Source organism: Pseudorhodoferax sp. Leaf274 (genome assembly GCF_001422445.1).
Classification (GTDB): domain Bacteria; phylum Pseudomonadota; class Gammaproteobacteria; order Burkholderiales; family Burkholderiaceae_C; genus Pseudorhodoferax.
In genome coordinates this window covers 224,799-281,174 of the sequence record NZ_LMNA01000026.1, presented here as the reverse complement: position 1 = coordinate 281,174, position 56,376 = coordinate 224,799, and the positions used below count along the sequence as shown (strand labels likewise).

At 68.0% G+C, this 56,376-nt stretch carries 51 protein-coding genes and 1 CRISPR repeat array (2 of these 52 running past the window's edge); of the genes, 36 read left to right on the top strand and 15 right to left on the bottom strand.

Going from position 1 to position 56,376, the window contains the following annotated elements:
* Positions 1–431 carry the 5' end (the start) of a YbfB/YjiJ family MFS transporter gene (locus tag ASF44_RS21990; RefSeq protein ID WP_056901382.1) on the bottom strand. It extends 823 nt beyond the left edge of the window, so only the first 431 of its 1,254 coding nucleotides appear in the window; it begins with the start codon at positions 429–431; its stop codon lies off the left edge, out of view.
* A 101-nt stretch (positions 432–532) separates the two neighbouring features.
* On the opposite strand from ASF44_RS21990, the gene ASF44_RS21985 reads away from it, so the two are divergent.
* The 11 genes from ASF44_RS21985 (at position 533) to kdsA (ending at position 19,531) form a co-directional block, all read left to right on the top strand.
* Complete coding sequence (locus tag ASF44_RS21985) at positions 533–1,357, top strand: creatininase family protein (RefSeq protein WP_156374629.1); 825 nt, start codon at positions 533–535, stop codon at positions 1,355–1,357.
* 62 nt (positions 1,358–1,419) lie between these two features.
* Positions 1,420–2,028 (top strand): glutathione S-transferase N-terminal domain-containing protein, encoded by a 609-nt coding sequence (locus ASF44_RS21980; protein ID WP_056901380.1) that lies wholly within the window; start codon positions 1,420–1,422, stop codon positions 2,026–2,028.
* Positions 2,029–2,283: 255 nt separating this feature from the next.
* Positions 2,284–3,264, top strand: coding sequence for a YafY family protein (locus ASF44_RS21975; protein ID WP_056901379.1), 981 nt, complete (start codon positions 2,284–2,286; stop codon positions 3,262–3,264).
* Positions 3,265–3,329: 65 nt separating this feature from the next.
* Positions 3,330–5,693 carry a CRISPR-associated endonuclease Cas3'' gene (locus ASF44_RS21970; RefSeq protein ID WP_082524964.1) on the top strand — a complete coding sequence of 788 codons (2,364 nt, stop codon included), beginning with the start codon at positions 3,330–3,332 and terminating at the stop codon, positions 5,691–5,693.
* 27 nt (positions 5,694–5,720) lie between these two features.
* Positions 5,721–6,383 carry a type I-C CRISPR-associated protein Cas5c gene (gene cas5c, locus ASF44_RS21965; RefSeq protein ID WP_082524963.1) on the top strand — a complete coding sequence of 221 codons (663 nt, stop codon included), beginning with the start codon at positions 5,721–5,723 and terminating at the stop codon, positions 6,381–6,383.
* Complete coding sequence (gene cas8c, locus ASF44_RS31250) at positions 6,380–8,182, top strand: type I-C CRISPR-associated protein Cas8c/Csd1 (protein ID WP_082524962.1); 1,803 nt, start codon at positions 6,380–6,382, stop codon at positions 8,180–8,182. The genes cas5c and cas8c overlap by 4 nt, the downstream gene beginning before the upstream one ends.
* A gap of 2 nt (positions 8,183–8,184) precedes the next feature.
* Positions 8,185–9,084 (top strand): type I-C CRISPR-associated protein Cas7/Csd2, encoded by a 900-nt coding sequence (gene cas7c / locus ASF44_RS21955; RefSeq protein WP_056901375.1) that lies wholly within the window; start codon positions 8,185–8,187, stop codon positions 9,082–9,084.
* 30 nt (positions 9,085–9,114) lie between these two features.
* Positions 9,115–9,771, top strand: coding sequence for a CRISPR-associated protein Cas4 (cas4, locus tag ASF44_RS21950; RefSeq protein ID WP_056901374.1), 657 nt, complete (start codon positions 9,115–9,117; stop codon positions 9,769–9,771).
* Between the two features lie 12 nt (positions 9,772–9,783).
* Positions 9,784–10,830: a type I-C CRISPR-associated endonuclease Cas1c gene (gene cas1c, locus ASF44_RS21945; protein ID WP_056901373.1), complete on the top strand. Its 1,047-nt coding sequence runs from the start codon at positions 9,784–9,786 to the stop codon at positions 10,828–10,830.
* Positions 10,831–10,863: 33 nt separating this feature from the next.
* Positions 10,864–11,154, top strand: a complete 291-nt coding sequence (cas2, locus tag ASF44_RS21940; protein WP_056901372.1) for a CRISPR-associated endonuclease Cas2 — start codon at positions 10,864–10,866, stop codon at positions 11,152–11,154.
* 206 nt (positions 11,155–11,360) lie between these two features.
* Positions 11,361–18,197: direct repeats of the CRISPR family, unit length 37 nt; unit sequence GCATCGCCCGTCAGTAATGGCGGGCGTGGATTGAAAC.
* A 491-nt stretch (positions 18,198–18,688) separates the two neighbouring features.
* A complete protein-coding gene (gene kdsA / locus ASF44_RS21935; RefSeq protein WP_056901371.1) occupies positions 18,689–19,531 on the top strand; it encodes a 3-deoxy-8-phosphooctulonate synthase in 843 nt (280 codons plus the stop codon).
* A gap of 16 nt (positions 19,532–19,547) precedes the next feature.
* Here kdsA and ASF44_RS21930 read toward each other — a convergent pair whose 3' ends face one another.
* Positions 19,548–20,096 carry a TetR/AcrR family transcriptional regulator gene (locus ASF44_RS21930; protein ID WP_056901370.1) on the bottom strand — a complete coding sequence of 183 codons (549 nt, stop codon included), beginning with the start codon at positions 20,094–20,096 and terminating at the stop codon, positions 19,548–19,550.
* A gap of 78 nt (positions 20,097–20,174) precedes the next feature.
* Here ASF44_RS21930 and ASF44_RS21925 point away from each other — a divergent pair, with 78 nt between their 5' ends.
* The 10 genes from ASF44_RS21925 to ASF44_RS21880 all read left to right on the top strand — a co-directional run bounded on the left by ASF44_RS21925 (position 20,175) and on the right by ASF44_RS21880 (position 27,614).
* Positions 20,175–20,651: a nuclear transport factor 2 family protein gene (locus ASF44_RS21925; protein WP_056901369.1), complete on the top strand. Its 477-nt coding sequence runs from the start codon at positions 20,175–20,177 to the stop codon at positions 20,649–20,651.
* A gap of 97 nt (positions 20,652–20,748) precedes the next feature.
* Complete coding sequence (locus tag ASF44_RS21920; protein ID WP_056901368.1) at positions 20,749–20,982, top strand: DUF2789 domain-containing protein; 234 nt, start codon at positions 20,749–20,751, stop codon at positions 20,980–20,982.
* 52 nt (positions 20,983–21,034) lie between these two features.
* Positions 21,035–22,240, top strand: a complete 1,206-nt coding sequence (locus tag ASF44_RS21915; RefSeq protein ID WP_056901367.1) for a PAS domain S-box protein — start codon at positions 21,035–21,037, stop codon at positions 22,238–22,240.
* A complete protein-coding gene (locus tag ASF44_RS21910; RefSeq protein ID WP_056901366.1) occupies positions 22,237–22,875 on the top strand; it encodes a response regulator transcription factor in 639 nt (212 codons plus the stop codon). The genes ASF44_RS21915 and ASF44_RS21910 overlap by 4 nt, the downstream gene beginning before the upstream one ends.
* 175 nt (positions 22,876–23,050) lie before the next feature.
* Positions 23,051–24,463: a CmpA/NrtA family ABC transporter substrate-binding protein gene (locus tag ASF44_RS21905; protein ID WP_056901365.1), complete on the top strand. Its 1,413-nt coding sequence runs from the start codon at positions 23,051–23,053 to the stop codon at positions 24,461–24,463.
* Entirely contained in the window at positions 24,460–25,317 is an 858-nt protein-coding gene (gene ntrB / locus ASF44_RS21900) for a nitrate ABC transporter permease (protein WP_056901364.1), read from the top strand. Before ASF44_RS21905 ends, ntrB begins: the two co-directional genes overlap by 4 nt.
* Positions 25,307–26,113, top strand: coding sequence for an ABC transporter ATP-binding protein (locus ASF44_RS21895; RefSeq protein ID WP_056901363.1), 807 nt, complete (start codon positions 25,307–25,309; stop codon positions 26,111–26,113). The genes ntrB and ASF44_RS21895 overlap by 11 nt, the downstream gene beginning before the upstream one ends.
* A 23-nt stretch (positions 26,114–26,136) precedes the next feature.
* Complete coding sequence (cynS, locus tag ASF44_RS21890; RefSeq protein ID WP_056901362.1) at positions 26,137–26,580, top strand: cyanase; 444 nt, start codon at positions 26,137–26,139, stop codon at positions 26,578–26,580.
* Between the two features lie 84 nt (positions 26,581–26,664).
* Positions 26,665–27,066, top strand: a complete 402-nt coding sequence (locus ASF44_RS21885; protein WP_235579305.1) for a hypothetical protein — start codon at positions 26,665–26,667, stop codon at positions 27,064–27,066.
* Between the two features lie 215 nt (positions 27,067–27,281).
* Positions 27,282–27,614 carry a hypothetical protein gene (locus ASF44_RS21880; RefSeq protein ID WP_056901360.1) on the top strand — a complete coding sequence of 111 codons (333 nt, stop codon included), beginning with the start codon at positions 27,282–27,284 and terminating at the stop codon, positions 27,612–27,614.
* Between the two features lie 30 nt (positions 27,615–27,644).
* On the opposite strand, the gene ASF44_RS21875 is transcribed toward ASF44_RS21880, so the two are convergent.
* On the bottom strand, positions 27,645–28,406 hold the full coding sequence (locus tag ASF44_RS21875) for a class II aldolase/adducin family protein (protein WP_056901359.1): 762 nt from the start codon (positions 28,404–28,406) through the stop codon (positions 27,645–27,647).
* On the bottom strand, positions 28,403–29,293 hold the full coding sequence (locus ASF44_RS21870; protein WP_156374628.1) for a helix-turn-helix domain-containing protein: 891 nt from the start codon (positions 29,291–29,293) through the stop codon (positions 28,403–28,405). The genes ASF44_RS21875 and ASF44_RS21870 overlap by 4 nt, the downstream gene beginning before the upstream one ends.
* A 171-nt stretch (positions 29,294–29,464) precedes the next feature.
* Between ASF44_RS21870 and ASF44_RS21865 the strand changes: the two genes are divergently transcribed.
* Positions 29,465–31,063, top strand: coding sequence for a tannase/feruloyl esterase family alpha/beta hydrolase (locus tag ASF44_RS21865; protein ID WP_056901357.1), 1,599 nt, complete (start codon positions 29,465–29,467; stop codon positions 31,061–31,063).
* A gap of 5 nt (positions 31,064–31,068) precedes the next feature.
* Here ASF44_RS21865 and ASF44_RS21860 read toward each other — a convergent pair whose 3' ends face one another.
* On the bottom strand, positions 31,069–31,710 hold the full coding sequence (locus ASF44_RS21860) for an FMN-dependent NADH-azoreductase (protein ID WP_056901356.1): 642 nt from the start codon (positions 31,708–31,710) through the stop codon (positions 31,069–31,071).
* Positions 31,711–31,820: 110 nt separating this feature from the next.
* Between ASF44_RS21860 and ASF44_RS21855 the strand changes: the two genes are divergently transcribed.
* From ASF44_RS21855 to ASF44_RS21835, 5 genes are all read left to right on the top strand, one after another.
* Positions 31,821–32,714: a LysR family transcriptional regulator gene (locus tag ASF44_RS21855; protein WP_056901355.1), complete on the top strand. Its 894-nt coding sequence runs from the start codon at positions 31,821–31,823 to the stop codon at positions 32,712–32,714.
* A gap of 115 nt (positions 32,715–32,829) precedes the next feature.
* Positions 32,830–33,846 (top strand): sulfate ABC transporter substrate-binding protein, encoded by a 1,017-nt coding sequence (locus tag ASF44_RS21850; RefSeq protein ID WP_056901354.1) that lies wholly within the window; start codon positions 32,830–32,832, stop codon positions 33,844–33,846.
* 3 nt (positions 33,847–33,849) lie between these two features.
* Entirely contained in the window at positions 33,850–34,743 is an 894-nt protein-coding gene (gene cysT, locus ASF44_RS21845) for a sulfate ABC transporter permease subunit CysT (protein WP_056901353.1), read from the top strand.
* Between the two features lie 105 nt (positions 34,744–34,848).
* Entirely contained in the window at positions 34,849–35,748 is a 900-nt protein-coding gene (gene cysW, locus ASF44_RS21840; RefSeq protein ID WP_056901462.1) for a sulfate ABC transporter permease subunit CysW, read from the top strand.
* 12 nt (positions 35,749–35,760) lie between these two features.
* Positions 35,761–36,840, top strand: coding sequence for a sulfate/molybdate ABC transporter ATP-binding protein (locus tag ASF44_RS21835; protein WP_056901352.1), 1,080 nt, complete (start codon positions 35,761–35,763; stop codon positions 36,838–36,840).
* A gap of 48 nt (positions 36,841–36,888) precedes the next feature.
* Here the strand turns inward: ASF44_RS21835 and ASF44_RS21830 are convergent, their stop codons facing one another.
* The 3 genes from ASF44_RS21830 to ASF44_RS21820 form a co-directional block, all read right to left on the bottom strand.
* Positions 36,889–37,632 (bottom strand): OmpW family protein, encoded by a 744-nt coding sequence (locus ASF44_RS21830; protein ID WP_235579304.1) that lies wholly within the window; start codon positions 37,630–37,632, stop codon positions 36,889–36,891.
* 86 nt (positions 37,633–37,718) lie between these two features.
* Complete coding sequence (locus tag ASF44_RS21825) at positions 37,719–38,756, bottom strand: sulfate ABC transporter substrate-binding protein (protein WP_056901350.1); 1,038 nt, start codon at positions 38,754–38,756, stop codon at positions 37,719–37,721.
* 115 nt (positions 38,757–38,871) lie between these two features.
* Positions 38,872–39,966, bottom strand: a complete 1,095-nt coding sequence (locus ASF44_RS21820; RefSeq protein ID WP_056901349.1) for an HDOD domain-containing protein — start codon at positions 39,964–39,966, stop codon at positions 38,872–38,874.
* Positions 39,967–40,101: 135 nt separating this feature from the next.
* Between ASF44_RS21820 and ASF44_RS21815 the strand changes: the two genes are divergently transcribed.
* Together ASF44_RS21815 and ASF44_RS21810 are read left to right on the top strand one after the other, a co-directional pair.
* Positions 40,102–40,947 (top strand): PPK2 family polyphosphate kinase, encoded by an 846-nt coding sequence (locus tag ASF44_RS21815; protein WP_056901348.1) that lies wholly within the window; start codon positions 40,102–40,104, stop codon positions 40,945–40,947.
* The gene (locus tag ASF44_RS21810; RefSeq protein ID WP_235579303.1) at positions 40,944–42,383 is read left to right on the top strand and encodes an MFS transporter; all 1,440 of its coding nucleotides are present in this window, start codon (positions 40,944–40,946) and stop codon (positions 42,381–42,383) included. The genes ASF44_RS21815 and ASF44_RS21810 overlap by 4 nt, the downstream gene beginning before the upstream one ends.
* 69 nt (positions 42,384–42,452) lie before the next feature.
* On the opposite strand, the gene ASF44_RS21805 is transcribed toward ASF44_RS21810, so the two are convergent.
* Positions 42,453–44,018, bottom strand: coding sequence for a tannase/feruloyl esterase family alpha/beta hydrolase (locus ASF44_RS21805; RefSeq protein ID WP_056901347.1), 1,566 nt, complete (start codon positions 44,016–44,018; stop codon positions 42,453–42,455).
* Between the two features lie 139 nt (positions 44,019–44,157).
* Complete coding sequence (locus ASF44_RS21800; RefSeq protein ID WP_056901346.1) at positions 44,158–44,871, bottom strand: GAF domain-containing protein; 714 nt, start codon at positions 44,869–44,871, stop codon at positions 44,158–44,160.
* A gap of 141 nt (positions 44,872–45,012) precedes the next feature.
* On the opposite strand from ASF44_RS21800, the gene ASF44_RS21795 reads away from it, so the two are divergent.
* The 4 genes from ASF44_RS21795 to ASF44_RS21780 are packed head-to-tail and all read left to right on the top strand — an operon-like array spanning position 45,013 to position 48,966.
* The gene (locus tag ASF44_RS21795) at positions 45,013–45,747 is read left to right on the top strand and encodes an SDR family NAD(P)-dependent oxidoreductase (protein ID WP_056901345.1); all 735 of its coding nucleotides are present in this window, start codon (positions 45,013–45,015) and stop codon (positions 45,745–45,747) included.
* A gap of 30 nt (positions 45,748–45,777) precedes the next feature.
* A complete protein-coding gene (locus ASF44_RS21790) occupies positions 45,778–47,052 on the top strand; it encodes an acyl-CoA dehydrogenase family protein (RefSeq protein WP_056901344.1) in 1,275 nt (424 codons plus the stop codon).
* A gap of 2 nt (positions 47,053–47,054) precedes the next feature.
* Entirely contained in the window at positions 47,055–48,122 is a 1,068-nt protein-coding gene (locus tag ASF44_RS21785; protein WP_056901343.1) for a phosphotransferase family protein, read from the top strand.
* Between the two features lie 40 nt (positions 48,123–48,162).
* Entirely contained in the window at positions 48,163–48,966 is an 804-nt protein-coding gene (locus tag ASF44_RS21780; protein WP_082524960.1) for a FadR/GntR family transcriptional regulator, read from the top strand.
* A 280-nt stretch (positions 48,967–49,246) separates the two neighbouring features.
* Here the strand turns inward: ASF44_RS21780 and ASF44_RS21775 are convergent, their stop codons facing one another.
* Together ASF44_RS21775 and ASF44_RS21770 are read right to left on the bottom strand one after the other, a co-directional pair.
* The gene (locus ASF44_RS21775) at positions 49,247–50,800 is read right to left on the bottom strand and encodes an AMP-binding protein (RefSeq protein ID WP_056901341.1); all 1,554 of its coding nucleotides are present in this window, start codon (positions 50,798–50,800) and stop codon (positions 49,247–49,249) included.
* 11 nt (positions 50,801–50,811) lie between these two features.
* Complete coding sequence (locus tag ASF44_RS21770) at positions 50,812–52,020, bottom strand: ABC transporter substrate-binding protein (protein WP_056901340.1); 1,209 nt, start codon at positions 52,018–52,020, stop codon at positions 50,812–50,814.
* 113 nt (positions 52,021–52,133) lie between these two features.
* On the opposite strand from ASF44_RS21770, the gene ASF44_RS21765 reads away from it, so the two are divergent.
* On the top strand, positions 52,134–53,174 hold the full coding sequence (locus tag ASF44_RS21765) for an alcohol dehydrogenase family protein (protein ID WP_056901339.1): 1,041 nt from the start codon (positions 52,134–52,136) through the stop codon (positions 53,172–53,174).
* A 15-nt stretch (positions 53,175–53,189) separates the two neighbouring features.
* Here ASF44_RS21765 and ASF44_RS21760 read toward each other — a convergent pair whose 3' ends face one another.
* Together ASF44_RS21760 and ASF44_RS21755 are read right to left on the bottom strand one after the other, a co-directional pair.
* Entirely contained in the window at positions 53,190–54,386 is a 1,197-nt protein-coding gene (locus ASF44_RS21760) for an ABC transporter substrate-binding protein (RefSeq protein ID WP_056901338.1), read from the bottom strand.
* A gap of 92 nt (positions 54,387–54,478) precedes the next feature.
* Positions 54,479–55,162 (bottom strand): histidine phosphatase family protein, encoded by a 684-nt coding sequence (locus ASF44_RS21755; protein ID WP_056901337.1) that lies wholly within the window; start codon positions 55,160–55,162, stop codon positions 54,479–54,481.
* Positions 55,163–55,260: 98 nt separating this feature from the next.
* Here ASF44_RS21755 and ASF44_RS32965 point away from each other — a divergent pair, with 98 nt between their 5' ends.
* Both ASF44_RS32965 and ASF44_RS32960 read left to right on the top strand, forming a co-directional pair.
* Positions 55,261–55,545 carry a hypothetical protein gene (locus ASF44_RS32965; RefSeq protein ID WP_056901336.1) on the top strand — a complete coding sequence of 95 codons (285 nt, stop codon included), beginning with the start codon at positions 55,261–55,263 and terminating at the stop codon, positions 55,543–55,545.
* Positions 55,533–55,826: a type II toxin-antitoxin system RelE/ParE family toxin gene (locus tag ASF44_RS32960; RefSeq protein WP_056901335.1), complete on the top strand. Its 294-nt coding sequence runs from the start codon at positions 55,533–55,535 to the stop codon at positions 55,824–55,826. The genes ASF44_RS32965 and ASF44_RS32960 overlap by 13 nt, the downstream gene beginning before the upstream one ends.
* Before the next feature lies 1 nt (position 55,827).
* Here ASF44_RS32960 and ASF44_RS21740 read toward each other — a convergent pair whose 3' ends face one another.
* Positions 55,828–56,376, bottom strand: the 3' portion of a protein-coding gene (locus ASF44_RS21740) for a LysE family translocator (protein WP_056901334.1). The gene runs 84 nt beyond the window's last position; 549 of the gene's 633 nt are visible here — the last part of the coding sequence; its start codon lies off the right edge, out of view — the gene reads right to left on this strand; it ends in the stop codon at positions 55,828–55,830.

Below are 56,376 nucleotides of genomic sequence, written 5' to 3'. Positions count from 1 at the left end.
AGTTGCGCCAGGCACCAGCCCGAGATGTAGACGAAGACGAAGGCGCTCGCCACCCCCGCGGCAAAGCGCAGCGGCGCCCACAGCGCCGGCCAGGGCAGGGCCATGGCCAGCGTCAGCAGCGCGGTGGCGATGAGGCCGCCCTGCACCATGCGCGCGGCATCGGGCGGCGGCGGGTTGCCGAGCCGGCGCCAGAGCCAGGGCTGCAGCGTGCAGAGCACGGCACCCAGCAGGTAACCCAGGTAGTTGGCGCTGGCCAGCCAGCTCGCGCCGGGCAGGTCGATGACGCCGTCGTGCAGCATCATGGGCATCAGCGGCGTGAATGCGAAGCGGCCGATGCCCATGGCCGTGGCCAGGCCGACGGCGCCGGCGGCGGCGATGGCCCAGGGGCCGTACGCCGCCGGGCCCGGGACGGCGGATGGAATCGATGACATAGGGGGATGGGGCAAAGGGGGCCGCGGCATGTTAGCGCCGCGGCCCGCGGCGCCGCTGGCCTGGGGCCATGGCGCGCGCAACACGCTCTAAGATCCCCGCCATGAGCCTTCCCTCGCGATTCTGGTCCGACCTCGGCACGCGCGACTTCGCGCGGCTCGACCCCGCCGCCACTGTGGCCGTGCTGCCCGTCGCCGCCACCGAGCAGCACGGCCCGCACCTGCCCGTGCGCGTGGACGCAGCGCTGGTCGAAGGCGTCATCGCCGCTGCGTTGCCGCACCTGCCCGAGGCGCTGCCCGTGCTGTTCCTGCCGACCCAGGCCATCGGCAGGAGCAGCGAGCACGAGCGCTTTCCGGGCACGCTGTCGCTGTCGGCCGAGACCACCATCCGGCTGTGGACCGAGATCGGCGAATCCGTCGCGCGCGCCGGCCTGCGCAAGCTGCTCATCTTCAACAGCCATGGCGGCCAGGTGTCGATCATGGACATCGTGGCGCGCGATCTGCGCACCCGCTGCGACCTGCTGTGCTACCACGCCAGCTGGTACACGCTGCCGCTGGGCCAGGACGTGGAAGGCCTGTTCAGCCCAGAGGAGCACCGCTTCGGCATCCACGGCGGCGACATCGAGACCTCGATGATGCTGGCGCTGCACCCCGCGCGCGTGGACATGGCGCAGGCCCGCCACTTCCACTCCACCTCGCAGGACCGCGCGGCTGCCTACCCCATCCTGGGCAACGGCAAGACCGCCAAGCTCGGCTGGCAAATGCAGGACTACAACGCCGAGGGCGCCGCCGGCAACGCCGCCAACGCCACGGCCGAGAAGGGCCATGCGCTGGTGAACGCCGCCGGCCGCCAGCTCGCGGCGCTGCTCGCCGAGCTGTGCCACCTGCCGCTGTCCACGCTGGTCGACGCACCACGCCTGGCCGACTGAAGGGCGAAGCCACCGCGCCCGGCTGCACGCGCTGGCCAGGCCCGCTGTCTAAGATCGAGGCCATGCCCATCCTGCGCACCTCCCCCGCCTCGCCCTTCGGCCGTAAGGTCCGTATCGCCGCCGAAGTCGCCGGCCTGGCCGACCGCATCCGCATCGAATCGGCCGACACCAACGACGCCGCCGACGCGCTGCGCCAGCAGAACCCGCTGGGCAAGATCCCCACGCTGCTGCTGGACGACGGCGAGCCGCTGTACGACTCGCGCGTGATCGTCGAATACCTCAACGAGACCGCCGCCGCACCCGTGCTGGTGCCACCCGGACCAGCCCGCATCGGCGTGCTGCGCCACCAGGCCCTGGCCGACGGCCTGCTCGACGCCTGCATCCTGCAGGTCTACGAAGGCCGCTACCGCCCGCCCGAACTGCGCGGCGAGCATTGGCTCGCGCACCAGCGCGGCAAGATGGACCGGGCCCTGGCCCATCTGGCCGCGCACCACGCCACGCCCGGCAGCGGCGTGCCGCACATCGGCGAGATCGGCCAGGCCTGCGCGCTGGGCTACCTGGACCTGCGTTTCGCTGGCGCCTGGCGCAGCGCCCACCCGGCGCTGGTGGCCTGGCTGGACGACTTCGCGGCGCGCGTGCCGGCTTACGCGCGCACCGCGCCGACGGCCTGAGCACCGGCCCTGGGGCCTGTGCGGCGCCCCCCACGCCATCGCTTGTCGCGGTGCCCATGTTCTTTTGGTGATGGAGGGTTGCCGGCGCGCGTCCGCACGGCCGGCACACCCGTGAATGCGCAGGGGACGGGGCCTCGACCCGTGGCGCGGCATCCGCAATTGGGATGATCCACGGCGCAGGCCCTGCAATTCATCTGCTTACCATCGGCAACCAGTTGTCGCACGTCGCGGCACACATCGGGAGCTGCGCGGCGCATGCCACAGGCAGATCGGCTTCTCAAGATCAAGAACAGGCTGGACGCAGGGCAGTTGCTGGGCAAGCAGGCGCTGCTCGATGAGTTGGAGGTGTCGTTCGCCACCCTCAAGCGCGACATGGCCTGCCTGCGTAACGAGTGGCAGGTTCCCGTGCGCTTCGACCGCGAGCGCAACGGTTGGCGCCTGGACGGCGCGGCCGTCGCTGCCGGCAATTACGCACTCGATCTGAAGCTGCGCGAAGACGAGATTCGCGCCTTGCTCGTGATGCAGCACCTGCTGTCGCGGCTGGAGCCCGGCGGCTTGCTCGGCACGCAGATCGGCCCCTTGCAGCGGCGGCTGGCCCGCCTGCTCGACAAAGGGCTGGGCACGCCGGCCGACGTGGCGCGGCGCATCCGCGTGCTGGCGCTGGGCGCGCGCCGCCTGGAGCTGCCGCACTTCCAGGCCGCTGCCCAGGCCGTGCTGCGGCGCCGCCGCCTGCGCATCGTCTACCGCGCGCGCAGCCACGGCCGGGTGGAAGAGCGCGAGGTCTCGCCCCAGCGGCTCGTGCACTACCGCGAGAACTGGCATCTGGACGCATGGTGCCATCGGCACGAGGGCCTGCGCATCTTCAGCCTCGACGCGGTCGAACACGCGCAGGTTCTCGACAGCGCGGCAGTCGAAATGCACGACGCCGACCTGGACGACCAGCTGGCCAGGGGCTACGGCATCTTCGCCGGCAGCCAGGTGCAGATGGCGCGGCTGCGCTTCACGCCCGAACGCGCACGCTGGGTATCGGCCGAGCGCTGGCATCCCGACCAGCGCGGGCGCTTCGACCCGCAAGGCCACTGGCTGCTCGACCTTCCTTTTGCCGACATGCGCGAACTGGTGATGGACATCCTGCGCCACGTGCCCGAGGTGGAGGTGCAGTGGCCGCAGGAGCTGGCGGACGAGGTGCGCAGGCGGCTGCAAGAGGGGCTGCAGCGGATGCAGGGGGCTGGATGAAGGATCAGGGACGTGCGGGCGCGCAGGCGCATGGGGTGAGCCTGGGGGTTGCGACGATAGCGGGCATGAAACCCAAGACTGCTCTTGCCCACATCCGCCTGGAGGCCGATGGTCAACGCGTCGTCGAGCATTGGCTGGTGGATCACTCACTGGATGTCGCCAGCTTGGCCCGGGACTTCGCGGCCACCTTCGGCCCGCAGTGGGCTGCGATCGCAGGCCGCTGGCACGACCTCGGAAAGTTCCGTCCGGGCTTTTACCGCTACATCCGTGGCGTGTCGGGGGCCGACGCGCACCTGGAAGGCAAATGGCCCACAGGCAACGAGAAGACCCACTCCGCCGCCGGTGCCTTGCACGCGCTGGACCTGTTCGAACAACGTTACGGGCCCGCAGGGCGTGTTGTTGCGCGCGTGCTGGCCTACGTCATTGCTGGGCACCACGCGGGGCTGGATGACTGGACGGCCGGCCTGGACACCCGGCTGCTCGGCACCCGTGCGCCGGACAGCCGGCTTGAGTACGACCAGGCCAGGGCCAAATGCCTCGAGGAAGCGCCGGAGCTGCTCGACCTGCCGGCCGGCTTCGACCTGCGAACGGCCGCAGCCGACATTCCCGGCGCGCGCAGCAGCAACCCGCTCGCATTGGCGCTGTGGGTACGCATGCTGTTCTCTGCCCTGGTCGACGCTGACTTCCTCGACACCGAACGCTTCATGGACGAGGGCCGCAACGACCGCCGTTCGGGCTTTGCGACGATCACAAGCTACCGCGAGCAGCTCGACCAGCACTTGGCGCGCAAGGCCGACCAGGTGGCCGCAGAGGGGCGCGAAGCTGATCCCGTGATGCAGGCGCGCCAGACCGTGTTGGCCCAATGCCGCACCAAGGCCGCGTTGCCGCCGGGCGTGTTCTCTCTCACGGTGCCCACCGGCGGCGGCAAGACACTGTCGTCACTGGCTTTCGCGCTTGCGCATGCCGAGCAACATGGCAAGCGCCGCGTGGTCTATGCCATTCCGTACACCAGCATCATCGAGCAGACAGCCGACGTGTTGAAAGGCATCTTCGGCCCTGACGCGGTCATCGAGCACCACAGCCAGGCCGACACCGACCACGCTGCAGAGACCCCGCGCAGCCGCCTGGCCTGCGAGAACTGGGACGCGCCGCTGATCGTCACCACCAACGTGCAGTTGTTCGAGTCACTGTTCGCCGCGCGCACCTCGCGTTGCCGCAAGCTGCACCGGCTGGCCGGCAGCGTGATCGTGCTCGACGAAGCGCAGCTGTTGCCGCCCCGATTCCTGCAACCGATCCTGGATGCGCTGCACGTGTTGGTGGCGCATTACGGCGTCACCCTGCTGTTGTGCACCGCCACGCAGCCGGTGCTGACCGATGGTGCCCGGTTCGATCCGCGTGAGAACCTGCGTGGCCTGCCATCCCCCACACCCATCATCGACGACGAGTCCGCGCTGTTCGCCGCGCTGGAGCGCGTGACCATCGAATGGCCGGCGGACCTGCAGACGCCGCTGTCCACGGATGCATTGGTCGAGCGCCTGGCGGCCGAGCCCTGCGTGCTGACCATCGTCAACACACGCAAGGACGCCGCCGAGATCGTCGCCGCGCTGGATGCGGCCACCGGTGACCGCGCACTGCACTTGTCAGCCGCGATGTGCGGCCAGCACCGCGCGGACGTGATCCGTGACATCCGCCAGCGCCTGGCTGCGCGGCGCGCCGGGACCGACCTGCGTCCGCTGCGGGTGGTGAGCACGCAGTTGGTGGAGGCGGGGGTCGACATTGATTTTCCCGTCGTGTTCCGCGCCCTGGCCGGCCTGGACTCCATTGCACAGGCGGCGGGGCGGTGCAACCGCGAAGGTTTGTTGCCCGGTGGTGCCAAGGGCCGTGTGGTGGTCTTTGTGCGCGCGGTGCCGAAGCTGTTGACCGAGTTGCGCAATGGCGTGCAGGCCTCCATCAGCATCCGTGCCACCGGCATGGGGGAAGCACTGGGGCCGGCGGCGTTCCAGCGCTACTTCCCGCAGTTCTACGACGCATTCCGCAGCCGGGACGAGCGCGGCATCGTCGAGCTGTTGAAGAAGACCAATGACTTCAATTTCAGCTTCGGTACGGCTGCCACGAAGTTCAAGCTCATCGACGATGAAGACCAAGCCCAGGTCATCGTGCCTTACACGAGCCTGGCCGAAGGTGCGGTCGACCCGGCTCCGCTGATCGCCAAGCTGCGCGCGGGCGACACCGACCGTTGGCTGATGCGCGCACTGCAGCGCTACACCGTGACAGCGCGCAAGGCGCAGGTCACGGCATGGCAAACGGCTGGCGATGTACAGGAAGTGCAGCCAGGCTGCTTCCTGTTGATCGATGCGTTGCGCTACGACGAGCGGTTTGGGCTACGACCCGACAACGGCCCGCTGGATCCGGGCAGTTTCTTTATCTGAGTGCCACCAACGGAGGAGAGCCATCCTGTGAAACGCTTCTGCCTTGAAGTCACCGGCGAATTCGCCTGCTTCACCCGACCGGAAATGAAAGTGGAGCGCGTCTCCTATGACGTGATCACGCCCTCCGCCGCCCGCGCCGTGTTCGAGTCCATCTTCTGGAAGCCTTCGGTGAAATGGCATGTGCGCCGCATCGAAGTGCTGACACCCATCCGTTGGGTCAACCTGCGCCGCAACGAGGTCAAGAGCAAGGTGTCCGTGTCGTCCGTGGTCAGCGCGATGCAGGGCGGAGATGCGGACATCGGCATCTACGCCGACGAACCCGACGAGCGTGTGCAGCGCGCCGCGTTGCTGCTGCGCGATGTGGCCTACCGGCTGCATGCCGACATGGAGGTGCGGGCCGACCGCAGCGACCCTGCGCCGCAGGCCAAGTTCCATGCGATGTTCGAGCGGCGCGCATTGGCGGGGCAATGTGTGAACCAGCCTTACCTGGGTTGTCGGGAGTTTGCGGCGCGGGTCCGGCTCGTGACCGACATGGCCAGCGAGCCGGCACCCATCGCCGACAGCCGCGACCTCGGTTGGATGCTGCACGACATGGACTTTGCGAACCCGGCCGATCCTCAGCCGGTGTTCTTCCGGGCGCAGATGCAGCGGGGGGCGATCGACGTCGATGGCCGAGGAAACACGCGATGATCTTGCAAGAACTGGTGAGGTACTACGACAGGCAACGCGCACTGCCCGACAGCGACATTGCGCCGCCGGGATGGGTGCGCCGGTCGCTGGACTATGTCGTTGTCCTGCGTGAGGACGGTATGCCGCTGCAACTTGAACAACTCTTCGAGATGCAGAAGGGAAAGCGTATTGCGCGACAGGTGTTGCTGCCTTCCATTGGCAAGCAAGCGCTGAAGCACACGAACAGTGGAAAAGATGCAAATCTGCTTTGGGACAACGCAAGCTTCGCCTGTGGCTTTGGGAGTCGCGGAGCGGGAAAGCTGGCGAGCTTTGTCGAAACCATCGAGAACTGGTTTCCTGACAGTACCGATGCGGGCGTTGTAGCGGTGCGGCGCTTCTGTGCCCAAGTTCTGCGCGGAAAGCTGGACGGACTTCGACAGCTGATCGAACAAGCCGGGGCCACGGCGGATTTTGATGAGCGCGATGCTCCGATCGCATTCAGGTTGCGGTCTGATGGTTTGACGAAGGTTCACGAACGTCCGGGGGTGCGTTCTGCTTACGCAGCACGCTTGGGCTTGAGTGATCCGAATGCCGTTCTTGGCCATTGCCTTGTTACCGGTCAAAAGAACATCCCTATCGCCGCAAACGAGACAGTGATCAAAGGCGTTTGGAAAGCCCAGACAGCCGGAGCCAACATCGTGTCGTTCAATGCTGCGTCCTTCGTCTCATACGGCAAGGCGGGTAAGCAGGCGGAGAGTGCCCCAATTTCTGCAGAGGCATCGTCCGCTTACACAACGAGCTTGAACCATCTATTGGCGTCGGACCGGAATCGCCTACAGGTCGGCGATGCTTCCACCGTGTTCTGGGCTGACCGTGCCACCGCGTTCCCCTCCCTGCTATCCGATATGTTCGGCGAGGACAAGGACGAGCCAGACCGTGCGGTGCGCACCGTGCAGGCCTTGCTCGATGCGACCAAAAGCGGGCAACTGCCAGTGGGGGAGCGCGACGTGCAGTTCTTCGTGCTCGGCCTGGCGCCCAACGCCGCGCGCATCAGCGTGCGCTTCTGGATCAGGGCGCCCTTCGGCGAACTGGCGCCGCGCATCCTGCAGCACTTCGAGGACCTGCGCGTCGTGCGTCGTTTCGAGAACGACCCGCCCACGCCATCCATGTTCCGGCTGCTGTCCAGCCTGGCGCTGCAGGGCAAGCTGGACAACGTGCCCCCGCGGCTGGCGGGTGAGTGGATGCGCGCCATCCTCGAAGGCCTGCCTTATCCCGCGGGACTGCTGAATGCCGCGGTCGTCCGTTGCAAGGCAGAGCAGGACGTGACCTACCTGCGCGCCGCAGTGCTCAAGGCCTGGCTCAACCGTGAGCAGCGCCGCGCCGACCGAACCCTAGCGATTCAACACGCTCACTTCAAGGAGAACCTGGACATGGAGCAAGACAACGTCCCGTACCGGCTCGGACGCCTGTTCGCGGTGCTGGAACGCATCCAGCAACTGGCCCAGCCCGGCATCAACGCGACCATCCGCGACCGCTACTACGGCGCGGCCAGCACGACCCCGGTGTCCGTGTTCACGACGCTGCTGCGGCTGAAGAACGCCCACCTGAAGAAGCTCTCGGACGGCCAGGAGGCGTACTTCGAACGCTTGATCGGCGAGATCGTGCAGGCCATGACGGACTTCCCGCGCCAGTTGACGCTGGCCGACCAGGGGCGCTTCGCGCTCGGCTACTACCACCAGCGGCAAGCCTTCTACACCCGCAAGGAAGAAGCACCCGCCACCGCATCCACCAACACCACGACAACTCCCCAGGAAGCCTGACCATGCCCATCTCCAACCGCTACGACTTCGTGCTGCTGTTCGACGTGAAAGACGGCAACCCCAATGGTGACCCCGACGCCGGCAACCTGCCGCGGCTGGACGCTGAGACCGGCCACGGCCTGGTGACCGACGTGTCGCTCAAGCGCAAGGTGCGCAATTTCGTTGGCATGGTCAAGGACTGCCAGCGGCCCTACGACATCTACGTCAAGGAGAAGGGCGTTCTGGAGCGCCTGCACCGCGAGGCTTACAAGGAAATCGGCGCTTCTGACGAGCTGGCCGACGACAAGGATGGGAAGGACGCCAAGAAGAAGCGCAAGGGCAGTGAAGACAGCGTGCGCAAGGCGCGCGACTGGATGTGCCAGAACTTCTTCGACGTGCGCACCTTCGGCGCGGTGATGTCCACCGGCGTGAACTGCGGGCAGGTGCGGGGCCCGGTGCAACTGACCTTTGCACGGTCGGCCGATCCGGTGATCGCCACGGAGCATTCCATCACCCGCATGGCCGTGGCCACCGAGGCCGAGTCCGAAAGGCAGGAAGGCGACAACCGCACCATGGGCCGCAAGCACACCGTGCCCTACGGCTTGTACCGCGCGCACGGCTTCGTCTCTTCGTTCCTCGCAAAACAGACTGGCTTTGGCGAAGAAGACCTGGCACTGCTGTGGCAGTCGCTGGGCAGCATGTTCGAGCACGATCGCTCGGCGGCACGCGGCGAGATGTCCACGCGGGGGCTGTATGTGTTCAAGCACCAGAGCGAGCTGGGCAACGCCCACGCGCATGCCTTGTTCGACATGGTGAAGACGCACAGGCTGGCCGACGTGCCTCGCAGCTTTGCGGACTACCGGGTCGACGTGGGCGGCGCCGGCCTGCCTGCGGGTGTCGAGTTGCAGCGCCTCGTCGGTTAGGCGCATCGGCCAACCACGAAGGCTGCAAGCATGGGCACGGCACCGGGCGATCCGCCCGACCCCATTCCCCTGTCCGCCCTGCAGCACTGGGCCTACTGCCCCCGCCAGTGCGCGCTGATCCACCTGGAGCAGGCCTTCGACGACAACATCCACACCTTGCGTGGCAACGCCGTGCATGCGCGGGTGGACCAGCCGGGGGTGGAGACGGCCAAGGGCGTGCGTGTGTCGCGTGCCTTGCCGGTCTGGCACGACGCGTTGGGACTGATCGGCAAGGCCGACGTGGTCGAGTTCTCGCCCACGGGCGCGCCTTACCCGGTCGAATACAAGCACGGCAGCCGCCACAAGGCGGCCGCCATCGCGGCCTGCGACGATCTGCAGCTGGCCGCGCAAGCCCTGTGCCTGGAGTCGATGACCGGGCAGGCGGTGCCGGAAGGGGCGCTGTACTACGCCAGCTCCAAACGCCGCCGCGCAGTGCCCATCGACCCGGTCTTGCGTCGGTCGGTGGCCGATACGACGCTCGCGGTGCGGACCATGCTGGCGTCCGAGGCCCTGCCGCCCCCGTTGGCGGGAGACATGGCGGCGCAGCGCTGCAAAGGGTGCTCTCTCAAAGACCGCTGCCAGCCTGAAGCCAATGCGTCGGTTGCGCTGGACGCGGTGCGCGCGCATCTGTTCGACCCCGATCTGTGAGCCTGCCCCGCCATGCAATTGCTCAACACCTTGTATGTGACCCAGCCCGACAGCTATCTGCGGCTGGACAACGACACCTTGCGCGTGCAGGTGGAAGACGAGACACGGTTGCGCGTGCCGCTGCACCATCTGCAGGCGGTGGTGTGCTTCGGCCGCATTGGCTTGTCCGTGCCGTTGATGCACCGGCTGGCCGACGAAGCCATTGCGCTGGTGCTGTTGGAGGACAGCGGCCGCTTCAAGGCGCGGCTGGAAGGGCGTGTCTCGGGCAATGTGCTGTTGCGGCGCGCCCAGCATGCGCGCTCGGTGGATGCCGGCTTCAGCCTCGACGTTGCACGGGCCTGCGTGGCGGGCAAGGTGAAGAACGCGCGCCAGGTGCTGCTGCGCGGCGCACGCGAGGGCAGGACCGATGACGACGTGGCTGCGTTGACGCGCGGTGCCCTCGATCTGGCGGCGACCTTGCGCGCCCTGCCCGGCGCGGACGATCTGGACACGCTGCGCGGCCTGGAGGGGGAGGCCGCCCGGCAGTACTTCGCACGGCTGCCGTGCCTGGTGCGGAGCGATCTGCGTGCGGACTTCTCCATGGATGGGCGTAGCCGCCGCCCGCCCCGCGACCGGTTCAACGCCTTGCTGTCCTTTCTCTACGCGATGTGGATGAACGATTGCCGCAGCGCGTTGGAGGCCGTGGGGCTGGACCCGCAAGTGGGTTTTCTGCATGCACTGCGGCCAGGGCGTGCCGCGCTGGCGTTGGACCTGATGGAGGAGTTCCGGCCATTCGCCGACCGTCTTGCGCTCACCTTGGTCAACCGCGGGCAGATCGATGCCGGGGGCTTCGACCTGCGCGAAGGCGGCGGCGTTTCTCTGCGCGCAGACGCGCGCAAGGCGGTGGTCGTGGCGTTCCAGGAGCGCAAGCAGGAGACGATCCAGCATCCACTTCTGGCGCAGCCCATGCCGCTGGGCTTGGTGCCGCTGACCCAGGCGCGCCTGATGGCGCGTGCCATCCGCGGCGAGCGGGATGCTGATGGCCGGGAGGCTGGCTATGTGCCGTTCATCTTCCGGTGAGCAGCCGGCGGCGAAGGCGGTAGAGGTGGCTGGATGCTGATCATCGTGTGCTATGACGTGAGCACAGAGACCAGAGCCGGCCGGCGCCGACTGCGCCGAGTGGCCAAGGTGTGCGAAAGCACTGGCCAGCGGGTGCAGCAGTCGGTGTTTGAATGCCAGGTCACCCTGGCCGAATTTGAGCAACTCGAGCGGCGCCTGCTGGCCGAAGTGGATCTTGCGCAGGATTGCCTGCGCCTGTATCGGCTGCCAGAGACCCGAGGCACCGAGGTGCGGGAGCACGGCAAATTCAAAGCCGTTGACTTCGACGGCCCGTTGGTGCTCTGACGGCAGCTGCCTGCCGGCTAAGATCAGAACGCGAACCCAAAGTGCTGGACTTCGGCCAGTGAGGTTCGCGCGCTTCGTAAGCTGTTGTTTTCCATGAACATCTTAAGTCGCACGGGCCGTACGAGTCCGTGTCTGGCACGTTGCTTCGAAACTTTCGCGCAAAGCCGGCGGATTTCTCCTGCCCGAGAACAACTTGTGCGCGAAGCGCATCGCCCGTCAGTAATGGCGGGCGTGGATTGAAACCAAATCTCCTGCGCAGGATCTGCGCTTGCTCGTGGGCATCGCCCGTCAGTAATGGCGGGCGTGGATTGAAACCGCAAGCGGGGTCGGAGCTGCGCTGAGCATGGTCGCATCGCCCGTCAGTAATGGCGGGCGTGGATTGAAACCGCGACGTGGACGACTCCATCACCATCCTGATGGGGCATCGCCCGTCAGTAATGGCGGGCGTGGATTGAAACATGATGTATTTGCTGACGTAGGCGGCCATCTTGGCGCATCGCCCGTCAGTAATGGCGGGCGTGGATTGAAACTTTGTGCTCTACGCGCTATCCCTCGTCAACCTGGGCATCGCCCGTCAGTAATGGCGGGCGTGGATTGAAACTGGAACTCGACGTAGAGCAGCTCGGCCTCGTGCGAGCATCGCCCGTCAGTAATGGCGGGCGTGGATTGAAACAAGGTGCCCCCGGTGCTGTGGGCCATGACCATCGGGCATCGCCCGTCAGTAATGGCGGGCGTGGATTGAAACCTGCGGTCGGTGGTCATCGTCGCACCGATCCGCGTGCATCGCCCGTCAGTAATGGCGGGCGTGGATTGAAACATGCCGTCTTTGTAGTCGATCACCTCCAGCATCGCGCATCGCCCGTCAGTAATGGCGGGCGTGGATTGAAACCCAACGTTCCTGGTGCGCGGCCGACGCATCCATGGCATCGCCCGTCAGTAATGGCGGGCGTGGATTGAAACAACCGCAGCAACGGCACCTCGCAGCTGAACCCGAGCATCGCCCGTCAGTAATGGCGGGCGTGGATTGAAACAACCTCTTGGCGGGTGCTGTTGGCTCATCGATCATGCATCGCCCGTCAGTAATGGCGGGCGTGGATTGAAACATCAGAAGCTCCCCTTTCTTCGATCCTTCGTGCTTGCATCGCCCGTCAGTAATGGCGGGCGTGGATTGAAACATGTCAATAACTGTACGGGGCGCGACCTGAGCCGGGCATCGCCCGTCAGTAATGGCGGGCGTGGATTGAAACGACAAGGCGAACGAGAGCCTGAAGAAGCTGTTCCAGCATCGCCCGTCAGTAATGGCGGGCGTGGATTGAAACTTCAACGCCCTGCAGGACTACCCGCTGCGCGAAGGCATCGCCCGTCAGTAATGGCGGGCGTGGATTGAAACATAACGCTGCGCGTTACGAATTCTTCCCCCTTGATGCATCGCCCGTCAGTAATGGCGGGCGTGGATTGAAACACGTACTGCACGATGGGCGTTTCCTTGTAGCCCAGCATCGCCCGTCAGTAATGGCGGGCGTGGATTGAAACGCCGCATCGTGCAACGTCACCCTCGTCAACTGATGCATCGCCCGTCAGTAATGGCGGGCGTGGATTGAAACGAGTCGACCTACCACAAGATGGACCGCGTGGGCGCGCATCGCCCGTCAGTAATGGCGGGCGTGGATTGAAACATGACCGAGTGGTATCGCAAGTCGGCCGAAGGCTCGCATCGCCCGTCAGTAATGGCGGGCGTGGATTGAAACCTGGGGTTGGTGAAGTGGCTCATTTCGTGCCCCGGCATCGCCCGTCAGTAATGGCGGGCGTGGATTGAAACATGGCCATCTCGGCCGCGGCGCGGTCCCATGCGTGCATCGCCCGTCAGTAATGGCGGGCGTGGATTGAAACGGCGACTACAGCCAGGTCGTGATTGGCGAGTGGGGCGCATCGCCCGTCAGTAATGGCGGGCGTGGATTGAAACGGCCGTGGTGAAGGGGAGATCGTTCATGCCCCACTGCATCGCCCGTCAGTAATGGCGGGCGTGGATTGAAACCGCACCGAGGGCGGCACGATCAACCGCGGGCGGCTGCATCGCCCGTCAGTAATGGCGGGCGTGGATTGAAACTGCAAATTGAACTGGTTGTTGACGCAGCGAAGATGCATCGCCCGTCAGTAATGGCGGGCGTGGATTGAAACAAAGCAAATCCGGTAAGACCGGCCAGATAGGTAAGCATCGCCCGTCAGTAATGGCGGGCGTGGATTGAAACCTGCAGTAGGGTGGGCAGGCGGGAGAGGTTGTAGGCATCGCCCGTCAGTAATGGCGGGCGTGGATTGAAACTGAAACAGCTCGCGGCTCTGCGAGTATGTCTCGAGCATCGCCCGTCAGTAATGGCGGGCGTGGATTGAAACTTCCAGGGCAGCAACAGCACGACCCGGATCGAGATGCATCGCCCGTCAGTAATGGCGGGCGTGGATTGAAACAAGTCCAGCACCGCCTTGGACTCAGCGAACTTGGCGGCATCGCCCGTCAGTAATGGCGGGCGTGGATTGAAACCGCGAATGGATGGGTGACGGCATCCAGTGGAATGGGCATCGCCCGTCAGTAATGGCGGGCGTGGATTGAAACATGCATGTCGTGTACATCCCACACCGTTCGGGCAGCATCGCCCGTCAGTAATGGCGGGCGTGGATTGAAACTTGGAAGAGGCGCTTGAGCTGGTGCAGGCCTGCGGCATCGCCCGTCAGTAATGGCGGGCGTGGATTGAAACCTCAACCTGGCTGTTCGCCTGGCCGCCAACTTCGGCATCGCCCGTCAGTAATGGCGGGCGTGGATTGAAACTACCCCCTCCCTCGATCCATCGAAAGGAGCGACAGCATCGCCCGTCAGTAATGGCGGGCGTGGATTGAAACGTCGCGACCGGAAAGAGCATGCTGATGCAGTGCTGCATCGCCCGTCAGTAATGGCGGGCGTGGATTGAAACCTGCGGAGCTGCTGATACCTCCGACGGCGCCTGTGGCATCGCCCGTCAGTAATGGCGGGCGTGGATTGAAACATCGCTGAAAAGCCATCCGTAGCCATGGCCATTGCGCATCGCCCGTCAGTAATGGCGGGCGTGGATTGAAACCAGCAGGATCGTTGTGGCGGCGCCTTGCAGGGCTGCATCGCCCGTCAGTAATAGCGGGCGTGGATTGAAACATCTACAGAGCCGGCAGCAAGTACGACAGCCTGCCGCATCGCCCGTCAGTAATGGCGGGCGTGGATTGAAACCCGGCAAAGGTCTTGGCTCCTTTTCGCCTGCTCCGCATCGCCCGTCAGTAATGGCGGGCGTGGATTGAAACTTGCCGTGGAAGTCGATCACGACGGCGCACTCGCGGCATCGCCCGTCAGTAATGGCGGGCGTGGATTGAAACACGTCCATGCTGCAGCAGGGCGAGAACAGCATCCTGCATCGCCCGTCAGTAATGGCGGGCGTGGATTGAAACCCACCGTGTTGTGGGTTCCTCGCATGCGGCGGGGAGCATCGCCCGTCAGTAATGGCGGGCGTGGATTGAAACATGGTCTCGGCGCTGATGACGACCTGCACCGTGGGCATCGCCCGTCAGTAATGGCGGGCGTGGATTGAAACACCGTGAGATCCACCACGTCGCTCTCGACCTCGCGCATCGCCCGTCAGTAATGGCGGGCGTGGATTGAAACATGACGCCCGCTCAGCGGGCGGCTGTAAAGAGCGGCATCGCCCGTCAGTAATGGCGGGCGTGGATTGAAACAAGCATGGGTCGTCTCCCGGGCGGGGCGTTGGGCAGCATCGCCCGCCAGTAATGGCGGGCGTGGATTGAAACAAGCACGATCCATCGTTGGTCGGCCTGGGCGATGGCATCGCCCGTCAGTAATGGCGGGCGTGGATTGAAACACCAACGTGGTGGCGTCGGGCGTCGCGATCTGCGAGCATCGCCCGTCAGTAATGGCGGGCGTGGATTGAAACATCGGCTCACTGATGATCCCGTATATGCCCGGCCGGCATCGCCCGTCAGTAATGGCGGGCGTGGATTGAAACCAGCCACGGCACCGGTCAGGTCAGCCGTCAGGGCAGCATCGCCCGTCAGTAATGGCGGGCGTGGATTGAAACAAACGTCCATGCCGGATCGCTGAACGGCCGGGGCGCATCGCCCGTCAGTAATGGCGGGCGTGGATTGAAACCCGCAACGGCGGTTTCTCCAGCGATGGCGAGGGCGGCATCGCCCGTCAGTAATGGCGGGCGTGGATTGAAACCAGTACAGGGTGTTGCCCGTGGCTTGGTCGATGATGCATCGCCCGTCAGTAATGGCGGGCGTGGATTGAAACACCGGGCCGTAGTCGGTCACATCGCCGGGCGTGGCGCATCGCCCGTCAGTAATGGCGGGCGTGGATTGAAACGTCATGCGGCATCCTTTCGATGGGGCTGCTCTGGGGCATCGCCCGTCAGTAATGGCGGGCGTGGATTGAAACATCATGGCGCTGCGCCGCGGCACGATGCTCAGTCTGCATCGCCCGTCAGTAATGGCGGGCGTGGATTGAAACAAGCGTCAGCGCAGCCCCCGTCGAAAAGGCACTCGCATCGCCCGTCAGTAATGGCGGGCGTGGATTGAAACTCTCCTGCCCTCCTCTCCTCCCTCCTCTTCTCTCGCATCGCCCGTCAGTAATGGCGGGCGTGGATTGAAACATTCGGCATGGGTCCGGCAGCACCTGCTGCACCTGCATCGCCCGTCAGTAATGGCGGGCGTGGATTGAAACGAGCGGGAGTTCGGCAAGAAGGCGCCCAAGATCAGGCATCGCCCGTCAGTAATGGCGGGCGTGGATTGAAACTCGGATGCGTAGGCGTTGAGCCAGAGCTGGTGCTGCATCGCCCGTCAGTAATGGCGGGCGTGGATTGAAACATGTCGCGGAAACTCTGCTTCATCAGCAGCACGTCGCATCGCCCGTCAGTAATGGCGGGCGTGGATTGAAACAAGACGTGGTGCCAGCGCCAGGGGGCGAAGCAGCTGGCATCGCCCGTCAGTAATGGCGGGCGTGGATTGAAACAGCCGCGTGGACGTGGGGCGCGAGATCGAGAGCGGCATCGCCCGTCAGTAATGGCGGGCGTGGATTGAAACGGCCCGTTCGTGGCTGGTGCAACGGCGGTGGTCTGCATCGCCCGTCAGTAATGGCGGGCGTGGATTGAAACATCGCCGGCATGGAGGCCGACTGCCTCGGCCGGCGCATCGCCCGTCAGTAATGGCGGGCGTGGATTGAAACTTGCTGATCCAGGGCTACAACAGCTGGGCTGCCGGCATCGCCCGTCAGTAATGGCGGGCGTGGATTGAAACCGGCCAGGTCCTGCGCTGGGCCGTGCTGACCACCGCATCGCCCGTCAGTAATGGCGGGCGTGGATTGAAACCTCGGCCTTGGCCGCTGCGGCGCGGCGGCGCTCGTGCATCGCCCGTCAGTAATGGCGGGCGTGGATTGAAACGGACGATGACGACGATGAGAACGGCTGATCCAAGGCATCGCCCGTCAGTAATGGCGGGCGTGGATTGAAACTACGCCTACGCGGAGAAGACCGACTACGGGACGTGCATCGCCCGTCAGTAATGGCGGGCGTGGATTGAAACTGCGCGTAGTGGCGTACGGCGTAGAGCTCCTACAGCATCGCCCGTCAGTAATGGCGGGCGTGGATTGAAACCAGCGCGTGCAGATCAACACGGCCGACCCGCACGGCATCGCCCGTCAGTAATGGCGGGCGTGGATTGAAACTCTTCGCCGGCCTGCTGGTTGCCCAACAGGTCGCCCGCATCGCCCGTCAGTAATGGCGGGCGTGGATTGAAACAGCTCGCGATTGCAGAGCTGGAACGTCCGGTTCGGCATCGCCCGTCAGTAATGGCGGGCGTGGATTGAAACGCCGCCTATACCGCGCACGCGCACCGCAACTTCAACGCATCGCCCGTCAGTAATGGCGGGCGTGGATTGAAACAAAGGCCCTGACAGCGACTGCACCACGACGCTGCTGCATCGCCCGTCAGTAATGGCGGGCGTGGATTGAAACTGGTCCGGCACGCCGGCTTTTACAAAATCGCCTTGCATCGCCCGTCAGTAATAGCGGGCGTGGATTGAAACAATCCATTGATCAGAGGCGCTACATGGTTGGCACGCATCGCCCATCAGTAATGGCGGGCGTGGATTGAAACATGGGCTCGCACCTGTTCACGCACACCCGGGGCCGGCATCGCCCGTCAGTAATGGCGGGCGTGGATTGAAACTCGACATAGCCGGAGTACTCCAGCTTGGCGTACTGCATAGCCCGTCAGTAATGGTGGGCGTGGATTGAAACCGCTGCAGCGTTCGATGCAACCGGTGTCTACAGCGCATCGCCCGTCGGTAATGGCGGGCGTGGATTGAAACCTCCACGGTCAGCGCATCATCGTCACCTACGCATGCATCGCCCGTCGGTAATGGCGGGCGTGGATTGAAACTTGCAGGTGTAGCAAGGCCCGGGCTTGAGGTCGAGGCATCGCCCGTCAGTAATGGCGGGCGTGGATTGAAACAGGATGGCAGGGTCAACGCTCTGCGCGGTCAAGCGCATCGCCCGTCAGAATGGCCGGCGTGGATTGAAACAACGGCCTGGTGCGCCTGGCGTACGACACGTACGAGCATCGCCCGTCAGTAATGGCGGGCGTGGATTGAAACCAATGTCTCGATCAGGCCGGGCACACCGGCCGGCAACATCGCCCGCGAGTAATGGCGGGCGGGAATTGAACCCGATCGCCCCCCCGCCAGGAATGTCACGGCGAAAAGCATTCGCCCGTCAGTAATGACGGGCGTGGATTGAAACTCCTCGGCGCTGTGCAGGCCCCAGCGCATCAGGGTGGCATCGCACGTCAGTAATGGTGGGCATGGATTGAAACTTGCACGTGAACTCGCCATCGACCATGGCGATGACGCATCGCCCGTCAGTAATGGCGGGCGTGGATTGAAAAAGTTTCGACCCTGTGTTTTTTGCGTGGCCGGCTTGCATTGCCCGTCAGTAATGACAGGCGTGGATTGAAAAATCGAGGGCGACCTGAGCGGCCTGGGGAAGGCGTGGATTGAAACGAGTTCGTTATCAATCTGTAGACCGGCGACATCACGAATCGCCCGTCACTAATTGCGGGCGAGGATTGACTCTGGCGTGAGTCCGGCAGCCAGTGCCGCGTGCAACGCATTGCCCTTCTGTCATGTGGGGAAAGGATTAAACGTCTCCCAGTTCCTTGCTAATGGCCCCGCCTACGGCGCACTGCTTGGCAGTAATAACTCGCGTAGATTGGAAACGCCCAAGGCACGGTCGCCTTTGGGTCCAACGCTTCGCGTCGCCGGTCAGCAGTGACGCGAGACCTCACGCTGTCAAGACGGCGTCCTACATGTTGTAACTAGATGGGCGCGCCGCCTCTGCTGCATTTCGAATCATCCGACAGGACTTGCGCAGCCATCGATGCAATGTCTTCGTCCAGACGGCGGCCAGGCGCGCAGCCACAATCCCCCATCGACTTCTCGAACACCCGCATGATCGCCATCACCCCCACCATCTCCGCCGGCAACACCCACCCCTTCGTCCTGTTCGGCGGCATCAACGTGCTCGAATCCCGCGACTTGGCGTTGCGGGCCTGCGAGGAGTACGTGCGCGTCACGGCCAAGCTGGGCATTCCGTATGTGTTCAAGGCCAGTTTCGACAAGGCCAACCGCTCGTCCATCCACTCCTACCGCGGCCCGGGGCTGGAGGAGGGGCTGAAGATCTTCGAGGCGGTCAAGGCGCAGTTCGGCGTGCCCGTCATCACCGACGTGCACGAGCCCTGGCAGGCCCAGCCCGTGGCCGAGGTGGTCGACGTGCTGCAGCTGCCGGCGTTCCTGGCGCGCCAGACCGACCTGGTGGTGGCGCTGGCCAAGACCGGCCGCGTGGTCAACATCAAGAAGCCGCAGTTCCTGAGCCCGCCGCAGATGCTCAACATCGTCGAGAAGTTCAAGGAGGCCGGCAACGAACGCATCATCCTGTGCGACCGCGGCACCTGCTTCGGCTACGACAACCTGGTGGTGGACATGCTGGGCTTCGGCGTGATGAAGCAGGTGACGGGCGGCCTGCCCTTGATCTTCGACGTGACGCACGCGCTGCAGCAGCGCGACCCCACGGGCGCGGCCTCGGGCGGGCGCCGCGCGCAGGTGGTCGACCTCGCGCGCGCCGGCATGGCCGTGGGCCTGGCCGGGCTGTTCCTGGAGGCGCATCCCAACCCCGACCAGGCCCGCTGCGACGGGCCCAGTGCGCTGCCGCTGGACAAGCTGGAACCCTTCCTCGCGCAGGTCAAGGCGATCGACGACCTGGTGAAGTCCTTCGCGCCCTTGCAGATCGACTGAAGCCGCAGGCCGGGGCTCAGAGCAGGCCGCGCAGCGCGGCCAGGGCGCCCTCCACGTCGCCCATCTGCGCGCGCAGCACCGCGCCGTCCAGCGCCACGCCCACCGCCTGCGCACGCGCAGCGCGTGCCGTGCCCTGCAGCTCCGGCGGCAGCAGTTCGGCGATGACCTGTTCCATCTCGTGCTTGTGGCGGCGCGCGGTGTCGGCCGCGCCCTGCACGCTGGCTCCCACCTCCACCACGCTGTTGATGAAGGCGCAGCCGCGGAACGCCGGGTCGCGGAACCATTCCTCCATGGCGCCCACCAGCGGCTGCAGGCCCAGCCCTTCGCTGGCGCCGTGCCGGCCCAGCGCGTCGACGAACCAGGCCATCCAGCGCGCGTGGCGGTAGTCCAGAAACGCCCGCACCAGGTCGTCCTTGGAGGCGAAGTGGCGGTAGAAGGTCAGCTTGGCCACGCCGCTCTCGGCGATCAGCCTGTCCACGCCCGTGGCGCGGATGCCGTCGCGGTAGAACAGGTCGTGCGCGGTCGTGAGGATGCGCTCGCGCGCCGAAGGGGCTGTCGTTTCCATGCACGGCATTGTAGACAGGTCTGTCTATCTGCATTAGCATGAGGTAGACGTATCTGTCTACTTGAAAAGGAGTCCACCATGAACGCACCCGAGCAACGCCCGCCGCTGCCGCCCTTCACCGCCGAGACCGCCGCGCAGAAGGTGCGCTTGGCCGAGGACGGCTGGAACTCGCGCGACCCCGATCGCGTGGCCCTGGCCTACACGCCCGACACGGTCTGGCGCAACCGGGCCGAGTTCCCGGTGGGCCGCGCGCAGGCGCGCGCCTTTCTGCAGCGCAAGTGGGCGCGCGAGCTGGACTACCGCCTCATCAAGGAGCTCTGGGCCTTCGCGGGCAACCGCATCGCGGTGCGCTTCGCCTACGAGTGGCACGACGATGGCGGCCATTGGTTCCGCAGCTACGGCAACGAGAACTGGGAGTTCGACGCGGCCGGCCTCATGGCGCGGCGCTTCGCCAGCATCAACGACTTGCCGATCCAGGACGCCGACCGCCAGTTCCATTGGCCGCTGGGCCGGCGGCCGGACGACCATCCCGGCCTGAGCGACCTGGGGCTCTGACCGGTGCCGTGCCGGCGCCGGTTTGCTCCGCCCTCCTACAGGCCCGGGCGCGCCGGGCGACGAGCATGGCCGTGAACCATTACCCGGAGAAACTGCCATGCACCTGTCCACCCCCACCATGCACGATCTGTTCGACCAGTTGGGCCTGCCCAGCGACGAGGCCTCGGTCCAGCAGTTCGTGGCCAGCCACCGCCCATTGCCGCAGGACGTGCCGTTGGCCGATGCGGCGTTCTGGACGCCCGCGCAGGCGCAGTTCCTGCGCGAACAACTCAACCGCGATGCCGATTGGGCCGAGGTGGTCGACCAGCTCAACATGAGCCTGCACGACTGACACCGCCAGGCGGCGGCGTGCCCGTGGCACACCCATTGCATGCACCCCGGCCATGCACGCCGACGCCCTGGACCTGGCCGCCACCGCCGACACCGCCGTCCATCCCCTGTGGCAACAGCAGCTAGGCCTGCTGCTGCAATCCACGGGCGACGGCATCTTCGGCATCGACCTCGCCGGCCGCTGCATGTTCATCAACCGGGCCGGGGCGCGCCTGATCGGCCATGCGCCGGCGGCGCTGCTGGGCCGCAACATGCACGAGGTCACGCACCATTCGCATGCCGACGGTGCCCACTACGCCGACGAGGACTGCCCGATCTTCAACGCCTTCCGCCGCGGCCTGCCGTGCCGCATCGACAGCGAGGTGTTCTGGCGCGCCGACGGCACGGCCTTTCCGGTCGAATACTCCAGCTACCCCATCGTCGACGGCGGCGAGGTGCGCGGCGCGGTGGTCACCTTCGTCGACATCACCGAGCGCCGCCGCGCGGCCGATGCGCTCCGCCACGCGCGCGACGAGCTGGAGCAGCGCGTGGCCGAGCGCACGCACGAGCTGTCGCTGGCGCTGCAGCGCCAGCGCGAGCTGTCGGCCCACCTGGAAACCGTGCGCGAGGAAGAACGCACGCGCATCGCGCGCGAGGTGCACGACGAGCTGGGCAGCCTGCTGGTGGCGCTCAAGCTCGATGTGAACTGGCTCGACAAGCGCCTGTCCGAGCAGCAGGCGCGCAGCGCACACGAGGCCGAGGCCATGCGCGCGCGCATGCGCAGCAAGTGCAGCAACATGAGCCGGCTGATCGAGTCGGCGGTGGACAACGTGGGCCGCATCATCACCGACCTGCGGCCCAGCATCCTGGACCACCAGGGCCTTTGGGCCGCGCTGGAGTGGCAGGCGCAGGAGTTCGCCGCTGCGGCCGAGCTGCGGCTGCACTGGCGCATGCAGGTGGCCGGCGCGCCTGAGCCCGGCGGCGCGCTGGCCATGGCCGTGTTCCGCATCCTGCAGGAGGTGCTGTCCAACGTGGGTCGCCACGCCCGGGCACGCACCCTGTCAGTCGACGTGGTGGCCGATGCGCGGCAACTGCGCGTGGCCGTGCACGACGACGGCGTGGGTGCGCCGGCAGCGGCGTTCGAGGGCGCCACGGCCTATGGCGTGATGGGCATGCGCGAGCGCGCGCTGCACTTCCGCGGACGCATCGACATTGCCAGCGCGCCGGGGGCGGGCGCCACCTTCACGCTGTATATGCCACTGGCGGCAGGCGCGGCATGACGGTGCCCATCCGCGTGCTGCTGGCCGACGACCACCGCATCGTGCGCGAGGGCCTGAAACAGGTGCTGGCCGATGCGCCCGAGGTCGTGGTCGCCGCCGAGGCCGCCAGCGGTGCCCAGGTGCTGGACGGGGTGCGTGCGGCCGGCGCCGCGCTCGACCTCGTGCTGCTGGACATCGCCATGCCCGACGGCGACGGCCTGGATGTGCTGGAGACGCTGCGCCGGGAGTTCCCGGGCCTGCCTGTGCTGATGCTCAGCACCTACCCTGAACGCCAGTACGCCGTGCGCTGCATCCGCCTGGGCGCGGCCGGCTACCTGCACAAAGGCGCCGACCCCGACGACATGCTGGCGGCCGTGCGCAAGGCCGCGGCCGGCGGCATCTGGGTCAGCGGCGCCACGGCCGAGGCGCTGGCCACCGCCGTGGGCCGGCGTGGTGCGCGCCCAGGTGCGGATGCGCTCTCGCACCGCGAGCACCAGGTGCTGCGGCTGCTCACTTCGGGGCACAGCGTGGGCGAGATTGGTGCGCAACTGGGTCTGGCGGCCAACACGGTCAGCACCTACCGGGCGCGCATCCTGGAGAAGACGGGCACCAAGAATGACGTGGAACTCACGCTGTACATGCTCGACCGGGGCTGAACGGCCCCAGCCCTGCGCTCTGCGGCGCTCCCCGGCACCTGTTAGGCCCTCGCTGTAGGGCTGGCACTACAGCGCGTCGTGCTGCCGCCCGCGATCTTGCAGGGCGGCCCGCTGCCGGCCGCCAACTGGCAAAGAGCTTGCACCAGCCGACGCATCTTTGTCCTGGAGGTGCGCCATGTCATCCTTGCCCGATCCCTATGACGCCGACCGCCCGCTGATGCTGCACTGCAGCTGCGGGCGCGACCACAGCGCTGCCGACCACGCCGCCGAGGCGGCCGTCGAAGCCACGGCCGCCAGTGCCGCGCGCGAACTGCGCGAACGCGCACGCCAGCCTGGCGTGCAGGCCCGGTCCGACGCGTTCGTCGAGGCCGCGCTGGTCAAGGCGCTGTTCCCGCACGATGCGCTGCGCCGCCGCTTCATGCGCGCCGTGGGCCGCGGCACTGCCATGGCCGCCATCGGCAGCGTGCTGCCCATCGCCAGCCTGCAGGCCATGGCGCAGGAGAAGGCCGCGCTGGAGAAAAAGGACCTCAAGATCGGCTTCATCCCGATCACCTGCGCCACGCCGCTGATCATGGCGCACCCGCTGGGCTTCTACCGCCAGCAGGGGCTGAACGTGGACGTGGTCAAGACGGCAGGCTGGGCGCTGATCCGCGACAAGATGCTCAACAAGGAATACGACGCCACGCATTTCCTGAGCCCGATGCCGCTGGCGATCTCCATGGGCATCGGCTCCAGCCAGGTGCCGATGAACGTCGCCACCATCCAGAACACCAACGGCCAGGCCATCACGCTGGCCAACAAGCACAAGGACAAGCGCGACCCCAAGCTCTGGAAGGGCTTCAGGTTCGCCGTGCCGTTCGAGTTCAGCATGCACAACTTCCTGCTGCGCTACTACGTGGCCGAGCATGGGCTGAACCCCGACACCGACATCCAGATCCGCGTGGTGCCGCCGCCCGAGATGGTGGCCAACTTGCGCGCCGGCAACATCGACGGCTACCTGGGCCCCGACCCGTTCAACCAGCGCGCGGTGTTCGAGGAGATCGGCTTCCTGCACATCCTGACCCGCGACCTGTGGGCCGGCCACCCCTGCTGCGCCTTCGGCACCAGCACGGAGTTCATCCGCCAGAACCCCAACACCTTCGCAGCGCTGTACCGCGCGGTGCTGACGGCTTCGGCCATGGCGCGCGACCCGAAGAACCGGGAACTCATCGCCAAGGTGATCGCCCCGGCGCAGTACCTGAACCAGCCCGAGACCGTGCTCACGCAGGTGCTGACCGGCCGCTTCGCCGACGGGCTGGGCAAGATCCAGACCGTGCCCGACCGCGCGGACTTCGATCCGATCCCCTGGCAGAGCATGGCGGTGTGGATGCTCACGCAGATGCAGCGCTGGGGCTACATCAAGGGCGAGGTCGACTACAAGCAGATCGCCGAGCGCGTGTTCCTGCTGACCGACGCCAAGAAGCAGATGGCCGCGCTCGACCAGAAGGTGCCGGATGGCGCCTATCCCCGGTTCAAGGTGATGGGCAAGGAGTTCGACGCCGACAAGGCGGCCGCCTACGCCAAAAGCTTCGCCATCGGCAAGGCATGAAGAACCTGAACGCCAAGGCGGCGCTGCTCTCGGTGCTGCTGTTGCTCCTGCTGCTGGGCATCTGGCACCTGGCCACGTCCACCGGTGCCGCCAGCGCCGGCCTGGCCGGCATGACTGCCGAGCAGGTCGAGTACGCCAGGATGACGGGCAAGGACCCCGCCGCGGCCAGCAGCGGCGGCTTTCCCACGCTGGCGCAGATGGGCACCACGGTCTGGGGCCATCTGTCCAACCCCTTCTACGACAACGGGCCCAACGACAAGGGCATCGCGATCCAGCTGGCGCATTCGCTGGGCCGGGTGGCGCTGGGCTTCGGCCTGGCCTGCCTGGTGGCGGTGCCGCTGGGCTTCGTGATCGGCATGTCGCCGCTGGTGCACCGCGCGCTCGACCCGTTCATCCAGGTCTTGAAGCCCATCAGCCCGCTGGCCTGGATGCCGCTGGCGCTCTACACCATCAAGGACTCGGCCATCAGCGGCATCTTCGTGATCTTCATCTGCTCGGTCTGGCCCATGCTGCTGAACACGGCCTTCGGCGTGGCCTCGGTGCGGCGCGACTGGCTCAACGTCGCCCGCACGCTGGAGGTCTCGCCGCTGCGCAAGGCCTTCCTGGTGGTGCTGCCGGCGGCGGCGCCGACGATCCTCACGGGCATGCGCATCAGCATGGGCATCGCCTGGCTGGTGATCGTGGCGGCCGAGATGCTGGTGGGCGGCACGGGCATCGGCTACTTCGTCTGGAACGAGTGGAACAACCTGTCGCTGAGCAACGTGATCTTCGCGATCGGGCTGATCGGCGTGGTCGGCATGCTGCTGGACCTGGCGTTCGGCCGGTTGCAGAAGGCGGTGACCTATGTCGAGTGAGGCTGGCGCCTTCCTGCAGGTCCAGGCCCTGGCCAAGGCCTTCGTGCCGGCGCGGCCGGTGTTCGCCGATGTCTCGTTCCAGCTCGCGCGCGGCGAGTTCGTCTGCATCATCGGCCACTCGGGCTGCGGCAAGACCAGCATCCTCAACGTGCTCGCGGGGCTGGACCAGGCCAGCGGCGGCCATGTGTTCATGGATGGCCGGGAGATCGACGGGCCCGGGCTCGAGCGCGGCGTGGTGTTCCAGGGCCATGCGCTGATGCCCTGGCTCACCGTGCGGCAGAACATCGCGTTCGCGGTCAGGTCGCGCTGGCCGCAATGGGGCCGCGCCGAGGTCGATGCCCATGTGCGCAAGTTCGTTGCCCTGGTCGGCCTGCTGCCGGCCATCGACAGGAAGCCCAGCGAACTGTCCGGCGGCATGAAGCAGCGCGTGGGCATCGCGCGCGCGTTCGCCATCCAGCCCAAGATGCTGCTGCTCGACGAGCCCTTCGGCGCGCTGGACGCGCTCACGCGCGGCAGCATCCAGGACGAGCTGCTGGCCATCGTGCGCCAGACGCAGCAGACCGTCTTCATGATCACGCACGACGTGGACGAGGCCATCCTGCTGGCCGACCGCATCCTGCTCATGCGCAACGGGGCCGACACCGCGGCCGGCTACCAGCCCGGCGGCATCGCCGAGGTGGTGGCCAACCCGCTGCCGCGCACGCGCACGCGCGTTGGGCTGCACCACGAGGGTGGCTACTACGAACTGCGCAACCACATCGTCGATTTCCTCGTCAGCCGCGCGCTGGCGCATTGATTCTTTCCACAGGAGCACACCGCATGAACCGCCTCGAAGTCACCGAGAAAATCATCACCGCCAAGGTTGCCAAGGGCATCCAGTGGGCCGACGTGGCCAGGAAGGTCGGGCAGTCCAAGGAATGGACCACGGCCCTGTGCCTGGGCCAGATGACCGCCACCCCCGAGCAGGCCAAGGTGGTCGGCAAGATCTTCGGCCTCACGGCCGAGGAGCAGAAGTGGCTGCAGGTGGTGCCGTACAAGGGTTCGCTGCCCACGGCCGTGCCCACCGATCCGCTGATCTACCGCTGGTACGAGATCGTGAGCGTCTACGGCACCACCATCAAGGAGCTGATCCACGAGGAGTTCGGCGACGGCATCATGAGCGCGATCGATTTCTCCATGGACATCGTGCGCCAGCCCGACCCCAAGGGCGACCGCGTGAACGTGGTGCTGTCCGGCAAATTCCTGCCGTACAAGACCTACTAGCCGCAAGTGTTGCCTGCACCAGACTTGTAAATTAAATGTTGCAACTGCGACGCAAAGCTCGGTTATCGTGCATCACTTCTGTGCATGAGCCCCCGGGTTTTGCGCGGAAGAAGAGCCGTTTCAATCACCCCCAGAGATCTGGAAAGACAGCACATGAAAAAAGTAGTTCTCTCTGTCGGCGTCGCCTTGGCGCAACTGTTTGCCGTTGCTGCGTTCGCGCAAGGTGAGGTTGGCGCAACCAAGGCGCCGCCGCCGGCCAAGAAGGCTTCGCCGGAAGACCGGGCCGCCGCACGCGCAGAGCGCAAGGCAGAAGGTGCTGCGGCGATCAAGCAGCAACCGGCTGGCGAAGTGGGCGCCGTGAAGAAGGCCGCACCGGCCGCCAAGGTGTCGGCCGAAGACAAGGCCGCTGCCCGTGCCAACCGCAAGGCCGAAGGCGCTGCCGCGATCAAGCAGGCGCCTCCCGGCGAAGTCGGCCCCACCAAGTAAGTCGGTTTCCAGGGCGGCACCGCCGCCCTGGCCGCAGGCTGCTGGCGCAGCGGCGCCTACCGCGCCGGGCGCCAGCCTCCTACGCAGCAACAGGCCCGCGGACGGGCCTGCCGCCGCGGGACTCTGGGTACCGTGCACGTGCGCGGTGTCGGCAACTCATGTGCCGGCACGGCGGAATCTGCCGATCCATCCACCCAGAGATCCGAAAGAAAGCCATGAAGAAAGCAGTTCTCATCCTCGGCATCGCCGCTGCCCAGACGTTTGCCGTGGGCGCCTTCGCCCAAGGCGAGGTTGGCAACGTGAAGAAGCCGCCGCCGGCCACCGCCGCGTCGCCCCAGGAGAGGGCTGCCGCCCGTGCCGAACGCAAGGCTGAAGGCGCTGCCGCCGTGAAGACCACGCCGAATGGCGAAGTGGGTGCGGTGAAGGCGCCGCCGCCGGCCATGTCGGCCTCGCCCGAAGAGAAGGCCGCGGCGCGCGCCAAGCGCAAGGCCGAGGGCGCAGAAGCCATCAGGAAGGCGCCGGCCGGCGAGGTCGGCCCCACCAAGTAAGCGCGTGCCGGCGGCCGGCGCGGCCGGCCGTCAGGCCCGGTAGCCTGGATCGATCCGGTCCAGCTTGCGCAGCAGCGCCGGCCACACGAAGCGCCCGCCCAGGCCACCGGTCTGCACGCGCGAGGCATGGCCCACGCCGTCGACGATGCGTGGGTCCACCTGCACCAGTTCTGCACCGCCCGACTGGGCCGCGATCTGGATCTGGCAGGTGTTCTCGAAGGTGTACATGGCCAGGAAGGCGTCGGCGATGCTGGCGCCCACCGTCAGCAGCCCATGGTTGCGCAGCATCAGGAAGTTGGCATCGCCCAGGTCGGCCTGCAGCCGCGCCTTTTCGTCGTCGCGGATCGCCACGCCTTCGTAGTCGTGGTAGGCCAGCGAGGCGAGCACGAAGGTCGATTGCTGGCTGATCGGCAACACACCGCCCCGCTGCGCGCTGACCGCGATGCCGGCGCGCGTGTGCGTGTGCAGCACGCACTGTGCGTCGTCGCGCACGGCGTGGATCGCGCTGTGGATCACGAAGCCGGCCGGGTTCACGGGGTAGGGCGACTCGATCAGCTTGTTGCAGGCCTGGTCCACCTTCACGAGGCTGGAGGCCGTGATCTCGTCGAACATCAGGCCGTAGGGGTTGATCAGGAAGTGGTGCTCAGGCCCCGGGATGCGGGCGCTGATGTGCGTGAACACCAAATCGCTCCAGCCGTGCAGCGCCACCAGCCGGTAGCAGGCCGCCAGGTCGGTGCGCAGCTGCCATTCCTCGGCGCTGACGTGGGCACGCAGGTCTTGGGGGGCGTTCATCGAGGGGGGTCTCCTGGGATGCGGTAGGCGCTGAAGCTGCGCCGGAATGCGCCGGGGCTGAGCCCCGTCTCGCGACGAAACAGTGTGCCGAAATGGCTCTGGCTGGCAAAGCCCGTGTCCAACGCCACCTGGGCCAGCGGCAGGGCGGTGTGCAGCAACAAGCGGCGCGCCTCGCGCAGCCGCAGCGCCAGCAGGTATTGGTGCGGCGACACGCCCAGCGTGCGGGCGAACAGCCGCGCCAAGTGCGCGCGGCTGACGCCGGCGACGCCCGCCAGCTCTGCCAGCGTGGGGTTGCCGGCCAAGTGCGCCTGCAGGTGCTCGCGCACGCGTGCCAGTTGCGCCCGGCCCAGGCGCGCGCCGCTGCGCAGCTGGCCGGCACCGGCTGCGCCGCCGTACTGCCGGTGCAGGTGGCGCAGCAGGCCCTGCGACAGGCTCTGGGCATACAGCGCGCCGTGCGGGCTGCCGGCCGCGGCCTCGGCCGTCATGGCGCGCAGCAGGCCGTGCAGGTCAGGGTCGGGCGTGGCCAGGTCCTGGCGCAACGCATCGGGCAGCAGTTCGTCGTCCACGCCCAGTGCGGCATAGCTTTCGGGCGTCAGCTCGACGAAGATGCGCCGGCCGTCGCGGCAGTGCCAGGTGCTGCGGTAGATCTCGAACTCGGGGCCGAAGAGGCCGGCCACGCCGCCATCCAGGTGGATCTCGCGGGTGCCGGCGCTGCCGCGGATGGTGGCGCGCGCCCGGCCGTCGATCAGCAGGCCCAGGCAGGCGTAGGGCGCCCACAGGTTGCGTGCATCGTCGTGGTCGGCCGCCGCGAAGCAGCCCAGCGGCAATCCGCGCCAGGCGGCCCGCTGCGTGGCGCCGAGCAGCGGGCGTTCGGGGAAGGAATCCATCAGCAGCGCCATGGCGTGCGAGGGTAGCCGCCATGCCGCATGCGTCCCATCGGTGAATGCCCGGCCGCCCGTCTACCGCGATCGGCGCCCGCACAGGCGCCGATTGCGGCAGACCGGCATGCCGCGCGTGCCTAGCATCGCCCGCTACCAACCACCACTCGGGAGACAGGCATGCGTGCAAGCAAATGGGTTCTGGGCGCCACGGCGGCCAGCGTACTGGCCGCCTGCGGCGGCAGCGGCGACGGTGACGGGGCGGCATTGCTGGCGCCGCAGCAGGCCTGCGAGGCGCTGGCCGGCGGCACGGTCGCGGCCACGGCCATCGGGCTGCCGACCTCGGGCGCGGTGGTGCAGAGTGCGCGCTTCGTGGCTGCGGCGGCGGACAACCCGAACGGCGAGCATTGCCAGGTCAAGGGGCTGATCATGCCGCGCGACCCGGCCGCGCCCAACATCGAGTACGAGGTCAACCTGCCCAGCAACTGGAACGGCAAGGCCTTGCAGTACGGCGGAGGCGGCTACAACGGCACGCTGGTCACGGGCCTGGACCAGGCCGCCATGCACCCTTCGGCCGCGCCGCGCCCGCTGGCACGTGGCTACGCCACGCTGGGCAGCGACAGCGGCCACAAGGCCGGCAGCGACGCATGGGCGCTGAACGACGAGGCGCTGGCCAACTTCGGCCACCAGCAGATCAAGAAGACGCGCGACGTGGCCGCGGTGCTGGCGCAGCGCCGCTACGGCCGCGCGCCCGAGCGCTTCTATTTCGTCGGCAACTCGCAGGGCGGCCACGAGGCGCTGGACGCCGCGGCCCGCTACCCGGCCGATTACGACGGCGTGGTGGCCACGCACCCGGCCTACAACGTGCCCCTGCTGCACCTGGGCTCGCTGAACGTGGTGCAGGCCGGCGCGGCCGGCGGCGGCGCCGGCTGGCTGAACCCGGCCCAGCACCGGCTGGTGAAGGACCTGGCGATGGCCACCTGCGACGGCCTGGATGGCCAGGCGGACGGCATCATCAGCCACCTGCCGGCCTGCCGTGCGGCGATGACGGTGGACACGGTGCGCGCCGCGCTGCGCTGCCCGGGCGGTGCGGCCGGTGGCGATGGCTGCCTCTCCGATGCACAGATCGCCGCGGTGGCCAGGATCAGCTCGCCCTACCGGCCCGGCCTCACGCTGGCCGGCGCCAGCACGTTCGGAGCCTGGGGCCTGCTGGAGGGCGCGGACCTGCCGCTCGGCAACACCGGCCCCGAGGATTCGTTCTTCGCCGTGATCGCCGCCACCACGGTGCGCTACGTCGTGGCGAAGGACCCGGCGCTCGATCTCCTGGCCTTCGACCCGCTGGCCTATGCCGCACGGCTGCAGCAGGTCAGCACGCTGATGGACGTCACCGACGTGAGCCTGGAGCCGTTCCGCGCGCGCGGCGGCAAGATCATCATGACCCACGGCACGGCGGACCAGCTGATCCCGTCGAGCAACTCTGTCGCCTACTACGAGCGCCAGCGCGCGCAGTTCGGCCAGGCCACGCTGGATGGCTTCCTCAGGTTCTACATGGTCCCGGGCTTCGCGCATGGCGGCGGCACGTTCAGTGCACGCTACGACGCGCTGGCCCAGCTGGAGAACTGGGTCGAGCGCGGCCAGCCCCCGCAGGCCTTCGTCACGGTGGACGAAAACGCCGCCACGGCTGGGCGCACCAGGCACATGTGCCTGTACGGCAGCTACCCGCGCCTGACCGGCGCCGCCGCGAACGACGCCGCCAGCTACACCTGCACGGCGTACTGAACCGGTCAGGCGCTGACCGCGGCTTCTTCAGCGCCGACCAACGCGGCGGCGATGTCCGCCTCGCCCTGGCGCAGCGCTGCGGCGCGCTGCTCGGGGCCGTAGGCGATGCCTTCGGCGCGCACGAAGCGCACATCGGTGATGCCGAAGAAGCCGAACACCGTCTGCAGGTAGCTCTCCTGGTGCTCCAGCGCGCGGCCTTGCTCGCTGGTGGAGTACACGCCGCCGCGGCCCGAGACCACGATCACCGTCTTGCCCTTGGCCAGGCCTTCGGGGCCGGCTGCGGTGTAGCGGAAGGTGCGGCCGGGCTGTGCCAGGCGGTCGATCCAGGCCTTGAGCTGGGTGGGGATCGAGAAGTTGTACAGCGGTGCGCCGACGACGATGACGTCCGCGGCCAGGAACTGCGCCAGGTAGCGCTCGGTGGCGATGTTCTCGGCGCGCTGGGCCGTGCTGATCTTTTCCAGGTCCAGGCCGAGCTTGAAGCTCAGCGCGTCGGCACCGAAGTGGGCCGGCGCCTCGGCCGCCAGGTCCAGGTACTGCACCTGGGTGCCGGGGTGGGCGGCGCGCCAGGCGGCCACCGTGCTGGCGGTCAGCTGGCGGGTGACGGATGCGCCGCCGAGGACGCTGGAATCGATGTGCAGGAGTTGCATGGTGTGCTTTCAAACCAAAAATGCGATGGATTGATTGTGCTGATGGTTGTAGTCATCGATAAGATGGCTGGTTCGAAATGGATCGTCCCACTGTTGGAAACAATCGAGCCATGCAAGACCTCAACGACATGCTGTTCTTCGCCGAGGTGGCCGAGCGCGGCAGCTTTGCCGCCGCGGGCCGCGCGCTGGGCCTGCCCAAGTCGCGCCTGTCGCGCCGCGTGGCCGAACTGGAAGACCGGCTGGGCGTGCGCCTGTTGCACCGCAGTACGCGCAAGCTGTCGCTGACCGAGGTGGGGGCGCTGTACCTGCAGCACTGCCTGGCCATGCGCAGCGAGGCGCTGGCCGCCAGCGAGGTGGTGCAGCGCCTGTCGGTGGAGCCGCGCGGCACGGTGCGCGTGACCTGCCCGGTCACGCTGGCGCAATCGGTGGTGGGCGCGCTCATGCCGGGCTTCCTGCTGGCGCATCCGCAGGTGCGCGTGCAGATGGAGGTCAGCAACCGCGTGGTCGATCCGGTGGAAGAGGGCGTGGATGTCGCGCTGCGCGTGCGCCCCAGTGTGCAGGACAGCGCCAGCCTGGTCGTGAAGCAGCTGGGCCGCTCGCAGTCGGTGCTGGTCGCCAGCCCCGCGTTGCTGGCACGCCAGGGCCGGCCACAGCAGCCGCAGGACCTGCAACGGCTCGACTCCATGGCCATGTCGGCGCCGGACGGGCGCGGCGGCGCCAGGCTGCAGGGGCCTGGCGGCGTCGAGTTCCATTGGCAGCACCACCCGCGCTACGTGGCCGACGACCTGGAGACCTTGCTGCGCGCCGCCATCGATGGCGTGGGGGTCGCGTTGCTTCCAGGCTACATGTGCCGCGAGGCGCTCCACGCCGGCCGGCTGGTCGAAGTGCTGGAAGGCTGGTCGCCGCCGCACGGCATCGTGCACGCCGTGTTCGCCTCGCGGCGCGGCCTGGTGCCGGCCGTGCGGGCCTTCCTGGACCACCTGGAGACGGGCGATTTCCATTGAGGCCGTTGCATCCGGTCACGCCTTATAAGAATTCGGATGAAAGCAAAGAGAAAAACAATAGTTTGCGCATAGCGGCGGGGTCTTGACAATGCGGCATCTGCTCAGGGATTCCGTCATGACCACCAAGTTCTTCTCGGGCCGCACGGCCCGTTCCGTCCTGGCCGCCGCCTTGCTGGTGGCTGCCACCGCTGCCTCGGCCCAGACCCAGACGCTGCTGAACGTCTCCTACGACGTGGCCCGCGAGTTCTACAAGGACATCAACGCCGCCTTCGTCCCGTACTACAAGAAGACCACCGGCAAGGACATCAAGATCGACCAGGCCCACGGCGGCTCCAGCGCGCAGGCGCGCGCCGTCAACGACGGCCTGGCCGCCGACGTGGTGACCTTCAACACCACCACCGATGTCGATTTCCTGGCCAGCACCGGCGTGGTGGCCAAGGACTGGGCCAAGCGCTTCCCGAACGACGCATCGCCCACCACCTCGACCATGCTGTTCCTGGTGCGCAACGGCAATCCCAAGGGCATCAAGGACTGGGACGACCTGGTCAAGCCCGGCGTGCAGGTGGTGGTGGTGAACCCCAAGACCGGCGGCAACGGCCGCTACGCCTACCTGGCGGCCTGGGGCTATGTGCGCGAGAACGGCGGTACCGATGCGCAGGCGGCCGAGTTCGTCAAGAAGCTCTATGGCAACGTGCCCGTGCTGGGCAAGGGCGGCCGCGACGCGACCAGCATCTTCCTGCAACGCAACACCGGCGACGTGCTGATCACGTTCGAGTCCGAAGTCATCTCGGTCGAGCGCGAATTCGGCAAGGGCAAGGTCGACGCCATCCATCCGTCCACCAGCATCGTGGCCGAGAACCCGGTCGCCATCGTCGAGCGCACCGTGGCCAAGAAGGGCACGGCCGAGGCCGCGAAGGCCTACCTGGACTTCCTCTACACCGACGAAGGCCAGGAGATCGCCGCCCAGCACGCGCTGCGCCCGCGCTCGACGGCCGTCCTGAAGAAGCACGCCGACCTGTTCAAGCCGATCAAGCAGTTCACGGTGGCCAAGTACTTCGGCTCGCTGGGCGAGGCGCAGAAGGTGCACTTCAACGACGGCGGCCAGTTCGACAAGATCTACACCGTCAAGTAAGCGATGAGCGCCACGACCTCCACCGCGGCGCTGGCCGGGCCCGCGCCCGGGGCGGCCGTGCCGCGCCGAAAAGGCGGCAAACGCGTGCTGCCCGGCTTCAACATCACGCTGGGCTACACGCTGCTGTACCTGAGCCTGATCGTGCTGATCCCGCTCACCGCGCTGTTCGCCAAGACCCTCACGCTCACCTGGCCGCAGTTCTGGGATGCGGTGAGTTCGCCGCGCGTGCTGGCGTCGTACCGGCTCACCTTCGGCGCGTCGTTTCTCGCGGCCATCGTCAACACCGTGTTCGGCCTGCTCGTGGCCTGGGTGCTGGTGCGCTACGAGTTCTTCGGCAAGAAGATCGTCGATGCGCTGGTGGACCTGCCCTTCGCGCTGCCCACGGCGGTGGCCGGCATCTCGCTCACGGCGCTGCTGGCCGGCAACGGCTGGGTCGGGCAGTACCTGGAGCCGCTGGGCATCAAGCTCGCGTTCACGCCCAACGGCGTGGTCATCGCGCTGATCTTCATCGGCCTGCCCTTCGTCGTGCGCACCGTGCAGCCCGTGCTGGAGGACACCGAGAAAGAGCTCGAGGAAGCCGCCATGTGCCTGGGCGCCACGCGCCTGCAGACCTTCACCAAGGTGATCTTCCCGGCCATCGCGCCGGCCCTACTGACCGGCTTCGCGATGGCCTTCGCGCGTGCCATCGGCGAGTACGGCTCGGTCATCTTCATCGCCGGCAACATGCCCATGGTTTCCGAAATCACACCGCTGATCATCATCGGCAAGCTCGAGCAGTACGACTACGCCGGCGCCACCGCCGTGGCCGTGGTGATGCTGCTGATCTCGTTCGTCATGCTGCTCGTCATCAACGGGTTGCAAGCGTGGCAGCGCAAGCGCTCGGGAGGTGCGGCATGAGCGCGAGGACGAGGGCCCCCGCTTGCGGGGATCGGCCCAGCGAAGGCCGCAGAGGCACCGACGGCGCGACGGTTGATCGCGCGCGAACTTTCGGAGGTGTCTGACATGGCCGCCATCGACGTCACGCGCAGGCACATCACGACCACCGAGACCCCCTGGGTCCGGCGCACGCTGATCGGCATTGCGCTGCTGTTCCTCGCGCTGTTCCTCGCGCTGCCTCTCGCGGCGGTGTTCACCGAGGCGCTGCGCAAGGGGCTGGACGCCTACCTGGAGGCGCTCAAGGAGCCAGACGCCTGGTCCGCGATCCGGCTCACGCTGATCACGGCCGCCATCGCCGTGCCGCTGAACCTGGTGTTCGGCGTCTGCGCGGCCTGGTGCATCGCCAAGTACGAGTTCCGCGGCAAGGCCTTCCTGACCACGCTGGTGGACCTGCCGTTCTCGGTCTCGCCCGTGGTGGCCGGCCTGATCTACGTGCTGGTGTTCGGCGCGCATGGCTGGTTCGGCCCCTGGCTGGCCGAGCACGACATCAAGATCATCTTCGCCATCCCCGGCATCGTGCTGGCCACGGTGTTCGTGACCTTCCCGTTCATCGCGCGCGAGCTGATCCCGTTGATGCAGGCGCAGGGCAACGAGGAGGAGCAGGCCGCCATCGTGCTGGGCGCCAGCGGCTGGCAGACCTTTTGGTACGTGACGCTGCCCAACATCAAGTGGGGCCTGCTGTACGGCGTGATCCTGTGCAATGCACGGGCCATGGGCGAATTCGGCGCGGTGTCGGTGGTCTCGGGCCACATCCGCGGCCAGACCAACACCATGCCGCTGCACGTGGAGATCCTCTACAACGAATACCAGAGCGTGGCGGCGTTCGCCGTGGCCTCGCTGCTGGCCCTGCTGGCGCTGGTCACGCTGGGCATCAAGAGCTGGGTCGAGTGGCGGCACGAGCGCGAGCGCAAGGCCTCCGCCGACCTGCCGCCCGAGCGTCCCGTCGCTGCCGCGGCAGCGCACTGAACAGGAAATCCCATGAGCATCGAAATCCGCAACGTCAGCAAGCAGTTCGGCAACTTCCGCGCACTCGACAACGTGAGCCTGGACATCGGGTCCGGCGAACTCGTCGCGCTGCTGGGCCCCTCGGGCTGCGGCAAGACCACGCTGCTGCGCATCATCGCAGGGCTGGAGAGCGGCGACGCCGGCAGCATCCTGTTCGCCGGCGAGGACACCACCGACGTGCATGTGCGCGAACGCCAGGTCGGCTTCGTGTTCCAGCACTACGCGCTGTTCCGCCACATGACGGTGTTCGACAACGTGGCCTTCGGCCTGCGCATGAAGCCGCGCGGCCAGCGCCCGTCGGAAGCGCAGATCAAGGCCAAGGTGCATGAACTGCTGGGCCTGGTGCAACTGGACTGGCTGGCCGACCGCTTCCCGGCGCAGCTGTCGGGCGGCCAGCGCCAGCGCATCGCACTGGCCCGCGCGCTGGCCGTCGAGCCCAAGGTGCTGCTGCTCGACGAGCCGTTCGGCGCGCTCGATGCCAAGGTGCGCAAGGAGCTGCGCCGCTGGCTGCGCCGCCTGCACGACGACCTGCACGTGACCAGCATCTTCGTGACGCACGACCAGGAAGAGGCGCTCGAAGTGGCCGACCGTGTGGTGGTCATGAACAAGGGCCGGATCGAGCAGATCGGCACGCCGCAGCAGGTCTGGGAGCACCCCGCCAGCCCCTTCGTCTACGGCTTCCTGGGCGACGTGAACCTGTTCCACGGCCGCGCCCACGAGGGCGAGCTGCTGGTGCAGGGCCTCAAGATCGACGCACCCGAGCACGCCGCGGCCAGCGACGCCAAGGCCTTTGCGTATGTGCGCCCGCACGACATCGAGGTCGAGCGTTATTCGCCGGGCGCCACGGGCATCGTGGCCCAGCTCACGCGCGCACTGGTGGTCGGCCCCATCGCAAGGCTGGAGCTTACGCCGCAGGACGCCAAGGGCGACCAGATCATCGAGGCCCAGCTCACGGCCGAGGAGTTCAACGCGCGCGGCTTCCGCGAGGGCGAGACGCTGGTGGTCACGCCGCGCCGCGCCAAGGTCTTCGTCGACCACGGCGCGAACGTCTGATCAGGCGCTGGCGTAGCGCCACAGCAGCGCGAGGCCAGCGGCCGGTGCTCAGAACTTGTAGGTCAGGTAGGCGAACGGCACCACGGGGTTCAGCGTGAGCCCGCTCTCCGACGTGGCGACGGCATTGCCGTTGGCGTAGGTGGTGAGCTTGGCCTTGGTCTTCATGTGCACGTACGAGACCGACAGCGTGAGGCCCAGGCGGTCGGTGAATGCGTAGGTCGCGCCGAGCGCGAACACCGGGCCGAAGCGGCTGTCGATCTTGGCGCGCGTGCTCGAGGCGCCCGCGGGCAGGCCCAGCGCGCCACCCAGGGTGCTCTGCAGGCCGCCGGTCAGCTGCACATCGGAGAAGTGCGCGTAGGTCACGCCCAGGCCGGCGGCCAGCCGCCACTTGTCGGTGGGCTGGCCGAAGAAGTACTTGGCCAGCAGCGAAGGGCCGTACAGCCGCGCCGAGCCCAGTTCGCCGATGCCCGCCAGCGTGCCCGCACCCTGGAGCTTGAGCCGCGGCGGGATGCCGAACACGCCCTCGATGGCCCAGTTGTCGGTCAGGAAGTAGTGGGCGTTCAGGCCCAACGTATCGGCATGCGACAGGCTGGAGCCCGAGCCGGGCACCTCTTGCTCCACCGGCGAGGTGAAGCGCAGCGGCGTGCTCCGGTCGCGCGGCGCGTAGCGCAGCCAGCCGGCGCCCAGCACGATGTCGCCGGCCTTCTGCGCCCAGGCGCCGCCGCATGCGAAAAGGGCCATCGCCGCGGTGGCGATGGCCCTGGGGATCGGGAATGGGGGATGGGTCTGCACGTGCATGTCTCCTGTGTGTGGATGCACGGCCAGCATAGGCCTGCGCTGCGGCCTTGTCGACCCAGGGCAGCGCCCCCAGCCGCGTGTTACTTCGCCGTGTAGATCTGGTCGAAGCTGCCGCCGTCGGCGAAGTGCGCCTTGTCGGCCTTGGCCCAGCCGCCGAAGGCCTCGTCGATCGTGAACAGGTTCAGCTTGGGGAACTGCGACGCGTACTTGGCCTTGGCCTTCTCCGAGACGGCAGGGCGGTAGAAGTGCTTGCCGGCGATGTCCTGGCCTTGTTCGGAGTACAGGAACTTGAGGTATTCCTCGGCCACGGCGCGCGTGCCCTTCTTGTCGACGTTCTTGTCGACCACGGCCACAGCGGGCTCCGCCAGGATGCTCAGCGAGGGCGCGACGACGTCGAACTTGGCGCCGAATTCCTTGTCGAGCAGGTAGGCCTCGTTCTCCCAGGCGATCAGCACGTCGCCCTGGGCGCGCTGCGCGAACGTGATCGTGGAGCCGCGCGCACCCGTGTCGAGGATGGGCACGTTCTTGAACAATGCGGCCACGAATTCCTTGGCCTTGGCATCGCTGCCGCCGTTCTTGCGCTTGGCGAATTCCCAGGCCGCCAGGTAGTTCCAGCGCGCGCCGCCCGAGGTCTTGGGGTTGGGCGTGATCACGCTGACGCCGGGCTTGACGAGGTCGTCCCAGTCCTTGATGCCCTTGGGGTTGCCCTTGCGCACGGCGAACACGATGGTCGAGGTGTAAGGCGAGGCGTTGTGCGGCAGGCGCTTTTGCCAGTCGGCCGCCAGCCAGGCGCCGTTCTTGACCAGTGCGTCGGTGTCGCCGGCCAGTGCCAGCGTGGCCACGTCGGCTTCCAGGCCGTCGATGATGGAGCGCGCCTGCTTGCCCGAGCCGCCGTGCGATTGCTTGATCGTCACGTCCTGGCCCGTCTTGGCCTTCCAGTACGCGGCGAAGGCCTTGTTGTAGTCCACGTACAGCTCGCGCGTGGGGTCGTACGAGACGTTCAGCAGCGTGACGGGAGCCGGTTGCGCTTGGGCGACCACCGGGGCCAGCGTGGCACCCAGGGACAAGGCCAGCGTGGCGCTGGAGAGGTGGCTCAGGAGACGGCGGCGCGTTTGCATGGAAGACTTTCGCGGGAATCGTTGCAGATGCCGCGATTCTGGAAGCCCGCCTACCAAACAGGAACGATTGAATTCTCTGTAACTTATGCCTCTGGCATCTAAGGAGGTCGCCCGATCAGGCCAGCAAGCGCGCCATCTCGGGCTCGCGCAGCGCGTCGCCCACGGCCGCCAGCACCGGTGCCGGCAGGTGCGGGCGCAGCGCCTGCAGGTCTTCGTGCGGATCCTGCTCCGGGGCGTAGTCCTGCAGCGTGGTGAGTTGCCCGCGCGCAATGCGCTCGGCCAGGCTGGCGCACAGCGCTGCGAGGGCCATCCGCGTGGCCTGTGCCGGCGCGCGCTCCGGGTCGGTCGGCACGACGAAGGCGATGCGCGCGATCTCGCGCGTGGCCGCCTCCATGGGCACGGGCAGGCCCCAGTCCTGCAGCAGCAGCGAGCCGATCTCGCCAGCCGACACGCCCAGGCGCTGCTGCTCGGCCAAGGCGCGCGCCTGCAGGCCGATGGGCTGGGCCGTGGCATCGGCCTGCGTGTGCAGCAACGTGACCGCGGCGAAGCGGCCCAGGAAATGCAGCACCAGCTTCGTGCTCATGCCCGCGGCATCGCGCAGCTGCAGCCGCTTGGCCAGCACCAGGCTCATCTCGCCGGCGATGGCGCTGCTGCGCCACAGGATGTCGAATTCCTGGCGCAGCGCCGGATCGGGCGCCGGCATGGCCTCGCGCAGCAAATGCTGCAGGCACAGGTTGCGCACGGTGTTCAGGCCGAGGAAGGTGATGGCCTGGCCGACGCTGGTCACTGCAGTGCGCAGGCCATACAGCGGCGAGTTGACGGCGGCCATCACGCGCGCGGCGACCACGGGCTCGGTCATCACGAGCTCGGCCAGTTCGCTGGAGGAGGCCCGCGCCACGAATTCGGGCGAGACCAACTGGTGCAGCGCGCGCGGCGGCCGCGGCATCTGGCGCAGCGCCTCCAGCAGCGCCTGCCGGCGCTCGGCGGCCAGGGCTTCGTGCCGTGCGAGCCGGCCATCCTCGGCCAGTGCCTCGTCGCTGCGCACCGGCGCGGGCGGGGCCGTGGCCGGGGCTTGCGCGGCCTGCCGGGGCGGCGCCGCCGATCGCCGCGCGGCGGCCGCCGGTTGTTGCGGGCTCGCGCCGCGCCGCAGCAGCCACCAGAGCGCCAGCGCGCCGAGCACCAGCACGACCACGATCAAGCCTTCGAGCATCGTCCGTCTTTCCGTGTTGTCCGCTGTGTTGCGCCATGGGCGGCTGCGGCATGCGTGCAAATATAACCACAGGCCGGCCCGGCGCGCGCCGCGGCGCGTGCTGCGGCGCCGGCACGCCGCTGCTATCGTCGCTGCATGACCGCATCCACCACCGGCGGGCCGAGCGCCCGCAAGCTCGCCGCCCTGCAGCATGGCAACCCCAAGTCCCGCTTCCGCCTGGCCGGCATCGATCCGTCGGCCAAGCCCTTCTCCAGCGGCGACAAGGCGCAGGACAAGGCCGCCGTCGAGGCGCTGGCGCTGGAGCTTGACGCGCTGCAGAACCTGTTCTATGCCGACAAGCGCTTCAAGCTGCTGGTGGTGCTGCAGGGCATCGACACCAGCGGCAAGGATGGCACGCTGCGCGGCGTGTTCGGCCGCGTGAGCCCGCTGGGCGTGCGCGCCGTGGGATGGAAGGCGCCGACGGATGAGGAGAAGGCACACGACGTGCTGTGGCGCATCCACCGCGAGGTGCCGCGCGCAGGCGACATCGTGGTCTTCAACCGCAGCCACTACGAAGACGTGCTGGTGCCCGTGGTGCACGGCTGGATCACGCCCGAGCAGACACGCCAGCGCTACGCCCACATCAACGACTTCGAGCGCATGCTCAGCGAGAGCGGCACCGTGGTCTGCAAGTTCATGCTGCACATCGGCAAGGACGAGCAGCGCGAACGCCTGCAGGCGCGGCTGGACGATCCGGCCAAGCGCTGGAAATTCCAGGCGGAGGATCTCGCCGTGCGCGCCCAGTGGGACGACTACCAGCGCGCCTACCAGGACGCCATCGCCGCCACCGGCACGCCCTGGGCGCCCTGGACCATCGTGCCGGCCGACTCCAAGACGCACCGCAACCTCATGATCGCCACGCTGCTCAAGCGCACGCTGGAGGGCCTGCAGCTGCGCTACCCGCCCGACCCGGCGGACCTGCCCAAGAGGAAGATCGTGTGAGCACTGTGGCGGATGCAGCGGATGCTGCGCCGGTCGGCTGGCGCACGCGGCTGATCCCGGTCGTCGTCGCCTGCCCGCTGTTCCTGCAGAACCTGGACACCTCGGTCATGGCGACCGCACTGCCCAGCATCGCGCGTGCACTCGACGTGCAACCGCTGCGGCTGAACCTGGCCATCACGGCCTACCTGCTGAGCCTGGCGGTGTTCCTGCCGCTGTCGGGCTGGTGCGCCGAGCGCTTTGGCGCGCGCCGCGTGTTCTGCTGGGCCATCGCGTTGTTCGCGCTGGGCTCGGCGCTGTGCGGCATGGCGCAGACGCTGCACCAGCTCGTGCTGTTCCGCATCCTGCAGGGCATGGGCGGCGCGCTCATGGTGCCGGTGGGCCGGCTGATCCTGCTGCGCAGCGTGCCGCCGGCGCTGATGGTCTCGGCCATGGTCTGGTTCACGGTGCCGCCCACCATCGGGCGCATGCTGGGGCCGCTGTTCGGCGGCGCCATCGTGAGCTTCACGTCCTGGCGCTGGATCTTCTTCGTCAACGTGCCGTTCGGGCTGCTGGGCATCCTGCTGGCGCTGCATTTCCTGCCGGGGCCGCGCCCTGGCGGTCCGGCCCTGGCGCCGCAGCCGTTCGACGGCGTCGGCTTCGGCCTGCTGGCGCTGGGCCTGACGGCCGTGCTGGGCGCCATCGAAGTCGCCGGCAAGGGCCTGGTGGCGGGCTGGCTCGAAGGAGCCATCGCCGGCCTGGGCGTGCTGGCGCTCGTCGCCTACGTAGGGCGCAGCCGGCGCATCGCGGCGCCGCTGATCGACCTCACCATCCTGCGGCACCCGACCTACCGCGCATCCATCGTCGGCGGCATGCCGTTGCGCATCGCCATCGGCGCCTCGCCCTTCCTGCTGCCGCTCATGATGCAGCTGGGCTTCGGGCTGTCGCCGCTGGAGTCGGGCCTGATCACGGTGGCCACGGCCGTCGGCTCGCTGGCCACGCGCGTGGTGGTCACGCGCACCATCGGCTGGCTGGGTTTCAAGCCACTGCTGCTGGGCACCACGGTGATGACCAGCCTGGCCTACGCGAGCTACAGCCTGTTCACGCCGGCCACGCCGCACCCGCTGATCTTCGTCACGCTGATGCTGGGCGGGCTGGTCAACTCCATGGGCATGGTGGCGCTGCAGACGCTGGGCTACTCGGAGATTCCCAAGCCGCGCATGAGCCACGCCACCACGCTGGCGACGATGGCGCAGCAGCTCTCGCTGTCGCTGGGCGTGCTGTTCGGTGCGGCCCTGCTGGGCCTGGCGGCGCACTGGCGCGGCGGCGACCCGGCCCACCTGGCCGCGGGCGACTTCGCGCCGGCCTACTGGTGCATCGGCAGCGTGACGATGCTGTCGCTGCTGTGGTTCGTGCGGCTGGACCGCAACGCCGGGGCCGAGCTGCGCGGGCTGGGCTAGGGGCATGGCCACCTGCTGACGCGACACGCCGGCAGGCCAGCCCGGTGAGCGTGTCAGCGCGTCAGGCCGTCAAGGCGTCGTGCAGGTGTAGTTGCTGGCCAGCGCCGCGGCGGCCGCGTCGTTGGCGGGGCCGGTGTAGCGCGGGTACTGCGGGTACTGGCACAGCGGGCGCGTGAACTGCGTGGCGCCGCCGCTCACCTTGCGCGCCGTGAGCGTGCCCGGCGCGGTGTTGTTGCTGACCCAGGCATCCAGCGCGGCCAGCAGGTCGGCTTCGTCTGCACCCGGGCCGCCCGCGCAGTGGTTGACGCCGGGCGCGATGTAGTAGCGCGCGAACGTGTCCATCGCGGCCTGCCCGCCCACGGCCGCGGCGGCGGCCTGGTAGTAGGCCGTGGTGGCCTTGTAGCTCAGCGCTGCGTCGTTGCCACCGTGCCAGAGGATGAGCTTGGCGTTGCTGTTCTTGAATGGGCGCAGGTCGGTGTTGGTCGCGTCGTTGAGCGCGGCCAGCGCATAGACGGCGTTGAGGTTCGAATCCCAGGTGTACGCCAGCGAATCCTGCGCCGGGTTGCGTGCCAGGTAGTTCTTGACGGTGGTGTCCTGGAACAGGTATTGCAGCGCGCTGCGCACGTCCGGCGTGCCGCTGACCCACGTGGGCCAGGCGCCCGGATCGTCCTCGTTGCCGGTGAGGGCCCAGCCCGCGTTGGTGTAGGCCCCGCCGGCCCACGACGCCGTCGAGGTCCACGACGCGACGGCCGCCAGTTGCGCGTCGGACAGGCAGGCGTTGCCGGTGTCGGCGCCGCCCGCGCAGCGCAGCACGGCCGGGTCGAAGCTGCAGGCCTGCGGGTTGGCGACCACGCCGTCGACGATGCCGTCCGCGGCATCGCAGGCATTGCGCACCGCGCCGGCCAGCGTGGCCAGCTTGGCCGTGCTGAAGCCGCCGCCTGGTGCGGCCAGGGCCTTGGCCGTGCGGTTGAACTGGCCCATGAAGCCGACCCAGTTGTAGGCCGGCGCGCGCGCGATGATGCCGTCGAACAGGTTGGGGTTGCGTTGAGCGGCCATGAGCGCCTCGCGCCCGCCGTTCGAGCAGCCTTCGAAGTAAGCGCGGTCGGGCTGCTTGCCGTAGGCCGCCTGCACCATCTCGCGCGCCGACGACAGCACCGTGGGCACCGACAGCGAGCCGAACAGGTTGGCCGCGTAGGTGTCGTTGAGCGCGAAGTCGGCCGACAGCACGTTGCCCTGGTGGCCCGAGTCGCTGTTCACCGTGGCGTAGCCCTGCGCCAGCGCGTTGAGGTTGGGGCCCGAGAGATCGGGAATGGCGCCGTTGTAGCCGCCGCCACCGCCGTAGTAGAGCTTGCCGTTCCACTGCTGCGGCAGGCGCAGTTCCAGGTTCAGCCGGGGCGCGATGGTGGCGTTGACCTTGCAGTACAGCGGTGCGCTGCCGTTGGCGGCGACCGTGGTGGCGCCGCTCACCGTGGCGCCGGCGAGCGTCTTGCCCGCCAGCGCCGCGCAGGCCTGCTCGGCCGTGGCGGCCGCGCTGCCTGCGCCGTTGTCGTCGCTGCCGCCGCAGCCCAGCAAGGCGCCGGCGGCGAGGGCGGAAAGCGTGAACCTGAAAAGCGGAAATCCTGCTAAGTACTGCATCGCGTCTCCTCTCGTTGGTTGGAACTGGCGCGGTCAGTGTGTCACGCAGCGCCGGACTTGGATGTCAGCGGGCGAACAATTGGGTGCGCGCGATGCCGGGGGTTTTCCCCAGCAGGCGGCCGGTGGCGAGCGCCGCCGCTCAGTCGCGCTGCTCGGCGCGGGCCTTGCGCAGCCGGTAGCCGAACTGGCGCAGCGTGAGCCCCAGTGCTTCGGCCGCGCGCGCCTGCCGGTTGCCGTGCAGCACCAGCGCGTGCTCCAGTTCCTGGCGGCTGTGCGAGTGGGCCGACATGTACTGCCGCACCAGCGGTTGCGGCACGCGCAGGCGCAGGCGCTGCCCCGCCAGCGCGGCCAGCACGCGCAGCAGTGCGAGGTCGTCGTCCAGCGTGCGGTCGGGCAGGCGGCTGCGGTGGCAGCTCAGCACGCCCACGGTGCGCGCATCGGCCTGGATCGGCAGCGCGAGGAAGGCCTGGCCCTCGTCGGGCAGGTTGTCCCGGGCCACGCTGCGGGCCAGGAAGCGCGGTTCCGCATCGATGTCGTGCACCAGCACGGCCTGGCCGCTGGCCAGCACCAGCCCCGTGACGCCTTCGCCCAGCGCGTACACGCCGCGTGCGACCTCTTCGTCCGTGAGGCCGTGGGCCAGGTGGATGCGGGCCCGGTTGTCGCCCGGCAGCACCAGCACGATGCGCGCGCGCTCCAGCCCCAGCAGCGCATCCATCTGCGACAGCATGCCGCGCAGCAGCGGGTCGGGCGTGCCGGTATCGCCCAGCTGCTGCACGAGCAGGCCGAGCAACTGCAGCTCCAGCGCGCGCCACTGTGCACCGGTGCGGGGCGGGAGGGGGGACGGCGTCGCCATGCCCGATGGTGTGCAATTCGCGTGCCGCGATGTGCGTGCGTGCCGAACTGTTTTGTAACAGTGCCTTGGCGCGCTTCGTGTGATTGACTGTTTGTCTGACAATAAGATATGGTTGGCGCAACACACAGCGGAGACACACGGATGGACGAACTCGACTTTTCCGGCAAGACCGTGCTCGTGGTCGGCGGCTCCAGCGGCATCGGCAACGGCATCGCGCAGGCGTTCCGGCGCAAGGGTGCCACGGTGCACGTGGCCGGCACGCGCGCCAGCGCGGCCGACTACGCGGACTCGGCCGACTCGCAGCTCGAAGGCCTGCACTACCACCGCATCGACGCGGGCAGCACCGAATCCATCGAGTCGTTCGCGCCGCCGTTCGACCGGCTCGACGTGCTGGTGCTGTCGCAAGGGCAGGTGCTCTACAAGCGCCAGGAGTTCAAGACGCCGGCCTTCAAGCAGGTGGTCGACGTGAACATGACCAGCCTGATGACCTTCGCCGAGAAGTTCTACGCGATGCTCAAGGCCAGCCAGGGATCGATCATCACGATCAGCTCGACGGCGGCCTTCCACGCCGTGCGCGGCAACCCGGCCTATGCCGCGTCCAAGGCCGGCGCCTTCGGCCTCACGCGCACGCTGGGCGATGCGTGGGCGCGCGACGGCATCCGCGTCAACGGCATCGCGCCGGGCTTCGTCGCCACCAAGATGACGCGCGTGACCACCGACCACCCCGAGCGCAAGGAGGCGGCCATCGACCGCATCCCGCTGGGCCGCTTCGGCACGCCGACCGACATGGCCGGCGTGGCGCTGTTCCTGGCCTCGCCGCTGGCAGCCTATGTGATCGGCCAGACCATCCCCGTCGATGGCGGCCTGACGCTCTGATTCCATCCACATTGCATTGAGAGGCCATCCATGTCCTGGGACTTCGAAACCGACCCTGAATTCCAAACGCAGCTCGACTGGGTCGAGCGTTTCGTCGACGAGGAGGTCGAGCCGCTCGAGCATGTGCTGGGCAGCCCCTGGGACATCCACGACCCGCGCTTCGCCACGCTGGTGCGCCCGCTGCAGGCGCAGGTGAAGGCGCGCAAGCTCTGGGCCTGCCACCTCGCGCCGCACCAGGGCGGGCAGGGCTACGGGCAGATGAAGCTGGCGCTGCTCAACGAGATCCTGGGCCGCGCGCATTTCGCGCCCATCGTGTTCGGCTGCCAGGCGCCGGACACCGGCAACTCGGAGATCCTGTCGCACTACGGCAGCGAGGCGCAGAAGAAGAAGTACCTGGAGCCGCTGCTGGCCAACCAGATCGTCTCGTGCTTCGCGATGACGGAGCCGCAGGGCGGCGCCGACCCCAAGGTGTTCAAGACCCGTGCCGTGCAGCAGGGCGGCGACTGGGTCATCACGGGCGAGAAGTGGTTCGCCTCGAACGCGCGCTACGCCGAGTTCTTCATCGTGATGGTGGTGACCGACCCCGACGCGCCGCCCTACCAGCAGATGTCGATGTTCATCGTGCCCAAGGACGCGCCTGGCCTCACGATCATGCGCAACGTGGGCCTGGCCGACGAGCCCGTGCCCACGCACGGCTATCTCAAATTCGACGGCGTGCGCGTGCCGGCGTCCGACATGCTGGGCCAGCCCGGCGAGGCCTTCGCCGTGGCGCAGACGCGGCTGGGCGGCGGGCGCATCCACCACGCCATGCGCACCATCGGCCAGGCGAAGAAGGCCTTCGACCAGTTGTGCGAACGCGCACTGTCGCGCACCACGCAGGGCGAACTGCTGGCCGACAAGCAGATGGTGCAGGAGAAGATCGCCGATTCGTGGTGCCAGCTCGAGCAGTTCCGCCTGCTGGTGCTGCGCACAGCGTGGCGCATCGACAAGTACAAGGACTACCTCAAGGTGCGCAAGGACATCTCGGCCGTCAAGGCGCTGATGCCCAAGGTGCTGCACGACATCGCCGAGCGTGCGCTGCACATCCACGGCTCGCTGGGTGCCTCGCTCGAGATGCCCTACACCGACCAGCTGGTTCTGTCCTACCACATGGGCCTGGCCGACGGGCCGACCGAGGTGCACAAGGTCACCGTCGCCAAGCAGGTGCTGCGCGATTACCAGGCCTGCCCCGACCTGTTCCCGGCCTACCACCGGCCGCGCGCCAAGGCGGCTGCCGAGGCCAAGTACCGCCACCTGCTCGGCTGACGATGGCGCCAACGCAAGCCGTCGTGCAGCCGTGGGCTGAGCTGGTCGAGCTGGAGCGCCTGGCCGCCTGGATGGACGGCCAGGGCCTGGGCGGCGGGCCGATCACGCAGGTGCAGCCACTCACGGGCGGCACGCAGAGCGTGCTGCTGCGCTTCGCGCGCCATGGCCGCGAATTCGTGCTGCGCCGCCCGCCTGCGCACCCGCGTGCCGACGGCAACAAGACCATGCAGCGCGAGGCCCAGGTGCTGGCGGCGCTGGCCGGCAGCCGCGTGCCGCACCCTGCACTGATTGCCGCCTGCGCCGACCCGCAGGTGCTGGGCGCGGCCTTCTACCTCATGGAGCCGGTGGAGGGCTTCAACGCCTCCGTGGCCCTGCCGCCGTTGCACACGGCCGATGCCGCGCTGCGCCACCGCATGGGCCTGTCGATGGTCGATGCGCTGATCGAACTGGGCGAGGTCGACCATGTGGCGGCCGGCCTGGTGGGCCTGGGCAAGACCGAGGGCTTCCTCGAACGCCAGGTGCCGCGCTGGCGCGCGCAGCTGGAGAGTTACCACGAGTACGCGGGCTGGCCCGGGCCGGCGGAGATCCCGGGCATCGACGCGGTGGCCGACTGGCTGGAGCGGCATCGCCCCGGCAGCTTTCGCCCCGGCATCCTGCACGGCGACTTCCACCTGGCCAACGTGCTGTTCGCGCCCGGCAGTGGCGAGCTGGCGGCCATCGTCGATTGGGAACTGGTCACCATCGGCGACCCGCTGCTCGACCTGGGCTGGCTGCTGGCCACCTGGCCCGAACCCGATGCAGAGCCCGAACCGCTGTTCCGCACCCAGCCCTGGCAGGGCTTCGCCACGGCCGAGGAACTGGTGGCGCGCTATGCGGGGCATGGCAAGCGCAGCGTGGAGCACGTCCTCTGGTACGAGGTGCTGGCCTGCTACAAGCTCGGCCTGATCCTCGAGGGCACCTACGCGCGCGCCTGTGCCGGCAAGGCCAGCCAGGCGGCCGGCGACCTGCTGCACGGCCATACGCTGCTGCTGTTCCGGCGCGCGCTGCGGCGTTTGGAGCGCGCCGGCTGAGCTTGGCGACAATCGCCCCTTTTGAATCGCGGAGAGCGGCATGGCGGAAGGCGGGACAGTGCAGCAGACCACGGAGGCGGGGCCGGCGTTCGCGTTCGACAAGCTCAAGCGCGTGCCGTCCTACCGCATGCTGGCCGAGGCCGTCACGCTGCAGATCCTGGACGGCCGGCTGCGCGCGGGCGATCCGCTGCCGACCGAGGCCCAGCTCTGCGAGACCTTCGGCGTCAACCGCTCCACTGTGCGCGAGGCCGTGCGCGTGCTGGAGGAAGCCAGCCTGCTGCGGCGCGAGACCAGCCGGCGCTTCGTCATCAGCCACCCGTCCAACGCCGACCTGGGCGTGCAGTTCGAACGCATGGTGCAGCTGCAGGAGATCAGCTTCCAGGAGCTCTGGGAGACCGTGCGCGCCGTGGGCCCGGCCATGACGCGCCTGGCCGCCGAGCGTGCGACCGATGCGCAGCTCGACGCGCTGGAGGCCCACCTGGCGCTGTTGCAGCAGGCGGTCGATGCGCGTTCGTCGCTGGTCGAGGCCAACATCGTGTTCGACGACATGGTGGCCCGCATGAGCGGCAACCGAGCGCTGCTGCTGGCCCACGAGACCATGTGGCGCCAGATGTACCCGCGTTACCAGGCCGCGGTGTTCGACCACGTGCCGGCCGCCAGCAAGCGCATGCTGGAATCGCGCCGTGCCCTGCTGGCCGCGCTGCGCCGGCGCGACGCGGACGAGGCCGAGCAGTGCACGATCCGGCATATCGTGGACTTCAAGCGCGGCTACGAGCTGGCGCGCAAGCAGGTGGCGGGGCCTGAGATTGCGGCCCGGCCGAAGGTGGTGCGCAAGAAGGGCTGAGGGCGGGTTGCTTCGCGCGTGCGTTGCGGCGTGGAAGGCAGGCGGCGCAGACACGCGTGCTCCCGGCGCACCTCGCGGAAACCGGCAGCGGCTGGCGGGGCACACGCCCTTGAACACCGGCGGTGCCGTGCGACGTATCTCCTCGTCGCGAATGGCACCTCCGCCCGCATGTCAGCACCACCTGGCCGCGTCGCGCCGGTTTGGGCCGCACGGCGCGTGCGCCTGGTCATGGCGCCCGGTGTCGGGCGGTGGTTGTGGGCCGGCGGGCGGAGGTTAAAGCTTAAACGTCTTCCGAAAAAAGCACCCGCACCGCCTTCTTGTCCAGCTTGCCGATGGTCGTCACCGGCAACTGCGCCACGAAGCGGATCTGCTTGGGCGCACACACCGCGCCCTTGTGTTCGCGCACCAGCGCAATCAGCTCCTCTGCCGTGGCCGACTGGCCCTGCCGCAGCACCACCATGGCCCGCACCTGTTCGCCCCATTTGGGGTCGGGCACGCCGACCACGGCGGCCGACGACACGGCGGGGTGCAGTGCCAGCACGTCCTCCACCTCGCGCGGGTAGACGTTGAAGCCGCCGCTGATCACCATGTCCTTGGAGCGGTCGACGATGTAGAGGTAGCCGTCCGCATCCTGGCGCGCCAGGTCGCCCGTGTAGAGCCAGCCGTGGCGCAGCGCCTTGGCGGTTTCCTCGGGCTTGTTCAGGTAGCCGGCCATGACCAGCGGCGAGCGCAGGCAGATCTCGCCGACCTCGCCTTGCGGTACCTCGCGGCCTTGTTCGTCCAGCAGCCGCAGCTGGTTGCCGATCACGGGCAGGCCGCACGAGGCCAGGCGTTCGGGATGGTGCTCCGGGTCGTGGTCGCGCTGGCGCAGCACCGTGATCATCATCGGCGCCTCGGACTGGCCGTAGAGCTGCATGAACACCGGGCCGAGCCGGCGCATGCCCTCGATGAGCCGGCTCGGCAGCATGGGCGCCGCGCCATAGGCCACCAGCTGCAGGCTCGACATGTCCGCACCGGCCAGCCGCGCATGGTCCAGCAGCACGTAGAGCATCGTGGGCACGAGGAAGGTGGTGGTGATGCGGTGGCGCTCCACCAGGTCGATGAACTTGTCGGCGCTGAAGCCGTGCGTCAGCACCACGGTGCCGCCGCGCAGCAGCGTGGGCAGGATGAAGGTGCCGGCCGCGTGCGTGATCGGCGTCAGCGCCAGGTAGCGCGTCTCCTGCGGCCAGTCCCAGTCGGCCAGCTGCATCAGCGTCATCGCCACCTGCACGCGGTGGGTGTGGATGACGCCCTTCGGCACGCCCGTGGTGCCGCCGGTGTAGACCAGCACGGCCACGTCGTCGGCGCTGGCGCGCGGCAGCAGCGGGGCGGGTGTGGCGTCGCGGCAGAGGGTGTCGATGTCGGTGCCGGCATCGGTGGGCGCCAGCCACCACACGCGCTGGATGCCGGTGCGCGCGGCCAGCCGCTCGCCGCGCTCGCGGAACAGGTCGGGGTCGATGAACAGCGTGCCCACGCCGGCATCGGTCAGCAGGTAGGCCTGGTCGTTCTCCGACGCGGTGGGATTGATCCAGCCCACGCGCAGGCCCATCAGGTAGCCCGCGCACGAGACCAGGAAGGCCTCGGGCCGGTTGCCCGACAGCGAGGCGATGGTGTCGCCCTTCTTCAGCCCCTGCGCGTCGAGCGCAGAGATCAGCCGCGCCAGCTGCGCGCCGAATGCGCGGTAGCTGGTATGGCGCTCGCCGTGGATGAAGGCCGTGCGGTCGCCGCCGCGCTGCAGGGCGGTGACGATGAGGTCGCCAAGCGAGCCGAGCTGGGTGAGTTCGGGGGCCATCATGGATGTCACTCTCACTTCCCCATCACCTCGCCGAAGCGCACCCAGCGCGTGCCGTCGAACCTGGCCAGCTGCATGGATTCGATCATCGCGAAATCCGTGGCGCTGGTGTTCACCGTGATGCCGGGCAGCAGCAGCGGCGTGGTGGCGCCCTGCAGGCTGGCGGCCTGGCGCATGAGGTTTTCGCGCGTGAGGTTGTCGCCGGCCTGCCGGATGATCTGCGCCATGATGGCCGCGGACGACACGGCAATGCCGTTCATGAGGTCGTTCGGGTCGCCCTCGGGGTAGTACTTCTTCATGAAGTCCAGGTACCACTTCATGCCGGCGTCGTCGGCCCACTGCTGGTCTGCCGTGTCCTTGAGCCACAGCACGGTGACCAGGCCGGTGGAGGCGTCGATCCCCGCGGGCTTGAGCACCGCGCCCACCGAGGAGGAGATCGACACCAGGTAGTGCGCCGCCGGCTTCCAGCCCAGCTCGTGCACCTTGCGCACGGCCAGCGCGGCGGCCTTGGGCGAGGCCATGTTCACGAACACGTTGGCGCCCGACGACTTGAGCGCCACCACCTGCGAATCCACGGTCGGGTCGCTGACCTCGTAGGAGGCATCGGCCACCACCACCTGCTTGAGCCTGTCGCCCAGCCCCTCCTTGAAGCCGTTGTAGTAGTCCTTGCCGAAGTCGTCGTTCTGGTAGAGCACGGCCACCTTGGCGTTGGGCTGGGTCTTCAGGATGTGCTCGGCGTAGATGCGGCCCTCGGCGTGGTAGGTGGGCACCCATGCCATGGTCCAGGGAAAGTTCTTCGGGTCGTTCCACTTGGTGCCGCCGCTGGAGGCCAGCAGGTGCGGCACCTTGCGGCCGTTCAGGTACTTGTGGATGGCGGTGTTGGTGGGCGTGCCGATGGTGCCGTAGATGGCCAGCACCTCGTCCTGCTCGACCAGGCGGCGCGTCATCTCCAGCGTCTTGGGCGGGCTGTAGGCATCGTCGAGCGAGACCAGGTTGATCTTGCGGCCGTTGATGCCGCCCTGGTCGTTGAGCATCTTGAAGTAGGCCAGCTGCGCCTTGCCCAGCGTGGCGTAGGAGGACAGCGGGCCGCTGTACGGGATCGACTGGCCGAGCTTGACCTCGGTGTCGCTCGCGCCCGGGCCGTAGGCTTTCTGCGCCAGCACGGGCAGGGTGGCCAGCAGCACCGAGGCGGCGGCCAGGATCTTCTTCAGGTGTCTCGTCATTGCCTTGTCTCCATCGATCGCGGGTTGGCGCCAGTTTGTGCTTGAATGACAGATTGTCAGACAAGCAGACTGTATAGTTTGTGGCAAGGCAACGTCAACCCAGGAGACCCGGCATGAAGGCATTGCGCTACCACGGCACCCGAGACATCCGCCACGAACAAATGGACGACCCGCAGCTGCAGTCCGGGCGCGACGCCATCGTCAAGATGCGCAGCTGCGCCATCTGCGGCAGCGATCTGCACATCTACCACGGCCATGGCTTTTCCACCGACACGGGGTTCTGCGTCGGCCATGAGGCTGTGGGCGAGGTGGTGGAAGTGGGCCGCGCCGTCACGCGGCTCAAGGTGGGCGACAAGGTGATGATCCCGGCCTCGGTGGGGTGCGGCGCCTGCCGCTCCTGCCTGGCCGGCAACGTCAACTGCTGCGAGAGCGGCCAGGGTTCGTGCTACGGCATCTCGCCCGCGCTGCAGGGCCTGCAGGCCGAGGCCTTCCGCATCCCGGCGGCCGACGCCAACGCCGTGAAGATCCCCGACGGCCTCTCCGAAGAGCAGGCGCTGATGCTGACCGACGGCATGGCCACGGCCTGGTTCGGCGTGCGGCAGGCCGACGTGCGGCCCGGCGCCAGCGTGGCCGTGATCGGGCTGGGGCCCATCGGCCTGATGGCCGTGGACAGCGCCTTCGTCATGGGCGCGCACCAGGTCTATGCCATCGACCCCGTGCCCGAACGCCGCGCGCTGGCGGCGCAGGCCGGCGCCACCGCGCTGCACCCGGACGAAGCGCTGGAGACCATCCGCGCGCAGACCCAGGGCCGCAAGATCGACTGCGTGGTCGAGGTCGTGGGGCTGGACGCCACGCTGGACATGGCCTGGCGGCTGGTCGGCCGGCGCGGCACGGTGTCGGCCATCGGCGTGCACCAGACGCGCCGCTACGCGCTGCCACTGGAGCGGTTGTTTGCCAACGGCGTGACGTTCCGCACCGGCACCTGCTCGGTCTCGGAAGAACTGCCCGCGCTGTTCCCGCTGGTGGCATCGGGCCGGCTGCGGCCCGAGCGCCTGATCAGCCACCGCATGCCCCTGTCGCAGGGCGCGCAGGCCTATGCGCTGTTCGATGCGCGCGAGGCCGGCGCGCTCAAGATGGTGCTCACGCCGGACTGACATGGCCGGCCGGCGTCAGTCGCCGATCGGCTCGCCCAGCAGCGTCCACTTCGTGCCGTCGAAGCGCTGCATCTGCAGCTTCTTGTAGGGGTTGTAGTCGGTGGGCGAGAACGAGAGCTTCACGCCAGGCGCGAGCATGGGCGCGGCATAGTCCAGCGTGCTGAGGGTCTTGAGCAGGCCTTCGCGCGTGAGATCCTTGCCGGTCTCGCGCAGCGCATGCTCCAGCGTGTTGGCCGCGATGTAGGCGAACACGTTGCTCATGTTGGCCAGGTCGCCCTTGGGGTAGTACTTCTTCATCCAGGCCAGCCACTCTTGGTAGTCCTTGTCGTCGGCCCAGCGCGTGTCGGTCGGGTCCTTGATGGCGGTGGCGGTGATGATGCCGGTGGCCTTGTCCAGCCCCGCGTTGGTGAAGGTCGGCGACACGTTGGCCGAGATGTAGCTCATGTAGATGGTGGGCTTCCAGTTCAGGTCGGCGATCTTGCGGATCGCCTGGCTCGACTGCTTGGACAGCGAGCCCAGCAGCAGCACGTCCACGCCGGCCGACTTGAGCGCCACGATCTGCGAATCCACGGTCGGGTCGCTGACCTCGTAGCCCTGCTCGCTGACGACCATCTTCGACGCCTTGTCGCCCAGGCCGGCCTTGATGCCGCGCAGGTAGTCGCGGCCGAAGTCGTCGTTCTGGTAGAGCACGCCGACCTTGGCGCCGGGTTGGTTGGCCAGGATGTGCTTGGCGTAGATGCGCGACTCGCCGTAGTAGGTCGGCAGGTAGGGCACGGTCCAGGGTAGGTCCTTGGGGTTCTGGAACAGGTGCGAGCCCGAGTTCACGAAGAACTGCGGCACCTTCTTGGCATTGAGGTACTTCGTCACCGACGACGAGGCCGCCGTGCCCTGCGGCGCGAAGATCATGAACACGCCCTCCTGCTCCACGAGCTTGCGCGTCTGCTCGACCGTCTTGGCCGGCGTGAACGCGTCGTCCATGGGCAGCCAGGTGATCTTGCGGCCGTGGATGCCGCCGGCCTCGTTGAGCCGCGTGAAGTAGGCCTCGGTGGAAGCCGCGACCACGCCGTAGGCCGAGGCCGGGCCGCTCAGCGGCTGGGTCGAGCCGATCTTGATCTCGGTGGCGGTGACGCCGGGCGTCTGGGCCGCTGCGGGGGCGGCCCAGGCCCCCAACATGGCGAGGCCCAGGCTGAGGGCGGAAGTGCGCAAGCGCATGTGTCGTCTCCTTCGTTGGAATGGTGCGCCATGGTCGGGAAGCCCATGGCGGCACGCATCGTCCGAAGCGACGAATCACATGGGTGTGGCGCTCAGGCGAAGGTGATCCAGCCCGCGTGGTCCGGGTGGTCCAGGTGCGGCAGCGTGTTGTAGGTCAACAGCACGTGGCGGCTCTGGGTGTAGACGAACTCCGTCACCGCGCTGTTGCGGATGCGCATGTTCAGGTCGATGGTGGTCTCGGGCGCCGTGCCCAGCACCTGGCCCACGGCGGTGGAGATCGGCCCGCCGCTGGAGACCAGCAGCACGTTGCCGGTGTGGCGCGTGCGCACATGGTCCAGCACGGCGGCGATGCCGTCGCGGAACGCCACATAGGTGGGCATGCCCTCGGGCTGCACGCGGCCGGCCATCCAGGCCGCCAGGCCCTGACGCAGCACGCGGAAGTGGTGCTTGTAGAGCTCGGGCGTGCTGGGCTTTTGCAGCGCCTCGGGATGCACGGTGGCGATCACGGCTGCGCTGTCGTACTCGTTGAGGCCGGGCCAGGCCGAGGGCTCGGGCAGCGGCGGCGTGCCGGCCGCTTCCATGCCCGCCTTGATGCCCGCGAAGGTCTGCGCGTGGCGGCGCAGCGTGCCGGTCAGCGTGGCCTCGAACACGATGCCCTTGAACGCGAAGTACTCGCCCAGGCGCACGCTCTGGCGCTGGCCTTGCTCGCTGAGCTGGTCGTAATCGTCGGCGCCGAACGAGGCCTGGCCGTGGCGCACGAGGTAGAGGGTTCCCATGGCGCGGGACTGTACGGCAGGCGATCGGCGGCGCTGTCACGGCAGCGACGTGGTCAGCACTCGGGTGTTACCATGGTGTCACTCTTGGAGGTGTGCCCATGTCGACGACGTCGTTGAAACTGCCCGAGGATGTCAAGCAGCTCGCTGCGGCTGCGGCGCAGCAGCAAGGCGTGACGCCGCATGCCTTCATGGTCGAGGCGATCCGCGCAGCGGGCATCGCCGCCGAGCGGCGTGCCGCCTTTGTGGCAGACGCGCAGGCTGCGCGCGCCGAGGCCCTGGAGTCTGGCAAGGCCTTCGATGCCGACGAGGTGCACGCCTACCTGCGTGCGCGTGCGCAAGGGCAGGCGGTGCCGCGGCCCAAGGCGCGGACGTGGCGCGGCTGAGCTATGCGCGGCGTGCGCTGTCGGACCTGGAGCGTCTGACCGACTTCCTGCGTGCGTCCGACCCGGCGGCCGCGGAGCTGACGGCAGGCCTCATCGCCGAGGCTGTGCAGATCCTCCAGAACCATCCCTTGATCGGGCGCCCCGCGGAAGATGGGTTGCGCGAACTGGTCATCTCGCGGGGCCGCTCGGGCTACCTGGCGCTGTACAGCTTCGAAGAGGCGGCAGACACCGTGCTGGTCCTGGCCGTACGGCACCAGCGCGAGGCTGGCTACCAGCCCTGATTCACCTGCGCTCGATCAGCGCCACCCGCAGCGCCAGGAACGCCAGCACCGAGCCCATCACATAGCGCTGCGCACGCATCCAGCCCGCGCTGCGCGACAGCAGCCCGGTGATGCTCGCGGCACCGAAGATGACCAGCGTGTTGACGGCCGCGCTGGCTGCGATCTGCACCGTGCCGAGCTGCAGCGCCTGCAGCAGCACGCTGCCGTGCTCGGGGTGCAGGAACTGCGGGAAGAAGGACAGCGTGAACAGTGCGACCTTGGGGTTCAGCAGGTTGGTCAGAAAGCCCATGCGCAGCAGCGTGCCCGTGGAATGCACGGGCAGCGCACGCGCCTGGAACGGGCCGCTGCCGCCGGGCTTGAGCGCCTGCCAGGCCAGCCAGGCGAGGTAGGCCGCGCCCAGCGCCTTGATCGCGCCGAACGCGAAGGGCACGGCCAGCAGCAGGGCCGTGAGACCGAAGGCCGCCGCCAGGATGTGCACCACGAAGGCTGCCAGCACGCCGGCCAGCGACACCAGGCCCGCGCCGCGGCCCTGGCTCAGCGTGCGCGAGAC

Bases quoted from the DNA above. Each gene is read 5' to 3' on its own strand.
- ASF44_RS21790 (WP_056901344.1), top strand. From the start codon at position 45,778: ATGTCCTGGGACTTCGAAACCGACCCTGAATTCCAAACGCAGCTCGAC.
- ASF44_RS21895 (WP_056901363.1), top strand. From the start codon at position 25,307: ATGTCGAGTGAGGCTGGCGCCTTCCTGCAGGTCCAGGCCCTGGCCAAG.
- ASF44_RS21800 (WP_056901346.1), bottom strand. From the start codon at position 44,871: ATGGCGACGCCGTCCCCCCTCCCGCCCCGCACCGGTGCACAGTGGCGC.
- ASF44_RS21795 (WP_056901345.1), top strand. From the start codon at position 45,013: ATGGACGAACTCGACTTTTCCGGCAAGACCGTGCTCGTGGTCGGCGGC.
- ASF44_RS21970 (WP_082524964.1), top strand. From the start codon at position 3,330: ATGAAACCCAAGACTGCTCTTGCCCACATCCGCCTGGAGGCCGATGGT.
- ASF44_RS21860 (WP_056901356.1), bottom strand. From the start codon at position 31,710: ATGCAACTCCTGCACATCGATTCCAGCGTCCTCGGCGGCGCATCCGTC.
- ASF44_RS21880 (WP_056901360.1), top strand. From the start codon at position 27,282: ATGAAGAAAGCAGTTCTCATCCTCGGCATCGCCGCTGCCCAGACGTTT.
- ASF44_RS21915 (WP_056901367.1), top strand. From the start codon at position 21,035: ATGCACGCCGACGCCCTGGACCTGGCCGCCACCGCCGACACCGCCGTC.
- ASF44_RS21855 (WP_056901355.1), top strand. From the start codon at position 31,821: ATGCAAGACCTCAACGACATGCTGTTCTTCGCCGAGGTGGCCGAGCGC.
- ntrB (WP_056901364.1), top strand. From the start codon at position 24,460: ATGAAGAACCTGAACGCCAAGGCGGCGCTGCTCTCGGTGCTGCTGTTG.
- ASF44_RS32965 (WP_056901336.1), top strand. From the start codon at position 55,261: ATGTCGACGACGTCGTTGAAACTGCCCGAGGATGTCAAGCAGCTCGCT.
- ASF44_RS21765 (WP_056901339.1), top strand. From the start codon at position 52,134: ATGAAGGCATTGCGCTACCACGGCACCCGAGACATCCGCCACGAACAA.
- cas8c (WP_082524962.1), top strand. From the start codon at position 6,380: ATGATCTTGCAAGAACTGGTGAGGTACTACGACAGGCAACGCGCACTG.
- ASF44_RS21930 (WP_056901370.1), bottom strand. From the start codon at position 20,096: ATGGAAACGACAGCCCCTTCGGCGCGCGAGCGCATCCTCACGACCGCG.
- ASF44_RS21775 (WP_056901341.1), bottom strand. From the start codon at position 50,800: ATGATGGCCCCCGAACTCACCCAGCTCGGCTCGCTTGGCGACCTCATC.
- ASF44_RS21870 (WP_156374628.1), bottom strand. From the start codon at position 29,293: ATGGATTCCTTCCCCGAACGCCCGCTGCTCGGCGCCACGCAGCGGGCC.
- cas1c (WP_056901373.1), top strand. From the start codon at position 9,784: ATGCAATTGCTCAACACCTTGTATGTGACCCAGCCCGACAGCTATCTG.
- ASF44_RS21805 (WP_056901347.1), bottom strand. From the start codon at position 44,018: ATGCAGTACTTAGCAGGATTTCCGCTTTTCAGGTTCACGCTTTCCGCC.
- cynS (WP_056901362.1), top strand. From the start codon at position 26,137: ATGAACCGCCTCGAAGTCACCGAGAAAATCATCACCGCCAAGGTTGCC.
- ASF44_RS21910 (WP_056901366.1), top strand. From the start codon at position 22,237: ATGACGGTGCCCATCCGCGTGCTGCTGGCCGACGACCACCGCATCGTG.
- ASF44_RS21920 (WP_056901368.1), top strand. From the start codon at position 20,749: ATGCACCTGTCCACCCCCACCATGCACGATCTGTTCGACCAGTTGGGC.
- ASF44_RS21815 (WP_056901348.1), top strand. From the start codon at position 40,102: ATGACCGCATCCACCACCGGCGGGCCGAGCGCCCGCAAGCTCGCCGCC.
- ASF44_RS21755 (WP_056901337.1), bottom strand. From the start codon at position 55,162: ATGGGAACCCTCTACCTCGTGCGCCACGGCCAGGCCTCGTTCGGCGCC.
- ASF44_RS21925 (WP_056901369.1), top strand. From the start codon at position 20,175: ATGAACGCACCCGAGCAACGCCCGCCGCTGCCGCCCTTCACCGCCGAG.
- cysW (WP_056901462.1), top strand. From the start codon at position 34,849: ATGGCCGCCATCGACGTCACGCGCAGGCACATCACGACCACCGAGACC.
- ASF44_RS21780 (WP_082524960.1), top strand. From the start codon at position 48,163: ATGGCGGAAGGCGGGACAGTGCAGCAGACCACGGAGGCGGGGCCGGCG.
- cas4 (WP_056901374.1), top strand. From the start codon at position 9,115: ATGGGCACGGCACCGGGCGATCCGCCCGACCCCATTCCCCTGTCCGCC.
- ASF44_RS21875 (WP_056901359.1), bottom strand. From the start codon at position 28,406: ATGAACGCCCCCCAAGACCTGCGTGCCCACGTCAGCGCCGAGGAATGG.
- ASF44_RS21980 (WP_056901380.1), top strand. From the start codon at position 1,420: ATGCCCATCCTGCGCACCTCCCCCGCCTCGCCCTTCGGCCGTAAGGTC.
- ASF44_RS21885 (WP_235579305.1), top strand. From the start codon at position 26,665: ATGAGCCCCCGGGTTTTGCGCGGAAGAAGAGCCGTTTCAATCACCCCC.
- ASF44_RS21760 (WP_056901338.1), bottom strand. From the start codon at position 54,386: ATGCGCTTGCGCACTTCCGCCCTCAGCCTGGGCCTCGCCATGTTGGGG.
- ASF44_RS21770 (WP_056901340.1), bottom strand. From the start codon at position 52,020: ATGACGAGACACCTGAAGAAGATCCTGGCCGCCGCCTCGGTGCTGCTG.
- ASF44_RS21975 (WP_056901379.1), top strand. From the start codon at position 2,284: ATGCCACAGGCAGATCGGCTTCTCAAGATCAAGAACAGGCTGGACGCA.
- ASF44_RS21785 (WP_056901343.1), top strand. From the start codon at position 47,055: ATGGCGCCAACGCAAGCCGTCGTGCAGCCGTGGGCTGAGCTGGTCGAG.
- ASF44_RS21820 (WP_056901349.1), bottom strand. From the start codon at position 39,966: ATGCTCGAAGGCTTGATCGTGGTCGTGCTGGTGCTCGGCGCGCTGGCG.
- ASF44_RS21905 (WP_056901365.1), top strand. From the start codon at position 23,051: ATGTCATCCTTGCCCGATCCCTATGACGCCGACCGCCCGCTGATGCTG.
- cas2 (WP_056901372.1), top strand. From the start codon at position 10,864: ATGCTGATCATCGTGTGCTATGACGTGAGCACAGAGACCAGAGCCGGC.
- ASF44_RS21835 (WP_056901352.1), top strand. From the start codon at position 35,761: ATGAGCATCGAAATCCGCAACGTCAGCAAGCAGTTCGGCAACTTCCGC.
- ASF44_RS21865 (WP_056901357.1), top strand. From the start codon at position 29,465: ATGCGTGCAAGCAAATGGGTTCTGGGCGCCACGGCGGCCAGCGTACTG.
- ASF44_RS21825 (WP_056901350.1), bottom strand. From the start codon at position 38,756: ATGCAAACGCGCCGCCGTCTCCTGAGCCACCTCTCCAGCGCCACGCTG.
- ASF44_RS21850 (WP_056901354.1), top strand. From the start codon at position 32,830: ATGACCACCAAGTTCTTCTCGGGCCGCACGGCCCGTTCCGTCCTGGCC.
- ASF44_RS21985 (WP_156374629.1), top strand. From the start codon at position 533: ATGAGCCTTCCCTCGCGATTCTGGTCCGACCTCGGCACGCGCGACTTC.
- kdsA (WP_056901371.1), top strand. From the start codon at position 18,689: ATGATCGCCATCACCCCCACCATCTCCGCCGGCAACACCCACCCCTTC.
- cysT (WP_056901353.1), top strand. From the start codon at position 33,850: ATGAGCGCCACGACCTCCACCGCGGCGCTGGCCGGGCCCGCGCCCGGG.
- cas7c (WP_056901375.1), top strand. From the start codon at position 8,185: ATGCCCATCTCCAACCGCTACGACTTCGTGCTGCTGTTCGACGTGAAA.